The sequence below is a fragment of the Aeromonas sp. 25-AL00135 genome (assembly GCF_054052385.1).
This window is the reverse complement of the sequence record NZ_JBSTYQ010000023.1, coordinates 1-56,078: the sequence shown is the minus strand read 5'-3', so window position 1 is coordinate 56,078 and position 56,078 is coordinate 1. Positions and strand designations below refer to the sequence as shown.

The following is a 56,078-nucleotide window of genomic DNA, read 5'->3' as shown; positions in this document are numbered from 1 at the left end:
TATCGGCTCAGCCCTTCTTGATCTCCCGCAGATAGCGGTAGATGGAGTGGACCGAGATCCCGAGCTGGCGCGCGGCGATCTGGGCACTGTCTTTAAGCTCGAAGATCCCCATGTCGTGCAACTGGTTGACGATGACCCGGGTCTTCTGGGACGGAGGCACCGCCTCGTTGCCGCGCACCTCGGCACTGACGGTATCTATGGTGCTGTTGAGCGCTTCGTCGATGTTGCGGGCGAACACCTCCGGGGTGGCATGGCTCTCGTGGGAATGCATACACTCCGGCATCATGGTGCGCAGCACGGATTGCAGCGGAGCATCCATGTCACTGTTGATGCAGAGCAACCCGATGGCCCTGTGCTCCCCGTTGCGGATCACGGTCGTGATGGAGCGCAGGGTCTTGCCGGTGGCGCACTTGGTCATGTAGGGGCTGGAGATATCCTGCCCGCTCTTGAGCTTCATCATCGCCAGGTTGGTGATGGGAGCGCCGACACTGCGGCCGGTGATATGGCCGTTGGCAATCTTGACGATCGAGGGATTGCGCGCATCCAGACTGTGGAGCAGCACTTCGGTGTGCTGGCCATACATGGCGGCGATGCCGTCCACTATGTTCTCCATCGACTTGAGGATCTCAAAATCGCTCGGACTCAACTCTTGCAGCTTCACAATGGGACCTTCTTGCAAGGGTTGCTGCCGGACAATGGGCGCCGGGCAGCAACCGACAGGGACATCAGGCGGACATGATATCAATAATGGTGCTGTCTGTGGCAGACATGCCCTCCTTCACCATCTGACCGACGTTGCGGATGGTCTGATCCACGTCGCCGGCGACGATCCCCTGCCCCGACACCGAGTGGCTGTTGAGAGCCATCAGGAAGCCGCGCACCGCCGCGCCGGAGGAGGTACTCACCTTCATGGCGCAGGAAGCCTTCGCCCCGTCACATACCATACCGGCACTGTCGCTCAGCACGTTCTGGATGGCGAAGCAGGATTGCTCGAAGCTGCCGCCCGCCAGATAGACCATGGCCATGGAGGCGGCCGCGCTGGTCACGGTATTGCCACAGAAGGCCGACAGCGGCGGATAGTGGGACTTGATATAGATAGCGCCCAGATGGCTCATGATGAGGGCGCGAGCCAGCTGCTCTTCGCTGGCCGCAAAGCGCTCGGCAATCACCATCACCGGAATGGTGGCGGCAATGCCCTGGTTGCCGCTGCCAAAGTTGCTCATGGCTGGCAGGGTCGCGCCCCCCATGCGGGCATCGGAGGCAGCCGCCGTCATCATCACGATGCGGTTCATCACATCCTCGCCGATAAGACCGGCATTGATGTTCTGCTGCATGGTGCGGCCAATCTCCAGGCCATAGGGGTTGTTCATCCCCTCGGCGGAGAGCTTGCCGTTAAGTTCCGAGGCTTTGAGGATGAACCTGATCTGCTCGAACTCCACCTGAGTGGCGAACTCGTAGATGGCGGCGATGCTGATATCTACCCCGTCGCAGATGGAACCGGTGGCACCGCCCTGGCTCTGATCGGCGGTGAAGGTCACCTCGCCATCGCGGCGCTGCTCGACGATGCGGGTATGACCGCCGCAGAGGGTCACTTCGGCGCTGTGTTCTTCACCCTTGTCATCAGTGCCATAAACGGTCACGCGGCAGAAGATAAACTCGGGGGCGGCGGTGCGGCTCACCTGCACCTTGCCGGCATCGATCAGCTGCTGGGCACGATCCACCTGTGCTGGCTGGATCGCGGCCAGCACCTCCAGCCCGGCATCGGCGTTGCCGCCGATGGCACCGGCCGCGGCCGCAATGGCCAGACCGATCTTGCCGGTGCCCGGCACATAAACACCCATCGAGTTTTTATAGAGATTGTCCGACACCGCAACCTCGAGGCGACCGGGCTCACACCCCAGTTGCCGAGCGGCGACAGCCGCGGCATAGGCGGCGGCGATTGGCTCGGTACAACCCAGCGCTGGTTTGACAACCTGTTGAATAATCTGCAGATACTGCTGCCACGCTTGTTTCATCACTTGAACCTTTTTATCAGCATTAACGAGCGATATGGGCGATCGCTTCCACTTCAACCTTGACGCCCATCGGCAGATCCTTCACTGCGAAGCAGCTGCGCGCCGGACAATCTTTCTGGAAATAGGCTTTATAGACCTCGTTGAACGCGGCAAAATCGCTGATCTCGGCGAGGTAGCAGGTGGTTTTGAGCACGGTATCCAGCGAGCCGCCAGCGGCTTCCAGCACGGATTTCAGGTTTTCCAGTGACTGGCGGGTCTGGTCGGCAATGCCCCCTTCCACCACACCACCCTGCTGCTTGCAGACCGGCAACTGACCGGAGGTAAAGATGAGGTCGCCATAGGCAGTGCCGTGGCTGTAGGGACCGATAGCGTCAGGTGCCGCTGCTGCTGTGATGATGCGTTTCATATAGCCACTCCTGTTTGTGCAATTTTTTTTGCAATCATGAATCTCGTTCCGTTCAACATTATTTGCTTTTTATTTTATCCATTCAACAAAAAGATACAAAAATGGCGTTTAAAGGCACCTTTCGGCCTCAATATAAACCGTGATCACCATCCTGATTTGAACAAAAGTACTCTTATGGGCATTGTTTATGACAGTTTCATTCAACTATATTTGCGCCGCTTTCCCACATCCCTACAAAAAAGAAGGTTTTAATGGACGCGCATAGCACTACACTCGCCAGCCCCGTGATGGGCACGCTGGAATGGAAAGAAGCGGTTCGCTTCGACAGCACCGACTGGGGCTGGATCATCATGAGCATCGGCATGGCCATCGGCGCGGGGATCGTCTTCCTGCCGGTACAGGTGGGTCTGATGGGCTTGTGGGTCTTTCTGCTCTCGGCGGTGATCGGCTACCCCGCCATGTACATGTTCCAGCGCCTCTTTATCAACACCCTGGCCACTTCGCCGGAGTGCAAGGATTACCCCAGCGTCATTACCGGCTACCTTGGCAAGAACTGGGGTGTACTGCTCGGCGCCCTCTACTTCGTGATGCTGGTGATCTGGGTCTTCGTCTACTCCACCGCCATCACCAATGACAGCGCCTCCTTCCTGCAGAGCTTCGGCGTCACCGACGGCCTGCTCTCGGAAAATCCCCTCTACGGTCTGGTGCTGATCTGTGGCTTGGTGGCACTGGCCTCGCGCGGCGAAAACCTGCTGTTCAAGATCTCCACCTTTATGGTGCTGACCAAAATCAGCGTTGTTGCGGTGTTGGGCCTGATGATGGTGGACAAGTGGGATGCGGCCAACATCACCGCCATGCCCGCCGCCGGTGACTGGATGAAGGATGCCATCATCATGCTGCCCTTTACCCTCACCTCTATCCTCTTTATCCAGAGCCTGAGCCCCATGGTGATCTCCTACCGCTCGCGGGAAAAGTCGCTGGAAGTGGCCCGCTTCAAGGCGATGCGCGCCATGAATATCGCCTTCGGCATCCTGTTCGTGGTGGTGTTCTTCTACGCGGTCTCCTTCACCCTGGCCATGGGCCACGATCAGGCGGTCAAAGCCTCTGAAGAGAACATCTCCGCGCTGGCGATGGTAGCCCAGGGGATGCCCGGCCAGACCCTCAAGCTCCTGAGCCTCACCCTCAACATCTTCGCGGTAATGACCGCCTACTTCGGCGTTTACCTCGGTTTCCGTGAAGCCTGTCAGGGGCTGGCGATGAACCTGCTGCGCCGGGTGCTGCCGGAAAACCGCATCAACAAAGGATTGGTAGGCAAAGGGATCATGGTGTTTACCGTCATGCTCTCCTGGGGTGCCATCGTGCTCAACGCACCGGTACTGAGCTTCACCTCTATCTGCAGCCCCATCTTCGGCATGGTGGGTTGCCTCATCCCGGCTTATCTGGTCTATCAGGTACCGGCGCTGCACAAGTACAAGGGCACCTCCCTCTACATCATCATCGTCACCGGCCTGCTGCTCTGTGTCTCGCCCTTCCTGGCGTTCAACTGATCGGTTTCCCCTTATAGACCGCGGGTCACCTTCGGGTGGCCCGTTTTCTATTGGCTCGGCTGACGGCGCCCCCGCCCGGAAGTAAAAAGCCAAGGGGATCACAACTTGCAACCGGCCATCACCCAAGGGAGGCCGCTCGGAGTACTATTCAGGCAACACGACTCACGCCCGCACTCCGGTATCGAGGCTTAACATGAAATGGATTTTCAACCCCGCCATCCGGCTGGGCAACCAGCTCTCCTTCAAATACAAATTCCTGCTCTGGTCCTGCCTGATGCTGCTGCCACTGGCCTACAGCATGACCAATCTGCTGGGGCGGCTGCATGATGACAACGTCCAGGCCAACCGCGAGCTGGCGGGAGTGGTCAATCTCGCCCCCGTTCCCGCCATCGAGCAGGCCTTGCTTAACCATCGCAATCTGGTGACCCGCCACGCCTATGAGGTGGATCCGGTCGGTGACGATCAGGTCAAGGCGGCCGCACAAGCGGTGGAGCTGAGCCTGCAAGCCTTTGCCGACACCCGCCAGAACAACCCCTCCTTTGAGGTGATCAAACAGGGCTGGGCCGCCCTGCAGGGCGAAGCGGGCAAGCTGGAAGTGGAGCAGAGCAACCTGCGCCACGACAAGCTGCTGACCGAGGTGCGCCACCTCTACAAGCACATTACCGCCAGTAGCAGCCTGATCCAGGATCCGGCGCTCGGTACCTACTACATGGTGATCCTCGCCAGTGAGCGGTTGCCGCAACTGCGCGACCTGCTGGCTCAGGTGCGGGATCGCGCCGCCACCATCGCCGATTTCGGCCTGTTTCAGGCCGAGGGCTACAGCGGCCTGCGTTTTCGTCTAGACCTGATCAGCGCCACTCTGCAGGAGCTGGAGGCCGACCTGACCCTGCTATACCAGATGGAACCGGCCTACCGCGCCGAGCTGGGTCAGCAGACCGATGCTCTGATACAGCTGGTGCGTCAGGGGGTCGAGACCATGGAAAACAAGATGATGAAGGATCAGCTGGTGCAGCTCTCCACCAAGGAGGTGCAGGCACTGGGGGATAAGGTGGACGAGGCCATCACCGCATTGGCAGGCCAGGTACGCCAGCGGCTGGAGGCCGACCTGCATCATCGGCTGGCCGCCAACCAGCGACACTTCTGGTGGGTCACCGCGCCGCTGACCGTCAGCTTGCTGCTCTACCTCTACCTGATGATCGGTGCCTATCTCTCCCTGCGCGACACCGTAGGGCGGGTGCGTGATATTGCCGCCCGGGTCAACGCCCAGGATCTCAGCCAGCATATCGAGATCGTCGGTCAGGACGAGCTGGCCGCCATCAGCCGGGATTACAACGTGACCCTGGAGACCCTGCGTACCCTGATGCTGCGAGTGCGTGAAAATGGCGTCACCGTGGTGGAGAGCGCCACCGAGATCGAAGCGCGCACCTGCCGCTCACAGGAGGTCATTGCCGATCAGCAAGGGGAGACCCATCAGGTCGCCACCGCCATCAAGGAGCTGGCTGCGACTTCACAAGACATGGCGGGCAACGCCCTGCAAGCCGCCCGCATGACCCAGGAGGCGCAGAACGTGGTCGGTCAGGGCGAGGATGTGGTGGAGCGCACCATCAAGGCCATCGACCATATCAACCGCGAGGTGCTGCGTACCGCCGATACCATAGGCCAGCTGGAGCAGCAGTGCAGCCAGATTGGCGGCGTCATCAGCGTGATCCGCGGCATCGCCGAACAGACCAACCTGCTGGCCCTCAACGCTGCCATCGAAGCGGCCCGGGCCGGTGAACAGGGTCGCGGCTTTGCGGTGGTGGCCGACGAGGTGCGGTCTCTTGCCAACCGCACCCAGGGGGCTACCGTCGAGATCCAGCAGATGATTGAACAGCTGCAATCCGGCGCACGCGCCTCGGTCACCGCCATGTCGGCGGCCAGCCATGAAGCGCAGGAGGGGGTCGGGCTGGCGCAGGAGGCAAAACAGGCCTTCGGCGCCATCACCGAGAAGGTGGATCGGATGGTCGATACCAACGCCATCATCGCCAGCGCCATCGAGCAGCAGGGCGCCGTGGTCAACGAGATCGAACGCAACGTGGTGCGCATCTCCGATGGCAGTGACGAGGCGCTGCAAGTGGCCAACGCCGCCCGCGATGCCGCCCGCCAGATCCACCAGCTCACCGAACAGCTGCGCGCCATGGTACAGAGCTTCGTGCTGTAACAGAGCGCTGACAAGCCGGGCTCAACGTGAGCCCGGCATTATCCCGGTCTCGCCCCTGCCAACAACATCTCGGTTGCTCGGATCATCCAGAAAATCTCTGCGACCCACTTGCCGGGCAAATGCCAACAAAGTAGTCTCGAACGAAAACAAAATGCGGCATTCCCGACACGCACTGTCTGCGACGTCGAGGCAAGCAAGCCGCCTGCGAGCCACAGATTAAAACCAGCGTCACGTCATTTATCACCCGCTTCAAGCGAGGATTTACCCATGGCCAGATACCAGTTTTTTACCATTCCGGCGTCCAATCGGCAGCAATACACCTTTATCGACATGGCATCTCCGACCTTTCTGAGTGAAAAGGCGGCACTGCTGACCCAAGGATTCGAGGTGGAGGAGGACTTTATTGACGCAACCAGCCCGCGAGAGGCCGTCGAGAAGTACCAATCCAATTTTCTCTATGTGGCGGATGAGATAGGCAAGTCCGATAGCAGCTACGCCGCGGCCGTCGCCATGCTGGAGATTGGCAAGGGGTTATTGGGCAATAAAACCCGCCGAGATTAGGTGCAGCGGTAAAGAGTGGTGGCCATCGTGGCAACGCGCCCGATGGCCATATGGCAAGACATCAATTCGGTAAGTCAGAAGCGCCCCAGCTGCTGGAGCATCTCGATCAGCTCCTCTTCGCTGCTCGGCTCATAGGCCAGCTGAAGGCTCGGCGCAGCGCCTCCCATCAGCATGTAGACGTTGGTGCTGCAGTGGTCGTAGTGATACCACTTACCGTCGATACAGACGTCGGTATAGCATCTCGGGTCCCTTTTTAGTTCCATATGCACATCCTTTTGTTACATCCCATCAACATCACTCCTGACCGTAAAATAACCACCGAGGTTCACGCTTGATGCAGATCAAGGGAAGCGGCTGAAAGGGACAGATATCAGCCAGATCTGTGGCCTGCGGATGCCCCGAGCCACCATAGGTTATCCGAATGAAGACGGGCCGAGTGCCCTGTCATATCGCCGGATGGCCCCCGGTAACAAAAACGGCGCCCGCAGGCGCCGTTTTTTCATTCCCGTCATGTTATTTCCACCGACGGGGTAAACAAGCAAGAGGCTTATTCGTCTTCCAGATAGGCGTAGCCTTGCAGGCCCAGCTCCAGCTCGTCTAGCAGGGCTTTGCGAGTGGCATCGTCCAGCGCCGGGTGAGCGGCGATCCGCTGGTAGTTTTCGCGGATCACGGACGGGTCGATGTTGACGTAACGCAGCAGCTGGTCGACGGTGTCGCCGCGCACCACGTTGCGAATGTCCATCTTGCCCTCTTCGTCCAGCCACACTTCCGCGCAGTGGGTGTCACCGAACAGGTTGTGCAGATCGCCGAGGATCTCCTGATAGGCACCGACCAGGAAGAAGCCGACGTGGCACTCTTCGTTCTCGCCGTAGACCGGCATCGGCAGGGTGCTCTCGACCCCCAGACCGTCGACATAGTGCTCGACCTGACCGTCGGAGTCACAGGTGATATCCATCAGGATACCGCGACGGCTAAGCGGACGATCGAGACCAGCCAGCGGCATCACCGGGAATACCTGACCGATACCCCAGGCATCCGGCAGGGACTGGAACAGGGAGAAGTTGGCAAAGCACTTGTCCGCCAGCTTTTCACTCAGCTCGTCAGCCAGCGCACGGTGGTTGCGGTTGACCGGGTTGAGCATCTCTTTGAGTGCCAGACAGGTGTTCTGGTGCAGCATCTCGGCCCAGGCACGCTGTTCAAGGTTCAAGAGGCCCATGGTGTACTGGGTATTCACGTCACCCAGATCTGCCACCGAGTCATGGAAGATCTCCAGCAGGGAGGGATCTTCGCTGCGCAGATCCAGCCAGCCTTTCCACATGTTCTGCAGAATGGTCGGTGCATCTTCGTCCGGCGCGCTGATGTCGTTCATCTCCACCCCTTCGGCACCAATGATATTGGTGACCAGCACGGCGTGGTGGGCAGTCAGGGCACGGCCGGACTCGCTGATGATGGTCGGGTGCGGCAGATCGAACTCGCGGCAGACATCACCGATGCCCCATACCACGTTATTGGCGTACTCGGAGAGGCTGTAGTTGGCGGAGCAGTGGCTCTGGGAACGGGTTCCCTCGTAGTCCACGCCCAGGCCACCACCGACGTCCACTACCTCGATGTTGGCACCGAGGCGACGCAGTTCAGCATAGAAACGGCCGCACTCACGGATGCCGCCCTGAATGTCGCGGATATTGGCGATCTGGGAGCCCAGATGGAAGTGCAACAGTTGCAGGCAATCCAGCTTGCCCAGCCCGCGCAGACGTTCGATCAGCGCCAGGATCTGGGAGGCGGAGAGACCAAATTTGGACATGGAGCCACCGCTCGATTCCCACATGCCGGAGCCGGTGGAAGCGAGCTTGGCACGCACCCCGATGTTGGGCTTGATGTTGAGACGAGCTGACTCGTCCAGCACCATTTCCAGCTCGGAAGGCTTCTCCACCACGATGTAGACCTTGTGGCCCATCAGGTTGCCCAGGAGGGCGTGGCGGATATATTCGCGGTCTTTGTAACCGTTGCAGACGATCACCGAGCCTTGCTCATGGTGATGGGACAGCACGGCCAGCAGTTCCGGTTTGGAACCAGCTTCCAGGCCAAGCCGGGGCTTGTCGCTGTAGGACTGGCTGATGGTCTCGATGACACGACGCTGCTGGTTTACCTTGATCGGGTAAACGCAGAGGTAGTCCCCTTCATAGCCAGACTTCTCGATGGCCTGACCAAAGGCGTTGAACAGCGCATCGACCCGACTCTTGAGAATGTCGGGGAAGCGCAGCAACACGGGGGTGGTCAGCCCGGACTGACGCAACTGTTCGATGGCGTCAGAGAGCACGATATGCGCGTCAGGGCGTGATTTGTCGGGGGCGACGGTCACATGACCGGCGTCATTGATATTGAAAAAACCCGCACCCCAGTAGGGAACGTTGTAGACCTTCAAGGAGTCCTTGCTGGACCAGTTAGTCATGGGCTATGCCTCGCAAATGAGCGACCCAAAGTCGCCTTCGTTACCCTCAATCACATCCAGACCATCTAGTGCAGAGTACGGCGAGCGCTGCCATCAAGAGACGCAGCCACCCAAACCAACCTTTTGCACATCGCGGCAAGCCAGAGGCTGCCTGGTGGATCTTGGGGAAGTAACGAGTCTTGATGTGGGGCTGGTGGCTTTACATCAAGCTCAACGGTATGCGGTGCCACTATGCCGTGGCGCCGCGGTACTTTGATGACAGACGACATCAGCCACGCCGTCAGTTCATCATTCGGCAGCGATCCCGACAGAAGGAGAGGGTTCCAAGGAAGAGAAGCGAAGGCGCCAGCACGCATGCGTGTTGATAGACGACAACAACCACAGCCCACCTCACCGTCAGTGACCGCCCATGACAAGGGAAGATGATGAGCCGGTGGCCCACTCGGTCAAATGAAGGATGAGAGTCTGTTGTTCTCCCTGATACCGGAGCCTAACCGGTATTAAAGAAACCATTCCCCAGCAGTGTCTGTCGTTTCTGCGTGCCTCGCCCTATAGGCGTATGATCGGTCGGGTTTCTGGCGGCTCTGCCTGCTTCAGGGTTGCCCTTGGATCGGCGCGGAGTGTACACACTTACCGCGGGCAGTGACAATAAAAAATAGTGTTCAAAATCCCCTTTTAATAAGTCGATCAAATCTTGCTGGCGGGCAGGCGGGCTCTGGGATGGCGCAGGTTATGCGACAGCCCGGTTTCCCCTTGAAAAGTGTGTGAAAACGCCATGATTGGGCTGACGCCTTGCTGTGCGGTCACTGAGGGGAATTTGGCCACCACCGCCAGCGCCTAAATATCGCAATAAATGCCACATTTATGCGTTCTCCCTCCCGTACGTTGCTCCGCGCGCCGCACATTCGCCGCTCTTCCCTTGCGTCAAAAAATGGGAAAAACCTGCGCTGACGCAATGAGTGCCCCGCACGGATTGGCCACAATGACCGCTCACAATCGGTTAGAGGCTGACTAATGGATACCCTGCTTGAGCGTTTTCTGCGTTACGTAACTTTTCATACCCGCTCCGATGAGACCAATCCAGCCTGCCCCAGCAGCGAAGGCCAACTGATCTTTGCCCGTGCCCTGCAAGAAGAGATGAAGGCGCTGGGGCTGAGCCAGGTCACCCTGGATGAAAACGGCTACCTCACCGGCTGCCTGCCGGGCAACCAGCCGGACGCCCCCGCTATCGGCCTGATTGCCCACATGGACACCGCCGACTACGAGGCGGAGCACGTAGTACCGCAAATCATCGAGAACTATCAGGGCGGCGACATCTGCCTTGGCAAGGGTGACGAGGTGCTCGCCATCCGTGACTACCGCTTCCTGAAAAACTATCTGGGTCAGGATCTCATCACCACCGACGGCACTACCTTGCTTGGCGCCGACGACAAGGCGGGTATCGCCGAGATCCTTACTGCCATCGACCACCTGCAGGCCCACCCCGAGATCCCGCGCGGCGATATCTGGGTCGGCTTTACCCCGGATGAAGAGATCGGCCGCGGCGCCAACCTGTTCCCGCTGGAGAGATTCCCGGCCAAGTGGGCCTATACCGTGGATGGCGGCGAACTGGGCGAGCTGGAGTATGAAAATTTCAACGCCGCCAGCGCCACAGTTCGTTTTATCGGCAATAACGTCCACCCCGGCACCGCCAAGGGGAGCATGATCAACAGCCAGACCCTGGCCGCCCGCTTCCACGCCGCCATGCCTGCCGAGCAGACCCCGGAGTGCACCGACGGGTATGAGGGCTTCTTCCATCTGGCCCAGATGAGCGGCACCGTGGAGGAGAGCACCCTGCACTACATCATCCGTGACTTCGACGACGAGCACTTTGCCGCACGCAAAGCCGAGATGCAGAACCGGGTGGCAGCCCTGCTGGCCGAGTATCCGAAGGCCCGCATCGAGCTGACCCTGACCGACAGCTATCGCAACATGCGCAGCCAGATCGAGCCGCACATGCATATCGTCGAGCTGGCCAAGGCCGCCATGGAGGCCGCCGACGTGGTGCCGAAAATCAAGCCCATTCGCGGCGGTACCGATGGCGCCCGTCTCTCCTTTATGGGCCTGCCCTGCCCCAACCTCTTCACCGGTGGCCACAACTTCCACGGCAAGCACGAGTTCATCCCGCTGCAATCCATGGAGAAATCGGTCGCCACCCTGGTGGAGCTGGTGCGCCTCACCGCAGCCTGGCGCGGTTAATCGGTAGCTGTCATTACCAGGGCAAAAGGGGGGAGCCGGTTTACCGGCTCCCCCCTTGCTATCTGGCCATCACCCATCAAGAAAGGTAAACCGGGGAGAGTCGCTCAGGAGCTACTGGCTGCCGCTGCCATCAAACTGTCATCCCGCTGACATGTCGCGGGAACAGTGCCACATCATGCTGGGAGCAACGGATCGCCGGAGCCCTCCAGATGTTCACTATCGATACCCTGCTGACCCAGCACTTCCCCCGCCTGCTTGGCTACCCCCTGCTCACCCCGTTGTTCAAGCGGCTGCTGGGCTGGCTGCTCAACGAACAGGCCTTTGCCGACTTTGCCGCCCGCTACCCGCACCTGCGCGGCCTCGACTTTGTCGAGCAGGCGCTGACCCAGCTCGATTTCGACTATCGGGTCAGCGAGGCGCAACTGGAGCATATTCCCGCCAGCGGCCGGGTCATTCTTGTCGCCAACCACCCCATCGGCTCGCTGGACGGACTGGCGCTGCTGCAACTGCTCGGCCGCATCCGCCCCGATGTGAAGATCGTCGCCAACCAGCTGCTGGCCCAGCTCGCGCCGCTGCGCCCTTTGCTATTGCCGGTGGACAATATGGAGGGCAAGACCGATCGACAGGCCATCCTCGCCATGAACGAACACCTCGCCCATGAAGGGGCACTGGTGATCTTCCCCGCAGGTGAAGTCTCGCGGCTTGGCCTCAAGGGGGTGAAAGATGGCCCCTGGCAGGCAGGCTTTATCAAGCTGGCCCAGCGCACCCGCACCCCGCTGGTGCCCATCCATCTGGGGGGGCGCAACAGCCTCTGGTTCTATCTCGCCTCCTGGCTCAACAAGCCCGCCTCCGCCCTGTTGCTGGTACGCCAGCTGTTTCGCCAGCAGGGGCAGACCCTGCCGGTGACCATAGGAGCGCGCATTCCGCTCGGCAGTTTTCAGGAGCTGCCAGCCAAGACGGCGGCGCGGCTGGTGCGCAACCACCTCTACCGGATTGGCCGTGGCAAGGCGGGGCGCCTGCAGACCGAGGCCCCCATCGCCCTGCCGGAGGATCGCCGCCAGCTCAAACAAGCCATCGAAAGCTGCGAACAGCTCGGCACCACCCCGGATGGTCAGGGGATCTACCTCTACCGCCGCCACGAACTGAGCCACTCGGTGATCCTGCGCGAGCTGGGGCGACTGCGGGAGATCGCCTTTCGCGCTGTGGGGGAAGGGTCTGGCAAGCGGCGGGATCTCGATGGCTTTGACAACGACTATCACCACCTGATCCTCTGGGATCCGGCCCGGCTCGATATTATCGGTGCCTACCGGTTCGCCCCTGTGGCCGAGCTGCTGGCCAGCAAGGGGAAGGATGGCCTCTACAGCCACACCCTGTTCGGCTTTGAGGATAAGCTGCTGCCCCGGCTGGAGCAGGCCATCGAGCTTGGCCGCAGCTTTATCCAGCCCGCCTACTGGGGCAAGCGGGGGCTCGATTATCTCTGGTTCGGCATCGGTGCCTATCTGGCCCGCTATCCCCGCTACCGCTACCTGTTTGGTCCGGTGTCGCTCTCCGGCAGCCTGCCGCCGGCGGCCAAGGATCTGCTGGTGAGCTTCTACCGCCAGCACTTTGCCCCCGAGCTGGCGCTAGCCCCCTCCCGCCGTCCCTACCCCGAGACGCAACCTCTGTTCGAGGGGGTGGATTACGGCGCCGATCTCAAAGCACTCAAGGCCCGCCTCGACAATCTGGGCTGCGCCATCCCTACCCTCTACAAGCAGTATTCCGAGCTGTGCGAGCCGGGCGGGGTGCAGTTTATGGATTTTGGTATCGACCCCGACTTCAACCACTGCATCGACGGGCTGGTGTGGGTCGATGTGAGCCGCATCAAGTCCCACAAGCGGGCCCGTTATATCGTCAGCCATCTGGCCGAGCCGCGCTCATAGCCCTGCAGGCGCCAGGCAAACAGCCAAAGGCAAAAAAGGAGAGAGAGGCCATCGCCTCCCTCTCCTTTCGCTCTCATGCTCAGCACCTTTTCGAGGCACTCGGCCCATCTGGCGTTACTCGGCCGCCTTGCGATCCGAGTGGCCGAGATGCCGCTCAGGGGCGATGACATCGCGCACCCGCTGCTTGATCTCCTTGGCCTCGGGGAAGCCGTCATCCACCACCCGATCCCACACCTGCACCCCACCCACCAGAATGCGGAACTCCCCCTTGCTGGCCGGCACCAGCGCCACCTCCCCCAGATCGCTGTCGAAGGTGGAGAGTAGCTCCTGCGCCAGCCAGGCGGCGCGCAGCATCCAGCGACAGAGGGTGCAGTAGCGGATTTCGATGCGGGGTTTGCTGATCAGGGTTTCAGACTCGGTCATGAGTGACTCCATAAAAAAGCGACAATGGCGGGAAGTGGCGTACCGCTGCCCAATGGCCGCTCCCGGTTTGGTCAAATCAGTACTGATCAACCCCATGAAAATCGGCCAGCCAATGGCGGGCAATGGTACGCATCGCCGATTCTGGCAGCTCGAACAGGCCGGGAGCAAGAGGACCTGCCGCCAGCATACGGATCCCTTCCATGATCTCCGCCAGCACCAGATAGACATATTCGCCAATCACGGCGCCATGGACGAAGTTGACCGCCTCGCCCCGGTTGAGCAGGTAGATCTGGGTACCATCCGGCCGGTTGAGGGCCAGCACATGGGGGCACACCTCTTCGCTCGGCCACGGCAACTGGGCCAGCGAGAAGGCAAACTCGTCGTCGGCCGAAGTGACCGAGGCGACCATAGTGCCGGGGCGCAGCGCCTGCAGATCCGCCAAATCCAGCGAGCCGTTGCCGGTAGAGCAGATCACCAGCTCGGCGCGGCTCAAGGCTTCAGCCTTGGTGATCAAGCGAAAACCGTGAGAAAGCGCTTCGACCTGTCGCAGCACATCTGTTTCCACCAGCCCGAGATGGAGGTTGCGACAGCGCAGGTCGCGGGCGATGCTGCGCCCCACCTTGCCATAGCCAAACAGCGCCGCCTCGCAGACGTTGAAAGTACGGTTGAGGTTGCGGGCCAGCGACTCCGCAGAGTAGACCACGCTCAAACCAATCTGGATATCCTCGGCCTGCTTGAGGGGACTGCGTGCCACCGACACCACCGGAGTCGCCAGCACCTCCTGCTCATAGCGCTGATGGCCGTTCTCGGTCATCTCCACCACCCCGAGCAGACGGGGGCCGAAGTATTCACTCAAGATCACCTGGGTTTTGGCAAAGTAACCGCCAATATCGAGGATCAGCAACCGCTCGTGGGGGGCCACCAGCGGTGCAATCTGCTGGATGATGCTGTCGGGTTCATTGGTCCAGCGTCGGTTGAGGGGCAGCACCGGATAGTGCTGGGATACCCACTCCAGGGTCGGGCCGTGTACCGATTTCGGTTTGGGTAAAATGGCGCCAATCCGCCCAATCCGGGAAAGCGCTTCGATAAAACGGGGGCGATCGGGAAGCAGGTGAGTGACCAGCAGAATGCAGAGACCATCGATACGTCCCTGTCCGGTGAAATGGCGAAAAAACAGATGCTCAGATCCTTGACTGCGCAACTGTGGCCTCCTTATGTGCCGCAAAGCAGGCAAACAGAACCCGGCGCGGCCGGGTTCTGTGTGTGTCCAAATAAAATGAAAAACCTTTTTATCTGAAACACATAGGTGGCTCAATCATTATCTGCCAAGAGTATGAGCGGGTATGCAAAAATGACTGTAATTGCCTGTTTTTCATGCAAAAATCAGTACAAAGAAGCAGCAGGCCACACCCACCACAGGCTGAGCCCGGTTCCCGCGGCAGCAAGCAAGATCAGCCCACCCCAACGCACTGGCCAGGGTTTGTCACGTAACGCCCACTCCAGCAGCGGCAGCAACCAGACCGGCAGCAACACCAGCAGCGCCACCTCCACATATTGCCAGGCCAGCATCTGGACGAAGGCGAGGGCCAGCGCCAGACCGGCTGGGGCTACCTTGATGCCAACAAAGGTGGCAAGCAGGGCGCGAAAACCGGCGAAAGCGGCCAGCGCACCGGCCAGCTGGGCAATCAGCAGGCTGCCATCGATGCCGATCACCAGCGCCAGCCAGATAAAGCCGAGGGCAAACCCGAGCCCCTCGCGGCTGTCACCGCGCAAGGTGCTCCAGCCAAACCAGAGGATGGCGGGCTGTAGCGCCAGCCAGATCCCGGGTTCGCTCGCCAGTACCGAGGCCAATCCCTGCCACCACACCAGCGCACTGAACACAGCAAAGAGCAGCAGCGAACCGCGCTGATCGTTCACCTGAGCCGCAATGGCGGGGACCAGCAGGGTCAGCGGCAGCCACTGCCACGCCTTGGCCGGAATACCATAGAGACCGCCGAGCAATGAGCCCACCAGCCAGAGCGCCAGCGAGCCCCACAGATACCCCAGTCGCGGCCAGCGCCACGATAGCAAAGCGGCTCCCAGAGGAGCCGCCAGGGTTTGCAGCAGAAGTTCCGCGCCCATTACTTGCGCACGCCTTCGACAAACAGGTTGATGTTCATCTCGTCCGGGATGCCGGGCAGCATGTAGCTCACGCCAAAGTCACTGCGCTTGATGGTGGTGGAGGCGTTGAAGCCGCTGCGGTAGCCGCCCCAGGGATCCTTGCCTTCGCCAATTTTGACCAGATCGAAGGCCACTTCCTTGGAGACACCGTGCAAGGTCAGGGTCCCTTTCAGTACGCCTTTATCCTTGGTGCCCTCGTAAGCGGAGCTGACGAAGGTCATCTTGGGATACTGCTTCACGTCGAGGAAGTCCGGGCTGCGCAGGTGCTTGTCGCGGGCTTCGTGATTGGAGTCGACGCTGGCGGCATCCACTTCAAAGCTCGCCTTGGCGGCCGCCGGGTTGGCGTCATCCATGCTGAAGGTGCCGCTGAAGGTGTTGAAGCGACCCACCAGCTCGGAGAAGCCCAAGTGACCCACCTTGAACTGCACCGTGGTGTGCGCCGCATCCACATCATAATCCGCCGCCATCAGAGGGGTAGCCATAAACAGGCAGGAGGCCAGCAGAGCCTTGGTCATTTTCATCCGTTCGTTCCTTCATCTTGGGGTTCACATCAGTGGTTAAAATGCTAACCTCGTTCTGAAGATGAATAATCAGTGATTTATTAAATTCATTATTTACTGAGGATGGAAAATGGACCAGATCGCCGCCATGCGTACCTTTATCAAGGTGGTGGAGTGCCAGAGCTTTACCAAGGCCGCCAACCAGCTCGGCATCTCGGTCGCCATGGCCTCCAAGCTAATGCAGCAGTTGGAGGAGTCCCTCGCCACCCGGCTGCTGTCGCGCACTACCCGCCAGGTCAATCCCACCGAAGCGGGCCAGTTCTACTACCAGCGCTCCCTCGCCCTGCTGGCGGAGCTGGAAGAGACCCACAGCCAGCTGACCCACCACAACCAGCAGCCGAACGGTACCCTCAAGCTCTCGGTGCCGATGGATTTTGGCTATCTGCACCTCTCCCCCGCCCTGCCGCTGTTTCGCCAGCGCTTTCCCGATCTCAAGCTCGATATCGAGTACAGCGACCGGCGGGTCGCGCTAGTGGAAGAGGGGTTCGATCTGGCGCTGCGGATCGGCCACCTCAGCGACTCCTCGCTGGTGGCGCGCCAGCTGGCCACCATTCGGGTCGAGCTTTGCGCCAGCCCCGCCTATCTGGCGCGCAAGGGCAGACCGGAAAAACCCGAGGATCTCAAGCAGCACGACTGTCTGATCTACACCCTGACCCAGCCGGAGTGGCACTTCAAACGGGGAAACGAGCAGCAGAGCATCCGGCCACAGGGGCCGCTGCGGGCCAACAACGGGGTGGCGCTGACCCGCGCCGCTTGTGATGATCAGGGCATCATATTGCAGCCTACCTTTATCGTGGGGGAGGCGCTGCGGTCAGGACAGCTGGTCAGCCTGCTGCCAGAGTGGGACAAGGGAGATGTGGGACTTTATGCGGTCTATCCGCACCGCCGCTTCGTCTCGGCCAAGGTGCGCTGCTTTATCGAGTTCGTGCAGGAGCGCTATCTCGCCCCGCAACAGTGGGATAAGCCGTGATGATTGCCAGAGCAGAGGATACGGCCTGACTGTCCGGCCTGCTGATCTGGCTTAAAGCCTAACGCTGGTCGGGTGCGGTGGTGGATGCGGCAACAGGGGTGAGCTTGGCTAGCAGACGCTCCTGCTCGGGGTGCAACTGCCAGCGTGGCAGTCGGGTGCGGACAACCGACAACTGCTGCTCACTGAGGGCATAGGGGAGCGCCACTTCAATCTCGGGGCAGTCAAACATGGCGGCCAGCTGCAGGATCAGAATGAGGTTTGCCTCGTCGGTCTTGTGCTTGTTGACCCGTTTGCGGATCTCGTGGCGCAGCTGGGTTTCGGGGTCCTGGGTCATTGCCTGCCAGCCGAAACCGAACAACGGCACCAGCGCGCTGACAATCCCCAGCGCCGTCATCGGCTGCTTGGGGGGATGATAGAGTGCGTTGAGATCCAGCCGAACAGGATTCTGACGAACCTCACCCTCACCAAATAAAATCGTTTTCGTCATTGGATTACCCGTTATATTCCACTAGACTGCGCCGCATATTTTACCCCGATATGCCAACGAGGTGCTGATGCTAAGCGATATCGAGATCTCCCGCCAGTCCCCCCGTCTCTCCATTCACGCGCTGGCCGAACGCCTAGCCATCCCCCAGCACCTGCTCAGCCCTCATGGCCACTACAAAGGCAAGCTCAGCCTCGACCTGCTCAAGTCTCAGCCCACACAGCGCGGCAAGCTGGTACTGGTGAGCGCCATCACCCCTACCCCGCTCGGTGAAGGGAAAACGGTGACCACCCTTGGCCTCTCCATGGGGTTCAACCATATCGGCCAGCCCAGCATCGCCACTATCCGCCAGCCGAGTCTCGGTCCGGTATTCGGGGTCAAGGGGGGGGCCGCAGGTGGCGGCCACGCCCAGGTGGTGCCGATGGAGGAGATGAACCTCCACCTCACCGGCGATTTTCACGCCCTGACGGCGGCTCACAATCTGGCGGCGGCAGCCCTCGATGCCCGCCTGTTCCATGAGCGCAAACTCGGCGACCAGTTCACCGCCAAAACCGGCCTGCCGCGGCTCGATATCGATGCCGATAACATCCTCTGGCCGCGCACCCTCGACATGAATGACCGCGCCCTGCGCCACCTCACGATTGGACAGGGGGGCGCTGCCGATGGTGTAGAGCGCAGCGATCGCTTCGTCATTACCGCCGCCTCCGAGCTGATGGCCATTCTGGCGCTGGCGAGCGATCTGAAAGACCTGCGCCAGCGCATCGGCCGCATCCAGCTGGCCCGCAATATTCACGGCAAGCCCATTACCGCCGAACAGTTGGAAGTAGCGGGCGCCATGACGGTGCTGCTCAAAGATGCGCTGCAACCGACCCTGATGCAGACCACCGAGCAGACACCGGTGCTGGTGCACGCCGGCCCCTTTGCCAATATCGCCCACGGCAACTCCTCGGTGATCGCCGATCGCATCGCCCTTGGTCTGACCGACTATGTGGTGACCGAGGCAGGTTTTGGCTCCGACATGGGGCTGGAGAAGTTCTTCAACATCAAGAGCCGCCAATCCGGCATTACCCCCGCCTGCGTGGTGCTGGTGGCCACGGTGCGCGGCCTCAAGGCCAACAGCGGCCTGCTCGATATCCGCCCGGGCCAGCCGCTGCCAGCCAGCCTGCAAGGGGAAGATCTGCCAACCCTCAAGCAGGGCTGCGCCAACCTCGCCTGGCATATCCGGAACGCCCGTCGCTACGGGGTGCCGGTGGTGGTCGCCATCAACCGCTTCCCCACCGACAGCGAGGCCGAGCTGGCGCTGTTGGCCCATGAAGCGCAGCAAGCCGGTGCCTGTGGCGCGGCCATCTCCAACGCCTTCACCCAGGGTGGTGCCGGTGCCAGCGAGCTGGCCCGCGCCGTGGTCACCGCCTGCGAGCAACCCGGTAAGGTGAAACTGCTCTACCCCGATGAGATGAGCCTCGACGCCAAGCTGGCGACCCTGGTGGAGTGCGGCTACGGCGGTCGCGGAGTGCAGCTCTCCGACAGAGCGCGCCAGCAGCTGGCACAGCTCTCCGCCGAAGGGTGGGATCACTTGCCCATCTGCGTGGCTAAGACGCCGCTCTCCATCAGCCACGACCCAGCCCTCAAAGGGGTACCGACCGATTTCGAGGTGCCCATCGACGAGGTGAAGCTCTGCGCCGGTGCCGGGTTCGTCTATGCGCTGGCGGGCCCCATCATGACCATGCCGGGGCTGGGCAGTTTGCCTGCCTATCGCCATATCGATATCGATGAGAACGGCGAGATAGTCGGCCTGAGCTGAGCCCTTCCACAACGCCAGAAACAACAAGGCCCCGCCAATTGCGGGGCCTTCTGTTATACATGCATCAACCCTTAGAGGGTGAAGCGCTGGGTCATATGGTGCAGGGTGTTGGCCAGCTTGCTCAGCTCGACGCAAGCCTGGGCGATCTGATGAGCGCCCTGGGCATTCTCGTCAGCGGCATTGTGAATGTTGACAATGCTGCGGTTGAGCTCTTCGGTCACCGCATTCTGCTCTTCGGTGGCGGTGGCGATCAGAGTGTTCATGTCGGTGATGCGCACCACTGCACCGTTGATGGTCTCGATACTGGTACCGGCATCCCGTGCCAGACCGACACTCTCCTGCATCTGGTGACGACTCAGCTGCATGGCGTTGCCCGCCTCGGCGGCGCGGCTCTGCAAGAGCTCGATCATCTTGCTGATCTCGGCGGTGGAGTCCTGGGTACGCTGGGCCAATGAACGCACTTCATCCGCAACGACCGCAAAACCACGACCCTGCTCACCGGCACGGGCCGCTTCGATGGCCGCGTTAAGGGCCAGCAGGTTGGTCTGACCGGCGATATCGCGGATCACATCCAGCACCACGCTGATGTTGGCGCTGTCGGCCTCCAGCTGCTGCACCACTGTGCCCGCCTGTTCAATCTTGACCGACACCTCTTCAATGCTGGCAATGGAGCTGCGTACCACTTCGCTGCCGGCAGCGGAGGTGCGGGAGGCATCCTTGGCGGCGCTCATGGCATCCGTGGTGTTGCGGGCCACTTCGTTGACGGTGGACTGCATCTCGTTCATGGCGGTCGCCACCTGGGAGACTTCGTTCTGCTGGATGGCCATGCCGCTGGCAGACTGGCTGGAGATGGCGCTCACCTCCTCCACTGCGCTGCTGAGTTGGCTCACGGAGCCGGCGATCTCGCTCACCAGATCGGAGAGGGAACCCTGCATCCGGTTGATGGCGGAACCCAGCTGACCCAGTTCATCGCGGTTGAAGCGACAGTCACGGATCCACTGCTGCAGTTCGCCCTGACCCAGATCGCCATTAGCAATACGCTGGGCCTGACGGGCCAGCATGATCAGCGGGTCGCGAATTTGGCGGGTCAGTACCACGGAGAGCACCACCACAAGAAGCAGACCGAGCACCAGTGCGATGGTGACGCTCAGGTTGGCGGATTGGTAAGAGGCGACAATATCCCCTCGTGAATCGGATGCGTAACCGTGATTAATCTGGTTAAGCTCATCAGCCAGCTTGGTAAGAGAGCCGTAAAGTGGCACCCCTTCGCTCAGGAATACCTGTCTGGCCGCTTCCATCTGGTTACTGTCCTGCAATGCTCTGACACGCTGAAACAGCACTGCATAGCGGCTCCAATTCCCCCTGAGGCTATCAAACGTACGCCGCTCAACGACGTCCTCCGGCCAGATAATTTTGTCATAGCCATCAAGCTGCTGCACAACCTTGCTAAATTGACCATCTATGATGACGCGATATTCGGCCCGTTTTGCCGGTTCGTCTGCTACCAAAAAGAAAGCGAGTTCATTGCGGCGCAATTCACGGATAGCATCACCAAGCTGGTTGGCACGGTTGACCGCAGGCAGGATGCTGTCGGTAAAACGGATGGCATCAGCGTTCATATTGCCAAACTGAACAAGAGAAAAACCGCCGATAAAGGCGACCATCAAACCGAGCACAGCGAAGCCGGCCGAAAGCTTTTTACCTATGGTCATGGTACTGGTATTCATGGGATATCCTGGTGGTCGTTAAACTAGTCACTCTCGTCCGGTTCACGCCCTCCTGGCATGAACTATCTGGCCACCTGTTCAGTGGCGCACCATCCAACCTTGATGAATATCTCTGAATTCCATGAGCGGCAGCGAGAGCCGTGAGGGGGGCGCTAGAGTAACCGGATTGTGATGGTTCGGAAAGAGTCTGTCCGATTACTTTTTGTAAGGTGAAAACGAGGGATTTATCGCACTTGATTAAATATACCGCTTAGATGAATAAATCGAAAAAATGCATAACGTTTGCATAAGGCAAGCCGCGCGGGTCAAGCCGTTGCAGGCCGCCACTCTCATCCGGGACCAATGAAAAACGCCAGCAATGGCTGCTGGCGTCTCGTTTATTCAGCGTGCGGTTACAAAACAACCACCATCTTATCCACGCAGGCCACCGAGAAACTCGGCCCGGGTATCGGGCTGGGTCTTGAACACCCCGCCGAGGGAGGTGGTGGTGGTGTAGGAGGTGGAGTCCATCACTCCGCGCGCCTTGACGCAGTAGTGGGTCGCCTTGATGCTGATGGCCACATCCTTGGTACCGAGCAGGGTCTGCAGCGCCAGCAGGATCTGCTGGGTCAGCCGCTCCTGCACCTGGGGACGGCGGGCGAAGAACTGCACGATGCGGTTGATCTTCGACAGGCCAATTACCTTGCCACGAGGGATATAGGCCACATGGGCCATGCCATCGATGGTGACGAAGTGGTGTTCGCAGGTGCTGGTGAGGCTGATGTCCCGCACCATGATCATCTCGTCCACCTGCATCTTGTTCTCGATCACCGTCACCTTGGGGAAGGTGGAATAATCGAGGCCGGAGAAGATCTCGTTGACGTACATCTTGGCGATGCGATGCGGCGTCTCGGCCAGACTGTCATCGGCCAGATCCAGCCCCAGCGTCTCCATGATGGAGCGCATATGGCCTTCGATCTTCTCCCGCTTCTGCTGGCTGTTCAGCTCGTTGGTGACCAGGGGAGTTTCCAGTCCCTGGGCTTCGAGGGCAGCCCTGACCAGCAAGGCTTCCGGACTTAAGGTTGTCATTGTCTTTTCTCCCACGCTCAGGGACTGTAAGGGCAGCTCAAGGAGCAACCCATTATGTAATAGCGGCGCACAAGGCCGACGATATCGCTGTAATGGTAGCCACACAGGATGTGACGGCCATCTGTTATGGCGGCATAGTAAACGGCCATTGCCGCCAAGATTCAAGTCAACTTGTGCGTCACCTCATACTTTATGGCCATCTACCCCCGTTTCAGCGCCGATTACCCCGAGAATCCTTGAGATAACCTGCCCATCCCCGGGGATTTTTGTGATAATCCCGCCTTCAATCATAGAAAGAGGTCATGACGATGGGATTTGATACCAGCGGACTACTGCCGTTAAGCGATGCCCTGCAAGGGATGCTGGAACAACTCGCCTGCTGCTGCGACAGCGAGCAACTGCCCCTGCCAGAGGCCCTTGGCCGGGTTCTTGCCAGCGACATCGCCTCCCCACTCGCCGTGCCCCCCTTCGACAACTCTGCCATGGACGGTTATGCCGTACGCCTTGCAGATCTCGCCAGCGGCACCCCGCTCATCATGGTGGGCAAGGCGTTTGCCGGTCAGCCCTATCAGGACGAGTGGCCCGCTGGCCACTGCGTGCGGATCATGACCGGCGCCCCGGTTCCCGCAGGCACCGATGCAGTGGTGATGCAGGAAGAAACGCTGGCCGATGGCGATCGGATCACTTTTCTGGCGCAACCCGAACCGGGCCAGAATATCCGCCGCGCCGGCAGCGATATCGGCAAGGGCGCCTGTGTGCTGCCAGCCGGTACTCGCCTCACCCCGCGCGAAATGCCGCTGCTGGCCTCCCTTGGCGTGGCTACCGTCGCGGTGCGCCGCCCGCTAAAAGTGGCCATCTTTAGCACTGGCGACGAACTCAAACCGGTCGGTACCCCGCTGGCCCACGGCGATATCTATGACTCCAACCGCTATGGCGTGCGGGCCATGCTGGCGCGGCTGGGCTGCGACTGTCTCGACCTTGGCATCATCCCGGACGATCCCGCCCAGCTGTGCGCCGCCTTTATCCGCGCCGATGCAGAGGCCGATGTACTCATCACCACCGGCGGCGTTTCAGTAGGAGAAGCGGACTTCACCAAACAGCTGCTGGACGAGCTCGGCGAGATTGGCTTCTGGAAGCTGGCCATCAAACCGGGCAAGCCGTTTGCCTTCGGCCGCCTGCCCCATACCTGGTTCTTCGGCCTGCCGGGCAACCCGGTCTCTGCCATGGTCACCTTCGATCAGCTAGTGCAACCGGCTTTGGCCAAGCTCGCAGGTCAACGCTTCGAGCGCCCGCTCCAGCTGCAAGCCATTGCGGCCGAACCACTCAAAAAGAGCCCGGGCCGACTCGACTTCCAGCGCGGCATCATGAGCCAAGGGCCAAACGGCCTCGAGGTGCGCAGCACCGGCTCGCAGGACTCCGCCGTGTTCAGCTCACTGTCGCGGGCCAACTGCTACATCGTTCTTGAACGGGAACGGGGCCGCGTGGCCGCGGGCGAGACGGTGACCGTGGAGCCATTCGGGGGATTGCTGCTGTGAGCGAGATCCTGAGCGACGCCGAACTGCTGCGCTACAACCGCCAGATCATCCTCAAATCCTTCGATTTCGACGGGCAGGAGGTGCTCAAGCAGGCCAGGGTACTGGTGATCGGCGCCGGTGGCCTTGGCTGCGCTGCCAGCCAGTATCTGGCGGTGGCCGGGGTTGGCCAGCTCACCCTGGTCGATTTCGACAAGGTGGAGCTCTCCAACCTGCAACGTCAGGTGCTGCACTGTGACGAGCGCATCGGTCACCACAAGGTGGACTCTGCCGCCCAGTCCCTACGCGCGCTCAATCCCTGGCTTGAGGTTGAAACTCATGCAACCTTGGCCGATGAGGTGCTGCTCGATGCCCTGCTGCCCCGACATCAGCTGGTACTCGACTGCACCGACAACCTGACCATTCGCAACCTGCTGAATCAAAAAGCACGCCAGCACAGGGTGCCGCTGGTCAGTGGCGCCGCCATCCGGCTGGAGGGACAGCTGTGCAGCTTCACCTGGCAGGAAGGTGAACCCTGCTACGCATGCCTCAGCGCCCTGTTTGGCGAGCAGGCTCTCACTTGCGTCGAGGCGGGCGTGCTCGCCCCCGTGGTGGGATTGGTGGGCAGCCTGCAAGCACTGGAAGCTATCAAGCTCTTGGCAGGCATGGGCAAAAGCTACAGCGGCCGCCTGCTGATGATCGACGGCCTGAGCGGCACCTTCCGCGAGATGAAGCTACCCAAGCGCCCCGACTGCCCTGTCTGCTCCCATCCATAAAGCAAACGGGATCAAAAAAGCCGAACCCTGTGGTTCGGCTTTTTTATTCCGATTTAGCAACGGTATCGGGGATCAGAAGATCCCCTTGGCTTTGACCTTTTTCATATTCGCGACCTGACTCGAGAGATCCTCGATCAAAGGTTCTGCCTCTGTGCCGACAACACTCTGTCGAGCGGGGGCACTGGCCAGTCGCTGGATCAATCTGTGCTGCTCGCGGATCAGCCGGGATTGCTCTTCCAGTTGGCGAGAGAGCAGCTGGATGCTGGTGGCAAGGGGAGCCAGATCCTGCTCGGCCCCTGCTGATGGCAGCTTGCCAGCGATGGCTTCGGCCAGCTGGTCATGATCCAGTGCAGCAGGCAGTCCTTGTCTGAGTTCATCCCACATCTCGGCGGGTTGCTGCTCGCCAAGCCGGCTGACAATCTCGTCCACCAAGGATGTGGTATCACTCTGTCCCAGCTGTGGGGCCAGTCTGGCCACTATCTCGTCGATCATCACATCTGCGGCAGGCTGCGCCTCGCCAGCGACCTCACCCAGATTGAAACCACAGCTGGCAAAGGCATGACGCAGGGTCGTCATGCTCACCTGCTCCGGCCCCAGCGCATTGGCAATCGCTTTGCAGAGGTTGGGCGCCAGCACGTACATGAACATGCCGGAGAGGTAGATATCCTTGTGGAAACGGCTCTTGGAGAAGTCAAACTCCTCGGTACCCTCCTGGATCTTTCGCGCCCGTTGATACCAGTTCTGCAATACCCCGACCGCATAGCGATCAGACTCCAGCGCACCCGGATCCATGTAGATGGAGAAGGTCATGCGCTTGAGTTGACTACTCATCGTCAACCTCGGCCATCACAGGCGCTTCGCGATAGACTTCATCCTCTTCCGTGGTGTAGAGGCAGATTTCGCGAGCCAGCGCGGACTGGGCATCGTCCAGCAGCTCAACACGGTCACCCAGGGTGGGATAGGCCGCCTTGATCGCGTCATAAATCAGGGACGCACCACCACCGACCAGATAGACACGATTCGGGTTCTTGGCAAACTTCTTCGCTTCATGTGCAACCTGAGTGCCCAGCTCGTCGATCTTGTTCTGCATCTTCTCGAGGATCTTGGGGATCTGGCTCTCATCGTTGACCACATCGCGTACAAAGCTCATGTCGTGACGACGCTTGATAAACTCGTTGGCCACCAGATAGCTCGAATCGCTGTCTGCTGCGGCCAGCGCCTTGCGGGTAGCGTCGGTCACCATGGAGACACCGATCTCGTTGTTACCGTAGACATCGGAGACATCATCAAACTCACCGACGATGATCCCCATATCCAGAGTGGTGCCGCCACAGTCGATCACCAGAGTCTTGGTGAACTCGTTGCAGCCTGAACCAATCAGACGGGAGAGCGCAGCAGGCAGACTCTCCGGCATCACTTCGACACTGACGATATTGAACAGCTCGCCCTTGTTAAGGGTGATTGGACGCATCAGGTTGCGGCGTTTCTTCTCGATCTTCTCTTCGTTACGCTGGCAATCATCCGGGTTGTAAAACTCGGTGATGGGCAGGGTCACGGTGATGGCGACATCGCACGGCGTCACACCGGTCTGCAACAGGGCATGATGCACGGAGAGCAGGTTGAGATCGTCATACTGGTACTCCACGTGGGTGGTGGCCAGAGACTTGTCGGAAGTCGCGTCGTAGGTGTATTTGGTGTTGCCTATCTCGTAGTTGTAGATCTTCTTGTCTTTACGCAATGCGGCGCTCTTCCAGTCCTTGCGAAAGGAGTTGGGAGAGATGATGGTCTTGAGCACCTTGTTCTCAATCCAGCTCACCTTGACGTTGGTCGAGCCATCATCGATGGCCATTTTCATTACTTCAGACATGAGGAAACACCTGTTAATAGATCAGAAATGGGTCCGATTGCCTTGCCTTATGCCTTTGGCAAGGCGATCGAACCAATACATACACGGGGTAAAAGGGCGACAAGTTTAATGGGTTTCTAAAATCCGGTGAAGCAAATGATTAAATCCGAAAGGATCTTCCGCGGGCCAGGCGTGGTGGCCGTTGGGGGTGTGGATGGTGGCGTTGGGCAAGGCGGCAAACTGCTCTACCCGTTTGGCCAGCGGCAAGTAGTCATGACTGGTGGAGATGATGGCTACCGGCTGCCAGATGGCGCCGAGCCGGGCACGTACCGACCAGCCGGGTAACGCCTCCAGCAGCGCCTTGTAGGTTTTCTTTTTATTGCGCACGAAACGCAGCCGGAAGGTGTGGCGCACCTGCGCCAGATCCGGGCCCGGGAAGAGCTCGCGTCCCAGCCACCAGGCGAGGGGGCGCATGCCAAACCAGCGCAGCCACTTGAGACGCTGGGCGTAACGCTCCTGCTCTTTGGGTGTTTCCAGCAGAAACTCGCTAAAACCGTTGACCAGCACCAGCCCCTGCACCTTGTGGGGCAGTTGCAGCGCCAGCTCCAGCGCGACCATGGCCCCGAGCGACAGTCCCACCACCCAGGCGGGTTCTGGCTGTGCATCGAGCCAGTTCACCACATCGGCTGCCAGGGTCGCCACATCGAACGGCCCCTCCTGCATGCTCTGGCCGTGGCCGCGCAAGTCCAGCGCCACCACCCGGTAGTGTTCGGAAAACCGTTCGATCTGCGCCTGCCAGTCGAGGCTGGAGGAGCCCAGCCCATGCAGCAGCAAAAGCAAGGGGCCCTCCCCCGCACTGCGCAGGGCAAGACCATTGAATTTCATCACCTGATTGCGGCGCATCAGTGTATTGCCTCTCGACTCATCACCTGAACCATCTCTTGTTGTTATGTCACCCGTGGTTATCCTGCCACGGCACGGCGCCCAATCAGCCTTCGCTGACCAGACTCACCGCCTTGATATAAGCGTAGATCTGCTGCTCCGGCGCCAGCGCCAGCCGCCTGGCGGAGCGACTGGTGATCCGGGCCAGCAGTATCTGCTCACCCAGCGCCAACTGCAACAGAGTCTGGCCGGGGCGCACCTCGCGCACCGCCAGCAGACGGGTGACGAGACAGTTGGAAAGGCTGGAGTGCTCGATGGGGGCGGTGGCGATCACCACATCGCGCCCGGCCACCTTGATCTGCAAGGGGCCGCTCTCGTCCGGCACATGGGTCATGGTGACCCGCAGCTGCTGCTCACCGAGCTGCAGGGTCGCCATCTGCTCCTCTTCATCGTAGTGAGAGAGGGTCGCATCCAGCATCACCCCGGCATCGTCACGGCTGGCGAGTGACAGGTCGGTACGGGCGAAGATTTCGCTCGGCCTGCCTTGCGCCTCCACCCTGCCACCTTCCAGCAGCACCAGCTGATCGCAAAGCAGGCTCACCTCCTCCATGGCGTGGCTGACGAAGATCATCGGGATACCGCTCTCCTGCTGCAAACCCTTGAGCACATGGGCCTGATGGATGCGGCTGCGCCGATCGAGCGCAGAAAAAGGCTCATCAAGCAGCAGCAGATCAGGCTCGGCCAGCAGCGCCCGCCCCAGCGCTACCCGCTGGCGTTGACCGCCAGAGAGGGCATGGGCAGGCAGCCCCAGCAGATCGGCAAAACCGAGCCGCGCCGCCAGCGCTTCGGGCTGCCAGCGCCCTCGCCCCTTGCGGGCCGCCAGTTGCAGATTGCCGAGCACCGTCAGATGGGGGAAGAGGCGCGAGTCCTGAAACACCAGTCCGATCCGGCGCGCTTCGGGCAGCAGTTGAGCATACTCCCGATCGCGCCACCGCAAGCGATCCCCGCTTTGGCGATCGAGTCCGGCGATGATACGCAGCAGGGTGCTCTTGCCGCAGCCGGAGGGGCCGAACAGGCCGAGGATCCCCCCCAGCTCGAGGGTCAGAGCGCAATCGAGGGTAAAGGAGCCAAACTCACGCCGGACATGGAGGTTCAGGGCATGGCGGTGCGGCTCGTTCACTGGCGACATAGTGGCGGGCTGGTTCATCCAAACACTCTCCGCTGTCGGCGCTGCAACACCCCGTAGACCAGCACCAGCATCACCAGCGAGAAGGCCATCAGGCCGCCCGCCAGATAGTGGGCTTGTCGGTAATCCATCGCCTCCACATGATCAAACAGGGCAATCGAAAGCACCTGGGTCTCACCGGGTATATTGCCGCCAATCATCAGCACCACGCCAAACTCCCCCAGGGTGTGGGCAAAGCCTAGCGCCGCCGCCATCACAAAGCTGGGCAGGGTCATCGGCAAAATGATGTGGAAGAAGCGCTCCAGCGAGCCAAGCCCCAGGGTAGCGGCAGCTTCCAGCTCCTTGTTGCCCATGTTGACGAAGGCGGAGGTGAGCGGCTGCACCACGAACGGCAGCGAATAGAGGATGGAGGCAAACAGCAGGCCGAGAAAACTGAAGGCGAGCGGGGCACCAAAGGTGTCGCGCCACCAGGCGCCAAAACCATATTCGGGGGAGAAGGCGAGCAGCAGATAAAAACCCAGTACCGTGGGAGGCAGCACCAACGGCAGTGCCACCAAGGCCTCAACCAGCGGCCGCAGCCGGTTCTGACTGCGCGACAGCCACCAGGCCAGCGGCGGTGCCAGCAACAGCAAAATCGCTGTGGTGCAGGCCGCAAGCTTCAGGGTGAGCCAGACCGCCAGCAGATCCCCTTCACTCATTGCCGACCTCCCGGTTGATAAATGCCCCCAACGGCATGGTATCCATCCTTATTGCAAAGAGTGGCCGACCCGAAGGCCGACCACTCAGGGTATCGCATCAGGCCCATCCCCTTATTGGGGCAAGGCATAACCAGCTGCCTTGATCTGCGCCTGACCCGGCCCCTTGAGCCAGGCGACCAGCGCCTCGACCGCGGCGCCTTTCTTCAATACCAGCCCCTGCTGCTCGATGGGGGGATAGAAGCTCGCAGGCACTGCCCAGGCTTCACCAGTCTTGCCCGATTCCACCAGATTGGCCCAGGCGACAAAGCCCAGCTCGGCATTGCCGGTGTCGACAAATTGCCAGGTCTGGCCGATGTTGGCACCGGTCAGCAGCCGGTACTGCTTGGGATCGATCTTGAGATGGGTGAGGGTCGCCATGGCGGCAGCACCATAGGGAGCTGTGCGGGCATTGGCGATGGCGAGGTTGCCTTTCCAGCTGCGCAGGGTCGCCTCGTCAGGGGCCGGCCCCCCTTTCTTCCACAGCCCCAGCTGGCCGATGGCGTAGGTGAAGCGATCGCTCCCCTTGCCCTCTTTTTCCAGCTTCTCGGGGGTCGCCGCATCGGCGGAGAGGAAGAGATCGAACGGTGCGCCGTGACTGATCTGGGTGTAGAGCACGCCGGTGGCGGCAGACGAGATTGCCAGAGTGTGGCCGGTCTTGGCGGTGAACTCCTTGCCGATACGCTCTATGGTGCCCTTGAAGTTGGCCGCCACGGCCACTTTTACTTCATCGGCCTGCACGGCACCGGTATGCAAGGTGGCGGCGCAGACGCCGGCGATGACAACAGATAACAGCGGTTTCATTCCCTTTCTCCTGATGGGGCCCGCACATCCGCGCCCCTTGGCGGGGCCGTGGTTCCCGTTGAACCTGTGCCCCTCGTGATGAACAGGTCAGGCTTGCCAGCGGGCAGCGGCGGCGTTGTCGCTCTCCTTGGCCTCGACCCAGCGTTGCACACCCTCGGCGGTCAGCTCTTTTTTCCAGAACGGCGCCCGGGTTTTCAAGAAATCCATGATGAAGTGACAGGCGTCAAAGGCGGCGTCGCGGTGGGCACTGCTCACCGCCACCAGCACGATCTGATCGCCAAGCCACAACTCGCCGATACGATGAATGAGGGTACACTCCTGCAGCGGCCAGCGGCGGCGGGCCTCCTGCACGATATCGGCCAGCGCCTTCTCGGTCATACCGGGGTAGTGCTCGAGGGCCAGCCCCTTCACCTCTTCCCCCTGATTGAAGTCGCGAACCTTGCCAACGAAGGTGACGATAGCGCCACTGTCGGGGCGGGTGGCGAGGCGGGCATATTCGTCCGCCAGCGAGAAATCCTCCCGCTGCACCACAATGCGATCGGTCATGGTTGCCTCGCTCATCCTTAACCTCCGGTCACCGGTGGGAAGAAGGCCACCTCATCGCCATCGTTGATAGGCGTGTCGAGGGGCACCAGGGTCTGGTTGACCGCCACCAGCAGTTTGCCAGCCTCGAGAGCCAACGCCCACTTGTCGCCGCGTTCACAGAGCGCCGCGCGCAGTTGTTCGGCAGTGGCGTAGTCGCACGGCAGGCTCAGCTCATCGCAGGCCACCAGCTCTCTTACTTGCGCAAAAAACAGTACCTTGATCATGCTTGTTCCCCGCTATTTGACCCCAGCTGGAAATGGCCGGACTTGCCGCCCTTTTTCTCTACCAGCCGCACCTGCTCGATCACCATGTCTTTTTGCACTGCCTTGCACATGTCATAGATGGTCAGCGCCGCTACCGACGCGGCCGTCAGCGCCTCCATCTCCACCCCGGTCTTGCCGGAGAGCTTGCAGAGGGTGCGGATATGCACCCGATTCTGCTCGGCCAGCGGCACAATCTCCACCTCGACTTTGGTCAAGGCCAGCGGATGGCAGAGTGGGATCAGATCAGAGGTCTTCTTGGCGGCCATGATGCCGGCGATGCGGGCGGTGGCGAACACGTCACCCTTGTGATGCTGGCCGCTCAGGATCAGCGCCAGCGTCTCGGGGGCCATGGCAACAAACGCCTCGGCACGGGCTTCACGCTCGGTTACCTGCTTGTCGGTCACATCCACCATATGGGCTTCGCCGCTCTGGTTCAGATGCGTCAGGTTGGGCTGGGTCTGCTTGGTATCGGTCTGGTTCATCACTTGCTCTCAGAGGTGGGAGACAAAGTTGCACGGCTTGGTGCGCGCATCGAGCTGATCGCGGATCAGTTGCTCCCAGCCCAGCTGGCAAGCGCCGGTGGAGCCGGGCAGGCAGCAGATCAGGGTGCGATTGGCGAGTCCCGCCAGCGCACGGCTCTGCATGGCGGAGCCTTTAATCTCGGCAAAAGAGAGCTGACGGAACATCTCGCCAAAACCCTGTACGGTGCGCTCGAACAGCACACCGACCGCTTCCGGTACCCGGTTCTGTTCATTGAAGCCGGTACCGCCGTTAATCAGTACCACCTGCACCCCCTCATCGGCGATCCACTCGCTCACCCGCGCGCGGATGCGAAACAGGTTGTCCGGGCAGAGCGCCCGATCGGCCAGCTGATGGCCCGCGTCGGTAAGGGCCGAGACCAGATAGTCACCCGAGCTGTCATCGGCGGCGGTGCGGCTGTCGGAGACCGTCAGCACGGCGATCTTGAGGGGAATAAATGCGTTGTGTTTCTGTCCCATCGGGCAGCTCCTTGTGGCTATGAGCCGTCAACGAGGCAGGAAGAGAAGGGGTATGAGAGGCCAGCTGTCAGAGCACAAAAACTGACGCAGACAGGGATGACCAACTTGCTCAAGCGTGTGACGGCGGGCTGATTCTATCAAAGGTTTCACGAGATATGGGATTTAAAAGACACACAAATCTGATGCTTGTCCCATATATGAACAAAACGCAGGCCGGGCAAACCCGGCCTGTCGTCGCAGGATCAGAATCCTTTCACCCCGGTCATGTCGGGCAGCTGGTGAGCAATCCCCTTGTGACAGTCGATGCAGGTACTTTCACCACTGGCCAGATTGGTAGAGTGCATCTTGGCGGCACGCTGCCCCTGCAGGGAGAAGTCCATATACTCGAAGTTGTGGCAGTTGCGGCACTCGCGCGAATCGGTCTCTTTCATCCGCTGCCACTCCCGCTCCGCCATCTCGCGCCGGTGCGACTCGAACTTCTCACGGGTATCCACCTTGCCGGTGATCATGCCCCACAGCTCCTTGGAGGCCTGCACCTTGCGGATGATCTTGTAGGTCCACTCGTGCGGTACGTGGCAATCCGGGCAGCTGGCCCGCACGCCGGAGCGGTTGGCGTAGTGGATGGTGTCGCGGTACTCCTCGAACACGTTGTCCTTCATCTCGTGACAGCTGGTGCAGAAGGCCTCGGTGTTGGATGCTTCCATGGCGGTGTTGAAGCCACCCCAGAAAATCACGCCACCGAAGAAGCCCATCAGCAAGATGACCCAGAGAGCCGCCTTCGACGGTGACTTGAAGGTGGTCCACAGACGCTGGATAAAGCCGGGTAATTTCATCTATGGATTCCTCAGTTCAGCGCTTCAACCGGTTTAAAGGTATTTTCCACCAGCGGCTTGGCATCCGCTTGCGGTACATGGCACTGCAGGCAGAAGTAGCGACGCGGCGACACTTCACCCAGGGTCAGGCCGTCGCGGGTCTCGAAGTGAGTCGGACTGATCTTGGGGGCCTTCATGGCGCTGGCATTCTTGAAGCTGTGGCAAGCCAGGCACTTGTTGACCTTGGTGTCCACCTCATAGTTGCGAATGTCGTGGGGGATCAGCGGCGGCTGATGCATGTACTGGCGATCGTAGGGCGCGCCATCCTTGCGGAAGTTTTTCAGGGGCGCGGCAGTGGCATCGGTCACCAGATCGGTGGCGCCACGCTCGGACTTGAGGCCACCGGTACTGTTGGTGATCTCGGGGGCCGCTGCCATCAAGGATCCCGCCATCAGGCAGGCCAGCATTGCTCCAATCAGCTTTTTCATTATTTGTTCTCCGACGTTTTTTCTGCCTTGACGGCAAAACCTACAGTGATTTCAAAAACTTGTTCCGCGCAGACATCGATGCAGCGGCCACAGTTGGTGCACTCCTGAGCCGCAATCAAGGGCCCGTGACCGCGCTTGGCACCGTGAACAGGCCCGCGCAGGATGGGACGCTCCGGGCAAACCGCATAACAATCCATGCAGTTGTTGCACCGCTCGCGCCCCTTGGCAGAAATCTTGATAAACCCGACCCGGTTGACCAGGGCATAGAAGGCCCCCACCGGACAGAGATGACCGCACCAACCCCGCTCAACTACGAAGAGATCGAACAGGAACAGCGCTGCAAGCAGGGCCCAGCCCGCCCCCATGCCAAACAGCAGACCGCGCATGGCGAGCGACACCGGATTGACCAGCTCCCACGCCATCACGCCGACCACAGCAGGCACCACCAGAACCATGGCCAGCAGCCAGTAGCGGGTCGCTCGACTGAACTGGCCATTGCCCTTGAGGCCAAGGCGCCCCCTGAGCCAGGCCGCCGCATCCGTGATGAGGTTGACCGGACAGACCCAGGAGCAGAACACCCGCCCCCCGGCCAGCCAGTAACCGGCCAGCACAATGGCAGCCCCCAGCCAGAGAGTGGTGATGGGCCAGTGACCCGCCGCCAGCGACTGCAACAGCGTGAGGGGATCGGTCAGCGGCACCGTCTCCAGCAACAGCGAGCTGGAGAGGTTGCCCTTGAGGATCCAGACACCCGCCAGCGGCCCCAGCAGAAACAGCCCGAGCACGCTCAACTGACTCAGCCGACGCAGCAGCAGGAAGCGGTGAGCACGCCACCACCCCAGCTTGATGCGAGCCTCTTCCCCCGGATAACGACTCATAACCCCTCCGGTTTGCGGGTGGGCAGGGTGAGCCTGTCGCCGATGAGCGACTTGTTCCCCGCCTTGGCCTTCTCTTCCCAACCGAGCCGGTAGTGATGCCCCAGTTCACCTTTGGCGAGCTGGCGTGGCACCACCTTGATGGCCGCCTCCTCCAGCACACAGGCATGCTCGCACTTGCCACAGCCGGTACAGATATCGCTGTGCACCGTGGGCAGGAACATGGCGTGCTTGCCGGTACGCTGGTTATGCTGCAACTCAAGAGTGATCGCCTTGTCTATCAGCGGACAGACCCGATAGCAGACATCGCAGCGCAGCCCCAGATAGTTGAGGCAGGTCTCGTGATCGATGAGCACTGCCACCCCCATCCGGGCCTGATCGATGTCGGTCATCTGCTGATCCAGCGCCCCGCTCGGACAGGCCACCACGCAAGGAATGTCATCACACATCTCGCAGGGCACGGCACGCGCCTTGAAATAGGGGGTGCCAGTGGTCACAGGGTCAAACAGCCGGGCGAGCTTGAGGGTGTCGTAGGGGCACGCCTCGACGCAGAGCCCGCAACGCACGCAGGCGCTGAGGAACTCTGTTTCATCGAGAGCGGCGGGCGGACGCAGCGCCTGGGCAGGCACGGCTTGTGCCTGCTGGCGGGCCACGCCACCGAGCCCCACGCCAAGCAGGCCCACACCGCAGGCCCCCTTGGCCATGTCGGCCAGAAACTGGCGACGACTACGACTCATCTCGCACTCCCCCGCCTTAAGCCTTCATCACCTTGACGGCGCACTTCTTGTAATCGGTCTCTTTCGAGAGCGGATCGGTGGCGTCCAGGGTCAGCTTGTTGACCAACTGGCTCGCATCGAAGAAGGGCATGAAGACCAGTCCTTTCGGCGGACGGTTGCGACCACGGGTCTCGACACGGGTCTTCACCTCGCCACGGCGGGAGGAGACGATCACCTCTTCACCACGGCGCACGCCGCGAGCCTTGGCATCGTCCGGGTGCATGAAGAGCACCGCATCCGGGAAGGCGCGATAGAGCTCGGGTACCCGACGGGTCATGGTGCCGGTGTGCCAGTGTTCCAGCACGCGACCGGTAGAGAGCCACAGGTCGTACTCTTTATCGGGCGACTCGGCGGCGGGCTCGAACGGCAGGGCGAAGATGACCGCCTTGCCATCGGGCTTGCCATAGAAGCGCACCCCCTCGCCCGCTTTCACATAGGGGTCGAACCCTTCGCGATAGCGCCACAGGGTCTCTTTGCCATCTACCACAGGCCAACGCAGACCACGGGCTTCGTGGTACTGATCGAACGGCGCCAGATCGTGACCGTGGCCACGACCGAAGGTGGCGTACTCTTCGAACAACCCTTTCTGGACGTAGAACCCGAAGTGCTCGGCCTCGTCGTTCAGCAGACCTTTGCTCTGCTCTTTCGGGAACTGGTTGACCTGACCGTTGGCATAGAGCACGTCGAACAGGGTTTTGCCCTTCACTTCCGGCATCTTGGCAATCAGCTCAGCCGGCCACACTTCCTCAACCTTGAAGCGCTTGGAGAACTCCATCAGCTGCCACAAGTCGGACTTGGCCCCTTCCGGCGCTTTCACCTGCTGGTGCCAGAACTGGGTGCGGCGCTCGGCGTTGCCATAGGCCCCCTCTTTCTCCACCCACATGGCGGTGGGCAGGATGAGATCAGCGGCCTGGGCAGTGACGGTCGGGTACGGGTCGGAGACCACGATGAAGTTGCGCGGATCGCGATAGCCAGGCAGGCGATCGGTATTCATGTTGGGGCCGGCCTGCATGTTGTTGTTGCACATCACCCAGTAGGCGTTGAGCTTGCCATCTTTGAGCATGCGATCCTGCAGCACGGCGTGGAAACCCACCTTGTCGGGAATGGTCCCCTCCGGCAGTTTCCAGATCTTCTCGGCAATGGCGCGGTGTTTGGGCTCGGTCACCACCATGTCGGCAGGCAGACGGTGGGCAAAGGTACCCACTTCACGCGCGGTGCCACAGGCAGAGGGCTGGCCGGTCAGTGAGAAAGGACCATTACCCGGCTCGGAGATCTTGCCGGTCAGCAGGTGGATGTTGTAGCAGAGGTTGTTGGCCCAGACGCCACGGGTATGCTGGTTGAAGCCCATGGTCCAGTAAGAGACCACCTTCTTGCTCGGGTCGGCATAGAGCTTGGCCAGCTTTTCCAGCTTCTCTTTGGAGACGCCGGAGAGCTTGGAGACCGACTCCACATCGTAATCCGCCACGAACTTGGCAAACTCCTCGAAGGTCATCGGCGTGGCATCGCCGCTGTCCGGGTTCTTCGCTTTCTGCTGCAGCGGGTTGGTCGGACGCAGACCATAACCGATATCGGTGACCCCCTTCTTGAACACGGTGTGCTTGTTGACGAAGTCCCAGTTCACCTTGTCGTTCTGAATGATGTAGTTGGCGACATAGTTGAGGATCGCCAGATCGGTCTGCGGGGTGAACACCATGCCGTTGTCCGCTAGTTCGAAGCTGCGGTGCTCAAAGGTCGAGAGCACGTGCACCTGCACGTCCGGGTTGGAGAGACGGCGATCAGACATCCGCGACCAGAGGATGGGGTGCATCTCGGCCATGTTGGAGCCCCACAGCACGAACGCATCGGCCTGCTCGATATCGTCGTAGCAGCCCATCGGTTCATCCATACCGAAGGTACGCATGAAGCCGACAACCGCAGATGCCATGCAGTGGCGGGCATTGGGGTCAATGTTGTTGGAGCGGAAACCGGCCTTCATCAGCTTGGCGGCGGCATAGCCTTCCCAGACTGTCCACTGGCCGGAGCCGAACATGCCGACAGCGGTCGGCCCCTTCTCTTTCAGAGTTGCCTTGAACTTCTCGGCCATGATGTCGAACGCCTGATCCCAGCTGATGGGGGCGAAGTCGCCATCCTTGTCGAACTGGCCGTTCTTCATCCGCAACATCGGCTGGGTCAGGCGATCCTGGCCGTACATGATCTTGGAGAGGAAGTAGCCCTTGATGCAGTTGAGGCCACGGTTGACCGGTGCATCGGGGTCGCCCTGAGTCGCCACGACCCGACCATCCTGAGAGCCCACCAGCACGGAACAGCCGGTACCGCAGAAGCGGCAGGGAGCCTTATCCCAATGGATGGCAGTCTTGTCGGTACTGGTGATGAGATTGGCTGCCAGCGTGGGGGCACTGACACCGGCCACGGCAGCAGCAGCTGCTACCGCGTTGGCCTTCATAAAGTCGCGTCGACTCAGCTTCATGGCATATCCTCACATTGCTTATCGCGTAATAGTTGTCGAATCTGTCGAACGGGAGCCAGCCATCAGCGGTAGAGGGCTCGCCCGGCATCCCATCACTCTTTTCAGTGATCGCCCAGTTCATCGAACTGGTGGTAAATCAGGGCGGCAGAGAGCACACCCGGCATTGCCTGTATCGCATCAATGGCCGCCATGATCGGCCGCTGGCTCGGACCTTCCAGGGTCACGACCAGCTTGCCCTCGTCACTGACGGCGTGGATCTCGGCCCCTTCAAGGGCGCCAATCTGCTCGGCGAGCGGATGGCGCAATGGGGGCTGGGTCAGCACCACCAGACTCGATACATGGAACTCCTGATCCATTGTGGCTTCTGTGTCACACGGCTTCTGACTCATTCTGACTCCTGCTTGAGGGTGGGCTGGCTCGCACCACCGGATGGGGCGGCTCGCCCGTCGACCTTGATGCTGCCAACTGGACAATCCTGCACACAGGCGCCGCAGCCATTACAGCGATCCGGCTCGACCGTCGGGGTGGGCACACGCCCCAGCACCGGAATAAAACGAATGGCATTGGGCTCACAGCTGTCCTGACAGCGCTGACAGAACACCTGAACATTGGCCAGACAGTTGGCCTCGATATGGGCCTTGTAGTGCCAGGGGGACTCGCTGGTCGGGCGAAACAGCGGCGCCTTGCAGACCGTGACGCACTCGGTGCAGAAGGTGCATTCGCCACGCTGGAAATCGACCACCGGAAAACCACCCTCGCCATTCACCAGGATCTGCTCCGGACAGGCGGCCAGACAGTCCCCGCAGCGGGTACAGCCGGCGACAAATGCCGACCAGTTGACTGACCAGGGCAACTGCAGCGGCGGTTCGGCGGTTCTCAGCCGCCCCCGGAACAGGCCGCGGCGGGCAAGATCGATCTCATCCGGCATGTTGACTCCTGTTCTGGTGAAAAAGGGGACAGTGCGAGTCCATGATTGGCATTCTTGATACCAATTATAAGAGTGGGTGTATATTGCGGCCCTGACAAGGTAAGGGATATACCACCAGGGAGATAAACAGGGGGGATTCTTGCGCCAGATCAAAGCCTTGCAGCGCAATAAAAAAGGAGGTATCGGTTAAAATACCTCCATGTGAGGATTGCTATTTAATCGTTGGCGATTTTTGCGGTTATCCGCCGATCGAGGCGAGATGAGGGGTGATACCGGCATTGCCCTCATGGAGACGATGGGTGGCACTCTTGCCCGCCAGTGCCGCGCGAATGCGCTGTTGCAGCTCATCAGATTGCCCATCTGCGCCGAGCAGATCCCGCAAGTCGATGCCGTTGTCGCCAAACAGGCACAGATGCAGCTTCCCCAGTGAGGAGACCCGCAGCCGGTTGCAACCGGCACAGAAATCCTTGCTGTAGGGCATGATAAGCCCCACCCCACCTTGCGAATCAGGGTGCATAAAGACCTGCGCAGGACCGTCATCCGTGTCCCGCAACTGCTGCACCCAGCCGCTATCCAGCAAGCGCTGTTTGATCTGTTCGCCGCTGACATGGTGGTCACGAAACAGGGTATCCATCTCGCCGGTCTGCATCAGCTCGATAAAGCGCAGCTCGATGGGCTTGTGCCTGATCCAGCCCAGAAAGGCATCAAGCTGGTAGTCGTTGAGCCCCTTGAGCAGCACCGCATTGATCTTCACCGATTTGAAACCGGCGGCCAGTGCTGCTTCGATCCCCTCCATCACTTCGGCCAGCTTGTTCTCACCGGTGATCTGGTGAAACTGGCGCGGGTCGAGACTGTCGACACTGACATTCAGCGCGTTGAGTCCGGCATCAAACCACTCCTGAGCCCGCTCCTTGAGGCGATAGCCGTTGGTGGTCATGGCGACCTTCTCGATACCCGGGGTGGTGGCAATCACCTTGACGATCTCGGTGAAATCGCGGCGCAGGGAGGGCTCGCCCCCCGTGATGCGCACCTTGCGGGTGCCCATGGCGGCAAAACCGCTGACCACGCGGCGGATCTCGTCAATCGAGAGAAAGGGTTGACGCCCCGCTTTGTGACCTTCCGGGGGGCGATAGCCGTCAGGCAAGCAATAGGAGCAACGGAAATTGCACACATCGGTCACTGACAGACGCAAATAGTAAAAACGACGGGAAAAACCATCTTCAAGTGGCAACATAAACACCTTTCCAAATACGGGAGGCCAGGGCATTTCTTTCCTGACCCTTACAGCTCGAACGTCGGCTGACGGCTGGTTTCCCCCTATCGCTAGGACTTAGGCAAAACCGCTCGGAGTTCATCTAGTTTTTCGATGCTAACACAAGTTGGAGTACACTCCCACGCATCTTGCGGGGTCCTTATCACTATTCAGAGGTGCGCATCAGTATGGGAAAACGGTTCAGGGTCCATTCGGTCAGCAGTGCCATTGGCCGCGCCATGGTGTTGATCCTCTTCATGGCCAGCCTAATCGCGCTGGTCGCCATGGTCACCCTCTTCTACTCGGTACCCGATGCCAAGGCGATCAACCTCTCCGGTTCGCTGCGGATGCAGGCCTACCGGATGGCCTACGAAATCGAGCGGGGCGACAGCGTGCTGGGACGCCTCTCCCAGTTTGAAGAGACCCTGCACGCCGAAGAGCTGCAGGAGACCCAGCGCTGGATCACGCCTGCCTCCCTGCGCCGCACCTATGGCGAAGTGCTCGGCCAGTGGCAGGTGATGCGCCAGCACATCGAGGATCGCACCCCCAGACGGTACACCGATAATACCGAGCAGTTTGTGGCGGCCATCGACAATTTCGTCAATCAGATGCAGTACCACGTGGAATTCAAGGTGAGGATGCTGGCGCTTGCGGAGGGGCTCGGCCTGCTGGCCATCATCACCATCGCCTGGTTCACGGTGCGCTTCACCCGTCAGCAGGTGGTCGCCCCCCTCAACCAGCTGGTCTACTGTGCCCGCCAGATCCAGCGGCAGGATTTCGATCTTAAGCTGCCCGCCCACGGCGAAAACGAGCTGGGGGAGCTGTCGCGCGCCTTCGTCACCATGGCAGACGAGCTGGGCAAACTCTATCGGGAGCTGGAAAACAAGGTGGAAGAGAAAACCGCCAAGCTGCAACAGGCCAACGACACGCTCTCGTTTCTCTACTCGACCGCCCAGAAGCTGCACGCCGCCCCGCTCAGCACCCGTACCCTCATCAAACTGCTGGACCGCGCCGCCGCCCACCAGCATATCGACCATATCCGGCTGACCCGCTTCGAGCACAATGCCATGCCGGTCTATATCTCGGGGCGCACCGGCTGGCCCGGCGATCTCGATGCGGTCGCCAGCTTCTATCTGCAGATGGATGAGCAGGAGTTCGGCCGCCTCGACATCATCAGCCAACACCCCATCGATGAGCGGTTGATTAAAAACTTCACCATGCTGCTGGCTCAAGTGCTGCACAAAGACCAGACCCTGCTGCAGCAGCAGCGACTGCTGCTGATGGAGGAGCGGGCGGTGATCGCCCGCGAGCTGCACGACTCGCTGGCGCAGGCCCTCTCCTATCTCAAGATCCAGTCCACCCTGCTCAAGCGCTCTTACGCCAAGGGGCAACATGACAAGGCGCAGGAGGCGATGCAGCAGATCGACGAGGGGCTTAGCAATGCCTATACCCAGTTGCGCGAACTGCTCGGTACCTTCCGTCTCACCATTGGCGATGCCAATCTGGGGGAAGCGATCCGCGTCATGCTTGATCAACTGCAACCTCAGACCCAAGCCGAAATCCGGTTCCATTACGGACTGGCCGACAACGACCTGGAGGCGGGCCAGCATATCCACATTTTGCAGTTGATCCGTGAGGCAGTGCTCAATGCCATCAAACATGCCAACGCGCAAGTGATTGATGTTAGCTGTGAGACCCTCGCCAGTGGTAACATTGAGGTTCAGATTTCAGATGACGGTGTCGGGATCGGACTCGCCAGCTCGGCGATCAACCATTACGGGTTGAGCATCATGAACGAGCGCGCCAGCAAACTGCACGGTCTGCTGACCATCAACGAGCAGCAACCACAAGGCACCTGCGTGCATCTGACCTTTCCCACCAGTCTAGCGAGAGACGCCTGATGGACGAGATGAAATACACAGTTCTGGTCGTAGATGACCATCCCCTCATGCGCAAAGGGATTGTGCAGTTGCTGGCTCTGGAAGAGAACATGGAGGTGACCGGTGAAGCCTCCAACGGCACAGATGCCGTGGCATTGGCCAAAGAGTCCGAGCCGGATCTGATCCTGCTCGACCTCAACATGAAGGGGCTCTCCGGCCTCGATACCCTCAAGGCGCTGCGGGCCGAAGAGATCACCTCCCGGGTGGTGATCCTCACCGTCTCCGATGCCCGTCAGGATGTGGTTGCTTTGCTCAAGGCCGGTGCCGACGGCTACCTACTCAAGGATACCGAGCCTGATCTGCTGCTGGCCCAGCTGGCCGACGTGATGACCGGCAAGCAGATCCTGAGCGAACCGCTGCGCCCCTATCTCGAAAACATCTACGAGCTGGATCACCTGCAGCAGAAGCTGGAAAGCTTAACGCGTCGCGAAATGCAAATCCTGCGCGAAATTGCAAAAGGCCTCTCCAACAAACAGGTCGCCTCGGTACTCCATATCTCCGAGGGAACGGTCAAGGTTCACGTGAAGAGCCTGCTGAAGAAACTCGAGGCACAAAGCCGCGTGGAAGCGGCTGTCATGTATCTGGAGCAGCGCAACTAAGCGCCCTCAACCTCCCGAAAAGCCACCCTCCGGTGGCTTTTTTCATTCTCTGGCACAGTCGCTGCATTGTCATATTCAGCAACTACTCAATGGAGGATGGAACATGAAACTACAACCTTTGGCACTGTTCCCCTTGCCTTCCCACATACTGCCGGGCGGCAAGCTTCCTCTGCGTCTGTTCGAGCCACGCCACCTGCAGATGCTCAAGGAGTCATTCATCAACGATCAGGGCTTTGGCATCGTGATGGAAGAGTCGACCACCTCGGGACAATCCGGCCGCATTCTGCCGGTGGGCACCCGGGTCAAGGTGACCGACTTCTACACCCTCAATGATGGCCTGCTGGGTGTGACGGTGCTGGGACTGGAGCGCTTCTGCATCCACGAGATGGAAACAGACGAGATGGGCCTGCGCCGGGCCAAGGTGGAGATGCTGCCCAACTGGCCGAGCACCCACTCAGATTTCAACGACAAGCTGCTGGTCAATCGCCTGCGGGAAGTGTTCGAGCAGTATCCGGAGCTTGATGAGCTCTATCCGGACAAGCGCTTTGAAGATGCCGCCTGGCTCTGCCAACGCTGGCTCGAGATATTGCCGATGCCGATTTACGAAAAGCAGATGCTGATTGCCAAACAAAACAGCGAAGCGGCCCGTAAATTTCTGCATCGCCTGATTTCACAATGACAAAAACAGCGTTGCAAAATGCAATTATTCCAACAATGAAAATGTGCAATTCGCATTTTGCGAGTAAGTAGGAACGCAAAACGCCATAACAAGAGAGAGCCGCTGCGCTAAACGGCCAAAATTGAACACAAAAGAGTCTAAAAAAGTTGGCACAGATTTTTCATATAGATTTGTACAACCCGATTTATCCCGTGCTCTCTTCAGTATTTGCTGAAGAACTGGTCAACCCACAAAGTTGACCATTTTTTTTATCCGCGCGTCGGCAACCGCTGACCAAAGTGACGCTGCAAACACTCTCTCAGCCGTGACAAGGTGATAGGCTTGGCGAGAAAGTCATCCATCCCCTGCGCCAGACAGCACGCCTTGTCCTCCGCCATCGCATTGGCCGTCAGGGCGACGATAGGCATGGTGCATCCCAACTCCCGCAACCGGCGAGTCGCTTCCAGTCCGTCCATCAGGGGCATCCGCATATCCATCAGGATCAGATCCGGGATCTGCTCATCCACCTGCGCCAGCGCTTCCAGACCATTGGCAGCCAGCCGAACCTTGCCCACCAGTTTTTGCAGCATCAGCGACACCACCAACTGGTTCACCGGGCTGTCCTCCACCACCAGCACATCCAGTGGCAGCAGTGCCGAAGCCCCCTCCTCCCGCTGCGGCTGGCTATGGCAGGGTAGCGCCATGCCGGGCAGTTCGAACCAGAAACAGCTTCCCTTGCCCGGCTCGCTCTTCAGGTGGATCTCTCCCCCCATAAGCGTCACCAGACGCTTGCTGATGGCAAGACCGAGGCCGGTACCGGAAAAACGCCGGGTGGCCGAGTTGTCGACCTGGGAGAAGGGTTCAAACAACAGCGCCTGATCCGCATCAGCGATCCCGATCCCGGTGTCGGAGACCGAGATCAGCAGCTTCTCATCCTGCCAACCCAGGTGCAGTGTCACCTGCCCCTGCTCGGTAAACTTGAGGGCGTTGTCCAGCAGATTGCCCATCACCTGTGACAAACGCATCGGATCCCCCTGTAACTCCCGGGGTACCGACTCATCGACCCGATAAACCAGCGCAATCCCCTTGGCGGTCGCGCGAGCTTGCAGCGGCTCGACCAGAGATTGGCAAAGCTGGACGGGTTGCAGGGTCTCGCAGTGAAACACCAGGGTTTGCGACTCGATTTTCGAAAAATCGAGCACGTCGTCGATGATGGTTTGCAGCAATCTGGCCGAGTGGGTGGCATGGCGCAGCAGGCTCTGTTGCTCCGGCGCCAGCTCGGCATGCTGCACCAGATCGAGCATCCCCAACACCGCATTCATGGGCGAGCGGATCTCGTGGGTCATCATGGCGAGAAACTGGGACTTGGCACGGTTGGCCGCTTCAGCCTCATCCCGTGCCCGCGCCAGCTCCTCTTCCCTACGGATCTGGTTGCTGATATCCCGGGCAGTGCCGCGATAACCGATAAACAGGCCATCATGGTCAAAACAGGGCTCGGCGCTCACCTCCATCCAGCAGGGGCCGTGTTGCAGCGCAACCTGCATCCGCACCCCTCGCACCGGCTGGCGCAGCTCCAAAAGCTGCAGATATTTCTGGGCATCGCAGCTCTGCTTGTTGCAGACGTAGTCATAGAGGGTCGGCCGGGTCGCTTGCGGGGTCATCTCATCCAGATAACCCGGCTCAGAGGCATAACTGAGGCGATGCTCGGCATCTGTCTCCCAGAACCAGTCAGAAGCCATGGCGGCGAAGCTGCGAAAACGGCGTTCGCTGGCCTGCAGCGCCTCGGTTTTTACCGCGACCTGCTCCTGCAAGCGGGCCCGATAGGTGATGTTGACCAGCGCCTGGGCGATAAGAGGACGGCAACGCTCCATGGCGGCCTTGCTGGTGAGATCGAAGGTACCCGCCCGAGCGTGGCGGCAGATGAGGGTGGCGGTAAAACCGGGGGCCTGCAGCCCGGTCAGCATCACGCTGGCCCAGCCCGGCTCGCTCGCCAGCGGCGCAAGCTCAGGCAGTTGGGCGGGATCGTAAATCACCAGGGTTTCACCCGAGATGGCGCGGGCAAATGCCGGGGTCATGCGCCAGCTGCGGGCTGATAGCATCGGCTCGGTACTGAGGTGGGTACTCCCCAGCTCCCCTTCCCAGGCCACCACATCCGCGTGCTCAAAGCCGATAAAGGGTTTGAGCACCTGGATAAGGCTCTCCAGCACCTGCTCCAGCGTCTTGGCATCGGCGAGGGTGGCAACGCCCCCCAGCAGAGTCTGAGACTCGTGACGATACTTGGCCTCGCGCTCGCGGCAACGCATAAGGTCGACCAGCGTGGTCTGCAATTTGTCGCCGAGGGCTTCCAGTTCACTGTTGCCAATCATCTTGTTGCCTGCTCTGTTATGTTCTGCCGACTCAACGGGTCAGGAAAATCACGCTCGATACCATCAGGTTGCCGTGGGCCAGCTCGCCATTGGGCAGCCGCCCCTGCTCGCCGAAGGTAAAGGGGGTGATAAAGGGGATCTTGCCGAGGCGAGCCTGGCTCTGCTCGACAAATTGGCACAACATATCACCTAGAGCCAAACGGCAACCAGCACAAAAGATGATGAGAGCGCCGATAGGCTGCAATTCCACATCGACCCCATACCCTGGCTCGACGCGCATGGCATTGAGGCTGCGCTGCAACAACCCTTCCTGACTGCTGTACATCAACAGCAGACGCTCCCCTTGCACCACATCGGTAAAAAGCCGCAGCCCGCCCTGTTCGGTCACAGCTTCAGGATGGGAGAGTTTGTAGTAAGGAATGCCATCCAGCGCTCCCACCTGACGAGCCAGCGGGGTGAGCGTGGTCTCCCGCAAAATCGCCCCCACCGGCCAGGGCTGCTCGCGCCCGCACCAGCGGGCATAGACCTCGGCAGCAGGCTGGTGATCGATAGTGAGTACCTCCCGCCCGTTGCAGGCGGTGATCTCGCCACTGAATTCGGCAGGCACATAACCGGAGTGAAACTGAAAGGCTAGCTGGCAATCGGGATAGAGCACCGCCAGACCGATGCCATCCTGAGCCACCGCCTCATCCCAGCAGAGCTGCCAGTCACCGCTGACACTGCTATCAGCCGCGGATCCACCGACCACCGGCACCGAGGCACCGAGTTCGGCCTCGATACCGGCCAGCAGCCCCTCTTCCTTGCCGGGACTGGCGTGAAACAGGATCAACTGGGGCAGCTCGCCCGGTCGACCACAGTCGCTCATGGCTCGGCGCAGCAACTGCCGCACATCCACCCCGTCACCGCTGGCACCGGCTACCCCGAATGCCCCTTTCTCATCGTACAGGGCAGCAACGGCCAGCCCATATCCATCTCGGGCATGGTGTCCCATCTCGGTCATGACGCCACCGCAAGAGCTGCACCCAAGCAGGCGGGTCGTCGGGAACTGGCCTTTGAGCGCGTCGCGCAGTATCGCCCCGTCATGGGCTTGGGTAAAATAGAGTAACAGCAGGGAGGGTGCCTGATCGGCATGGTGGCGCAGCTGCGCGCAGATATCTTGGGCCGCCAGCGATGAATTCTGGGCGAGGGAGTGAACGGTCAGAAATTTCAACACCATCTCCTTGTTTTATCGAATGGCAGCCTCAAGCAAAAATCATACCTTTATCAAACAATTATCTCGCTTCGCTTGCTAACATAGCGGTCAACTGAGACCAATGACAGGACGCCCATATGTGGCAAAAAAACATCAATGACTTCGATCGGGTCGTTGCCATCGGTGGTGGCCACGGCATGGGACGAGTGCTTTCGTCCCTCTCGTTTCTCGGTCAACGGCTCACCGGTATCGTCACCACCACAGATGATGGCGGCTCGACCGGACGCCTGCGCAAGAGTCAGGAGTGCATCGCCTGGGGCGATCTGCGCAACTGCCTGAACCAGCTGGTGACCGATCCCAGTATCGGCAGCCTGTTGTTCGAATACCGCTTTGCCGGCAAAGGCGAGCTGGCGGGCCACAACCTTGGCAACCTGATGCTGCTGGCGCTCGATAATCTCTGTGTCCGTCCTCTTGATGCTATCAAGCTGATCAGTGACATGCTCAAAATCGAGTCACAATTGCTACCCATGTCTGAATTTCCCACCGATCTCTGCGCCCATATGGAGTGTGGCACCCAGATCCTGGGAGAGGTATCCATCGATCAACTGGCAACACCGCCCCTCTCTCTCGGCCTGATGCCGGAGGTGCAAGCGACGCGCGAAGCGGTGCTGGCATTGCAGCAGGCGGACATGATCATTCTTGGGCCGGGCAGTTTTCTCACCTCCATCATGCCGCCACTGCTGCTGGCCGAGATCGCACAGGCCATCAACGAGAGCAGCGCCATGCTGGTTTTCGTCTGCAATCTGGTGGCGGAGAACGGTCCTGCCAGCCAGCTGGATCTGATGAGTCAGTGTCGCTGGCTGGAATCCCGGGTCGGTCAGGGTCGGCTGGATGCCATCCTGGCCCCACAAGGCGCGGGTGATGCGGGGGACTGGCAAGGGCGAGTGATCGAAGCCGAGCTGGGCGAGCTTGAGCTGCCCCATCGGCACGATCGGTTGAAGCTGAAACTGGCGCTGGACCGGATCATCCAGCAACTGCTCAACCAGCGTTAGGCAACGGTCACGGCGCCCCGGCATCCCTGCATGGCGCCGTTAATGATAATCGGCAAGAAACGCGAGCACCTGGGGCAAGGAGGCCTCCAGCAGTTGCAATTGGCGCTCTGCCTCGGCCACATCGGCCTGCTTGCTGGCCATCTCCAGCGCCATCACCTGCTGATAGCTCGGCATGGCGCCGTAGCTGCCACAGGATGATTTCATGCTGTGCGCCACCCGAGCCAGCGCCTCCCACTCTCCCTGTTCATAGAGGGGTCTGAGCTGACTCAGCTGCTCGCCCACCTCTTCAATAAAGACTGCGATGACCACGGGCAGCATATCCGGACCGATATCCTCTGCCAGCTGCTGCAACACCTTGCGATCCACCCACTCCATGCGAGGCTCCTCCTGAACGGTATTCAAACAGACCATACTATAGATAGTTTTCGATGTCGTGGCTCACGACCAGGCAATGATGAAGCACCCGATTGGATGGCTCAGGGAATAAAGTGGCAAAAAATGTGATCAGTATCGAAATAGCGATACTGAAACGCCCCTCAAGACAACAACTTGATTGCCGCAAATTAACATTTGATCAACACTCAATGCCGTCAGAGTGATGATGCTCAGCAACACCTCTCATCCCTTTTGCCTTTTATGGCTGCTGCGAAGAACCAGGGTAGGTATCTACCCTGGTATTTTTTATCTTACTCATGCGCGACCTGGTTGGTCGCCACCCGCTCCCCCATGCGAAACAGATTGAATTCGCCGGGCACCATTTTGACCCAATTCTCATTGCCGGTCAGCGGACGAGTGGTGATCAGGGTCACCACATCGTTGGGGGTGGTCTCGCTTTGAAAGTCGATCACCACCTCCTCATCCAGCAGGCTCGCCTCGCCAAAGGGCGCACAGCGAGTCAGCCAGTGCAGGTTGTTGCTGCAGTAGCTCATCACATACTCCCCGTCCGAGAGCAGCATGTTGAACACCCCGAACGCTCTGAGCTCGTCACACAGTGTAGCGAGATAGCGAAACATGGCGGGAAAGTTGGCCGGACGCTTGGGATATTTTTGCTCCAGCCGATCGAGCAGCCAGCAGAAGGCGTGCTCGCTGTCGGTATCCCCCACCGGCCGGTGGCGGCCCGTTGGCAGCTTTTTGTAACCGGTCAGCTGACCGTTGTGGGCGAAGGTCCAGTAACGGCCCCACAGCTCACGGGTAAAGGGGTGGGTATTTTCCAGTGACACGCAGCCACGGTTGGCTTGCCGAATGTGGCTGACCACGGCGCAGCTCTTGATGGGCAGAGCTTGTACCAGTCTGGCGATGGGAGATTGGGCACTGGGCTCGGGATCCTTGAAGGTGCGAAAGCCCTTCCCTTCGTAAAAGGTGATCCCCCAGCCATCCTTGTGGGGCCCGGTCTTGCCGCCGCGCAGCATCAACCCGGTAAAGCTGAAGCAGATATCGGTCGGCACATTGGCACTCATGCCGAGCAGTTCGCACATATCCGGCAGACTCCTTTCATGATTTGGCTTGTGTCATGTTCGACCAGCACGCTGGTTTGACAGACAGCAGGGGAAGGCGCAATCCCTTCCCCTGTGGCTGGCAACAACCGGCCGATGGCGAACCATGCTACCGGCGTTGCCCTTGTCTGGTGACGATGGCCTGATTACTTGGCCATCTCTTTTTCGACCAGCTGGATCAGGATGTGGATCACCTTGATGTGCACTTCCTGAATACGGTCGGCATAGCCAAAGTGCGGCACCCGGATCTCGACATCCGCCAGACCCGCCATCTTGCCGCCATCCTTGCCGGTCAGGGCGATCACTTTCATCCCTTTGGCGCGGGCCGCCTCGATGGCTTTCAGGATATTGCCGGAGTTGCCGCTGGTGGAGATGCCAAGCAGCACGTCGCCACGACGGCCAACCGCTTCTACGTAACGGGAGAAGACATATTCATAGCCAAAGTCGTTGGAGACGCAGGAGAGGTGGCTCGGATCTGAGATGGCAATACCGGCATAACCCGGGCGGTTCTCGCGGTAACGACCGGTCAGCTCTTCGGCAAAGTGCATGGCATCACAGTGGGAGCCACCGTTGCCACAAGAGAGCACCTTGCCCTCTTCCTTGAAAGAGTCAGCCAGCAGTTTGGCGGCCGCCTCGATGTTTTTCAGGTTCTGCTCATCAGCCAGGAAGGCCTGCAGCACGCTGGCAGCTTCGGTCAGTTCATTGCGGATCAATTCTTGGTACATGATGTCTCTTCCACTGTTTTTAGTGTGCGTGTAGATCGCGGCTATTCTCGCACAAGCGAATCGCACAGTCGCCCCCCTGCGAGCCACAGCGCTGGCGGCGCGTGAGCGTTATGGGGATCACAGAGAGAAGGTAATGAAGATGTAAACAGCTTGATAACTTTGTGCGTATGAATTACAACAGGGGCCATATCCAACAGGTCAGACCTCTGGATCAGTTATGCCACGTTGGCAACCTAACCACGCAAGGAGCAAGCAATGACGACGACCCTCACTCTGCTCGGGGTGATCCTGGTTATCGGAGCCCTGGCCTATCGCCGGGCATCCCTGTTCATCTCCACCCTGGTCACCGGCGCCGCCCTGGTGCTTGGCGCCATCTATGGTCATGTGCCCTTGCTGGTATGGGCGCTGTTCGCGGTGATCGCCATCCCGCTCAATCTGGTGGAATTTCGCCGCAATCAAATAACCAAGCCGCTGTTCAAGATCTACAAATCGATCATGCCGGAGATGTCCCGCACCGAGAAAGAGGCGATTGAAGCGGGCACCACCTGGTGGGAAGCCGATCTGTTCGCGGGCAACCCGGACTGGAAAAAACTGCACGCCATTCCGGTCAGCACCCTCTCTGCCGAAGAGCAGGCTTTTATGGATGGCCCGGTCGAGGAAGTATGCCGCATGGTGAGCGACTGGGAAGTGACCCACGAGCGCGCGGACCTCTCCCCCGAGGTGTGGCAATACCTGAAGGACAATAAGTTCTTCGCCATGATCATCAAGAAGAAATATGGCGGTCTGGAATTCTCGGCCTACGCCCAGTCCTGTGTCCTGCAAAAGCTGTGCGGTGCCAGCGCCGTGCTCGCCTCCACCGTCGGCGTGCCCAACTCACTGGGCCCGGGCGAACTGCTGCAGCACTATGGCACTGACGAGCAGAAAGATTACTACCTGCCCCGCCTGGCGGTCGGTAAAGAGATCCCCTGCTTCGCCCTGACCAGCCCGGAAGCGGGTTCTGACGCCGGCTCCATCCCCGACTTCGGTATCGTCTGCAAGGGCGAGTGGGAAGGCAAAGAGGTGCTCGGTATGCGCCTCACCTGGAACAAGCGCTACATCACGCTCGCCCCTATTGCTACCGTGCTGGGTCTGGCCTTCAAACTGCGTGACCCCGAGCACCTGCTGGGTGAAGAGGAAGAGCTCGGCATCACCTGCGCCCTGATCCCCACCCACATCAAGGGGGTCGGCATTGGCCGTCGCCACTTCCCGCTCAACGTGCCGTTCCAGAACGGCCCGACCCAGGGCAAGGATGTGTTCGTCCCGCTCGATTTCATCATCGGTGGCCCGGCCATGGCCGGTCAGGGCTGGCGCATGCTGGTCGAGTGTCTGTCGGTCGGTCGCGGCATAACCTTGCCCTCCAACAGCACAGGTGGCGTCAAGATGCTGGCCCTGGCGAGCGGCGCATATAGCCGCATCCGTCGCCAGTTCAAGCTGCCCATCGGCAAGATGGAAGGGATTGAAGAGCCGCTGGCCCGCATCGGTGGCAATGCCTACATCATGGGCGCCGCAGCCAACCTGACCGTGACCGGTATCGACCTGGGCGAGAAGCCCTCGGTCATCTCCGCCATCGTCAAATACCACCTCACCGACCGTGCCCAGAAGTGCATCATCGATGCCATGGACATCCACGGCGGCAAGGCCATCTGCATGGGCCCCAACAACTATCTGGCCCGTGGCTATCAGGGTGCCCCCATCGCCGTTACGGTGGAAGGGGCCAACATCCTGACCCGCAGCATGATCATCTACGGTCAGGGCGCTATCCGCTGCCACCCGTATGTACTGCCGGAGATGCTGGCTGCCAGCCATCCCGACAAGGAGCAGGCGCTGAAAGATTTCGACAAGGCAGTATTCAGCCACGTCGGCTTTGCCATCAGCAACCTGGTGCGCAGCTTCTGGCTCGGTATCACCGGCGCACGCTTTGCCGCGGCCCCTTACAAGGACCAGACCAAGGGCTACTACCAACAGCTCTCCCGCCTCTCGGCCAACCTGGCGTTCCTGTCAGACATGGCAATGGGCACCCTGGGTGGCGAGCTCAAGCGCAAGGAGCGGGTCTCCGCCCGTCTTGGCGACGTGCTGAGCCAGCTCTATCTGGCCTCCAGCGCCCTCAAGCGCTATCAGGACGAGGGACGCCAGCAGGCCGACCTGCCGCTGCTGCACTGGGCACTGCAAGATGCCATGTTCAAGGCACAAGAGGCGATCGACGAGCTGCTGCGCAACTTCCCGAACCGCTGGATTGGGCTTGCCCTGCGCGCCGTGGTGCTGCCGCTGGGTCGTGACCTGAACCGTCCATGCGACAAGCTGGATCAACAGGTTGCCCGTCTGCTGCAAACCCCGAGCGAGACCCGTAGTCGCCTGGCCAAGGGGCAGTATCTGACCCGCGAAGAGGGCAACCCCTTCGGTCTGCTGGAGCAGGCGCTCGATGACGTACTGGCCGCCGAGCCGCTGTTCGAGAAAGTCTGCAAGAGCGATGGTATCAAGCGTCCCTTCATGGCGCTGGACAAGGTGGCCGACATTGGCCTGGCCGCTGGCGTACTGACCCAGAGCGAAGCGGAGCTGCTGCGCCGCGCCGAGGTAAGTCGCCTGCGCACCATCAACGTCGATGATTTTGACCCCATCGATCTGGTGGCCAACAAGAAGCTGTTTGAAGCCTCCGCTTACCATCACGCGGCCTGATAACCACGCCTCGACAACGCCTCCCTTGTGGAGGCGTTTTTTATGGGCGCTCACCACTATTCACGGCCCGAACAGTCACCACTCGCACGCACAGCTCCCCCGACCAGCTGCTGGCCCCGTGTGGTCAGCCGGGAAAAAAGGCACAATAGCCGACAAATCGAATCACCAAGGAAGCCAAGATGACCCTTGAGCACCTGATCCTGTGGCGCCGCGACCTGCACCGCCTGCCGGAAGCCGCCTGGAAAGAGTTTCGCACCACCAGCCTGATTGCCCACCACCTGAACGAGCTAGGTTATCGCATCGTGCTCGGCGACAAGCTGCTGGCCAGCAATCTGATGATGGGCCGTGATGTGGATGTGACGGCCGAGAAGGCCCGTGCCCGCCGTCAGGGAGCCCATCCCGACTGGCTGGAGCGGATCGGCGATGTCACAGGCCTGATGGGAGAGCTGGATACCGGCCGTCCCGGCCCGACCCTGGCCTTTCGCTTCGATATCGACGCGGTCGAGGTGGAGGAGTCTGCCGCCGAGCAGCACCTGCCGCAGCAGGAGGGTTTTGCCTCCCACAACAAGGGGTGGATGCACGCCTGCGCTCACGATGGCCACACCGCCATCGGCATGGGGCTGGCCAGTCAGCTGATGGCGATGAAGGAGCAGCTGTGCGGGCGCATCAAGCTCTTCTTCCAGCCCGCCGAAGAGGGGTGCCGCGGTGGCAAGGCGCTGGCTGCCGGTGGCGCACTCGATGACGTAGATGCCCTGCTCTCGCTCCATATCGGTATTCACGCTGGCAGCGGCGAGCTGGTGATCAATCCCACCGAGTTTCTCTGCTCCACCAAGTTCGACGTCCACTTTATGGGCACCGCCGCCCATGCAGGGCTCGAGCCCAATGCCGGCAGCAATGCGCTGGCAGCCGCCTGCATGGCCACCACCGCCATGCTAGGCATCCCCCGCCACCGCGACGGCATGACCCGCATCAACGTCGGCCAGCTTCACGCTGGCAGCGGCCGCAACGTCATTCCCGATCATGCCGAGCTGCGCGGTGAAACCCGCGGCGCCGACAGCACGCTCAACGACTACATGTTCAGTCAGGTACAGCGCATCGTCGAAGGTACCGCCCTCGCCCACGGCGTCACCTACCGCATCATCAAGCAGGGTGAGGCCATTGCCCTCGACAACAGCCCGGCGCTGCAAGCCGAGCTGGCGGCGCTGGCCCGCAAGCAGGGGCTCGCCACTATCCAGACTCGCCGCTTTGGCGCCAGCGAAGATGCCGGTTTTCTGATGGAGCGGGTGCAAAAACAGGGGGGCGAAGCGGCTTACCTCATTCTGGGGGCCGATCTGGCGGCACCACACCATCACAACGAATTCGATTTCGATGAGCGGGTGATGCAAAGCGGGGTAGAGCTACTGGCCGCTTGGGCCCGTGCCCGACTCGGTGTGGCAGAAGCAGCCCTCTCTTGATATCCCCTCGGCAAGCTCACCGGCTAACGGGATCAAAAAAAGGCGCCTCGGCGCCTTTTTTCTGCAAGAAAAACCTGAGAGCTACTCGCGGAGCTTGCGATGCACATCGGGGCGACCACCGGTCACGCTATCGGCTCTCCCCTCCTCTTTGGCCTTCTCGGCCCGCTTTTTGCGCATCTCGCGGGGATCGGCGATGAGCGGGCGGTAGATCTCGATACGATCGCCGTCGTGCAGCGGCTCGCTCCCTTTCACCGGGCGGCTGTAGATGCCGAACTTGTTGACCGCCAGATCGATCTCGGGGTGTTTTTGCACGATGCCGGACTGCTCGATGGCCGCCAGCACGCAGGTCTCGGGCGCAACCCGCAGCGCAATCACCGTCTGCTGCTGCGGCAAGGCATAGACAACCTCGATGTTGAGCTGGTCAGACACCGTAGACCTCCTTCGCCCGGTTGGAGAAGGCGGAGACCATGGAGCTCACCAGATCACGGAACACCTGACCAAAGGCCACCTCGATCAGCTTGGAGGTGAATTCGAAATCGAGATCAAACTCCACCTTGCAGGCGTCGACATCGAGCGGGGTAAAGGTCCACCAGCCCGCCAGCTTGCGGAAGGGGCCATCCACCAGCTCCATCCTGATCTGGCGGTTCACATCCAGCTGATTTCGGGTAGTGAAGGTCTTGGCAATCCCCGCCTTGGCCACATCGACCGACGCCATCATGTAGTCATCGCCAGCCTCGTGGACACGGCTGCCAACACAGCCGGGCAAAAACTGCGGATAGGCATCCACATCGTTAACCAACTTGAACATCTGTTCTGCACTGAACATCACCAGGGCACTGCGCGTAATTCGGGGCATGGCTTTTCCTCATCCAATCGGCGCGATTTTATCACCATGTTTGGGGTTGTGGAGGTAAAACCTCAGCCAAACCGCTCATAAAGCCACCACTTGACCTGCTGCGCGTTTTACAGCCGCCCCTGCCTACGTATAATACGAGCCTCCTAGTCATTGCCGGAAATCGCCCGTCATGAGCAAAAAAAACAGTAAAAACAAAGCCGGGTCCAGCACCATTGCACTCAACAGAACCGCGCGCCACGAATACTTCATCGAAGAGAAGATCGAAGCGGGTCTGTCCCTGCAAGGGTGGGAAGTCAAATCCCTGCGGGCGGGCAAGGCCAACATCAGCGAAGCCTATGTCATCTTCCGCGATGGCGAGGCCTATCTGTTCGGCTCCAGCTTCCTGCCACTGCAAGCGGCCTCCAGCCATGTGGTATGTGACCCGACCCGCACCCGCAAACTGCTGCTGAGCCGTCGTGAACTCGACAAGCTCGAAAGCCTGATCGCCCGTCAGGGCTACACCATAGTTCCCCTCGCCCTCTACTGGAAACAGTGCTGGGTCAAGGTCGAGATCGGCCTGGTGAAGGGCAAGAAAGAGCACGACAAGCGCGAAGATACCAAGGCCCGCGAATGGGAGCGGGAAAAAGCGCGCATCATGAAGAACAAGCATCGCGGCTAACCTGCTACTGCCAGGATCAGGACGTCAGTTCACCTTTCCCCGGCGCAGCTGGCTCTTCAGGCTCAGCTGCGTACAATAAATCGGCAAACAGACTGGCTGCCAGAGGGAATGGGTATCAACGCCTTGCTATGACAGCATTTTTGCGTACAATCGCAATTAACAACTTGGGGCTGATTCTGGATTCGACAAGATTCACGAAACCCAAGGTGCATGCCGAGGTGCGGTAGGCCTCGTTAATAAACCGCAAAAAAATAGTCGCAAACGACGAAAACTACGCACTAGCAGCTTAATAACCTGCATAGAGCCCTTCTACCCTAGCTTGCCTGTGTCCTAGGGAATCGGAAGGTCATCCTTCACAGGATCGTGTGGAAGTCCTGCTCGGGGCGGAAGCATTAAAACCAATCGAGCTAGTCAATTCGTGGCGTGTCTCTCCGCAGCGGGTTGGCGAATGTAAAGAGTGACTAAGCATGTAGTGCCAAGGATGTAGTAATTTTGGACGGGGGTTCAAATCCCCCCAGCTCCACCAAACGTTTGGAAAGGGCCATCTCGCAAGAGGTGGCCCTTTTTGTTTGTCCTGTCCCGTCCTGAATATGGTTTACACCTTTCCCCCCAATAAATGGAGAACCCGATGGGACAAGGTGTGAAACGGACACAGCGCGATTACT

53 protein-coding genes, 1 other RNA gene and 1 riboswitch are annotated in these 56,078 nt (G+C 60.2%); of the genes, 17 read left to right on the top strand and 37 right to left on the bottom strand.

The annotated features are described in order from the left end of the window. Positions 1-7 precede the first annotated feature (7 nt). The 3 genes from ACW5XC_RS18590 to ACW5XC_RS18580 form a co-directional block, all read right to left on the bottom strand. On the bottom strand, positions 8-661 hold the full coding sequence (locus ACW5XC_RS18590) for a helix-turn-helix transcriptional regulator (RefSeq protein ID WP_019445951.1): 654 nt from the start codon (positions 659-661) through the stop codon (positions 8-10). Positions 662-725: 64 nt separating this feature from the next. Continuing rightward, positions 726-2,015 carry an L-cysteine desulfidase family protein gene (locus ACW5XC_RS18585; RefSeq protein WP_019445950.1) on the bottom strand — a complete coding sequence of 430 codons (1,290 nt, stop codon included), beginning with the start codon at positions 2,013-2,015 and terminating at the stop codon, positions 726-728. 22 nt (positions 2,016-2,037) lie between these two features. Further along, positions 2,038-2,421 carry a Rid family detoxifying hydrolase gene (locus tag ACW5XC_RS18580; protein ID WP_019445949.1) on the bottom strand — a complete coding sequence of 128 codons (384 nt, stop codon included), beginning with the start codon at positions 2,419-2,421 and terminating at the stop codon, positions 2,038-2,040. 251 nt (positions 2,422-2,672) lie between these two features. Between ACW5XC_RS18580 and ACW5XC_RS18575 the strand changes: the two genes are divergently transcribed. The 3 genes from ACW5XC_RS18575 (at position 2,673) to ACW5XC_RS18565 (ending at position 6,729) form a co-directional block, all read left to right on the top strand. Then, positions 2,673-3,968: an SLC5/6 family protein gene (locus ACW5XC_RS18575; protein WP_021229327.1), complete on the top strand. Its 1,296-nt coding sequence runs from the start codon at positions 2,673-2,675 to the stop codon at positions 3,966-3,968. Between the two features lie 193 nt (positions 3,969-4,161). Next, positions 4,162-6,168, top strand: a complete 2,007-nt coding sequence (locus ACW5XC_RS18570; RefSeq protein WP_042054617.1) for a methyl-accepting chemotaxis protein — start codon at positions 4,162-4,164, stop codon at positions 6,166-6,168. 267 nt (positions 6,169-6,435) lie between these two features. Further along, positions 6,436-6,729 carry a hypothetical protein gene (locus ACW5XC_RS18565; protein WP_042054618.1) on the top strand — a complete coding sequence of 98 codons (294 nt, stop codon included), beginning with the start codon at positions 6,436-6,438 and terminating at the stop codon, positions 6,727-6,729. 74 nt (positions 6,730-6,803) lie between these two features. Here the strand turns inward: ACW5XC_RS18565 and ACW5XC_RS18560 are convergent, their stop codons facing one another. Together ACW5XC_RS18560 and speA are read right to left on the bottom strand one after the other, a co-directional pair. Further along, a complete protein-coding gene (locus ACW5XC_RS18560) occupies positions 6,804-6,992 on the bottom strand; it encodes a hypothetical protein (RefSeq protein ID WP_005334402.1) in 189 nt (62 codons plus the stop codon). 284 nt (positions 6,993-7,276) lie between these two features. Next, entirely contained in the window at positions 7,277-9,178 is a 1,902-nt protein-coding gene (speA, locus tag ACW5XC_RS18555; RefSeq protein ID WP_005344160.1) for a biosynthetic arginine decarboxylase, read from the bottom strand. Between the two features lie 1,014 nt (positions 9,179-10,192). Here speA and pepT point away from each other — a divergent pair. Together pepT and ACW5XC_RS18545 are read left to right on the top strand one after the other, a co-directional pair. Continuing rightward, positions 10,193-11,416, top strand: a complete 1,224-nt coding sequence (gene pepT, locus ACW5XC_RS18550; protein WP_042054619.1) for a peptidase T — start codon at positions 10,193-10,195, stop codon at positions 11,414-11,416. A gap of 209 nt (positions 11,417-11,625) precedes the next feature. Then, complete coding sequence (locus ACW5XC_RS18545; RefSeq protein WP_042054620.1) at positions 11,626-13,335, top strand: lysophospholipid acyltransferase family protein; 1,710 nt, start codon at positions 11,626-11,628, stop codon at positions 13,333-13,335. A gap of 114 nt (positions 13,336-13,449) precedes the next feature. Here the strand turns inward: ACW5XC_RS18545 and ACW5XC_RS18540 are convergent, their stop codons facing one another. The 4 genes from ACW5XC_RS18540 to ACW5XC_RS18525 all read right to left on the bottom strand — a co-directional run bounded on the left by ACW5XC_RS18540 (position 13,450) and on the right by ACW5XC_RS18525 (position 16,439). Next, positions 13,450-13,758: a SelT/SelW/SelH family protein gene (locus ACW5XC_RS18540; protein WP_042054621.1), complete on the bottom strand. Its 309-nt coding sequence runs from the start codon at positions 13,756-13,758 to the stop codon at positions 13,450-13,452. Between the two features lie 76 nt (positions 13,759-13,834). Beyond that, complete coding sequence (locus tag ACW5XC_RS18535) at positions 13,835-14,959, bottom strand: adenosylhomocysteinase (RefSeq protein ID WP_042054622.1); 1,125 nt, start codon at positions 14,957-14,959, stop codon at positions 13,835-13,837. A gap of 182 nt (positions 14,960-15,141) precedes the next feature. Then, positions 15,142-15,879: a hypothetical protein gene (locus tag ACW5XC_RS18530; protein ID WP_042054623.1), complete on the bottom strand. Its 738-nt coding sequence runs from the start codon at positions 15,877-15,879 to the stop codon at positions 15,142-15,144. Then, on the bottom strand, positions 15,879-16,439 hold the full coding sequence (locus ACW5XC_RS18525; RefSeq protein ID WP_005334411.1) for a YceI family protein: 561 nt from the start codon (positions 16,437-16,439) through the stop codon (positions 15,879-15,881). The genes ACW5XC_RS18530 and ACW5XC_RS18525 overlap by 1 nt, the downstream gene beginning before the upstream one ends. 109 nt (positions 16,440-16,548) lie before the next feature. Here ACW5XC_RS18525 and ACW5XC_RS18520 point away from each other — a divergent pair, with 109 nt between their 5' ends. Then, positions 16,549-17,448 carry a LysR family transcriptional regulator gene (locus ACW5XC_RS18520; RefSeq protein WP_042054624.1) on the top strand — a complete coding sequence of 300 codons (900 nt, stop codon included), beginning with the start codon at positions 16,549-16,551 and terminating at the stop codon, positions 17,446-17,448. Positions 17,449-17,506: 58 nt separating this feature from the next. On the opposite strand, the gene ACW5XC_RS18515 is transcribed toward ACW5XC_RS18520, so the two are convergent. Further along, complete coding sequence (locus ACW5XC_RS18515) at positions 17,507-17,935, bottom strand: hypothetical protein (protein ID WP_042054625.1); 429 nt, start codon at positions 17,933-17,935, stop codon at positions 17,507-17,509. A 67-nt stretch (positions 17,936-18,002) separates the two neighbouring features. Here ACW5XC_RS18515 and ACW5XC_RS18510 point away from each other — a divergent pair, with 67 nt between their 5' ends. Next, positions 18,003-19,733, top strand: a complete 1,731-nt coding sequence (locus ACW5XC_RS18510; protein ID WP_042054626.1) for a formate--tetrahydrofolate ligase — start codon at positions 18,003-18,005, stop codon at positions 19,731-19,733. Positions 19,734-19,804: 71 nt separating this feature from the next. Here ACW5XC_RS18510 and ACW5XC_RS18505 read toward each other — a convergent pair whose 3' ends face one another. Then, positions 19,805-21,460 (bottom strand): methyl-accepting chemotaxis protein, encoded by a 1,656-nt coding sequence (locus tag ACW5XC_RS18505; protein WP_042054627.1) that lies wholly within the window; start codon positions 21,458-21,460, stop codon positions 19,805-19,807. 411 nt (positions 21,461-21,871) lie between these two features. Then, complete coding sequence (folE, locus tag ACW5XC_RS18500) at positions 21,872-22,528, bottom strand: GTP cyclohydrolase I FolE (protein ID WP_042054628.1); 657 nt, start codon at positions 22,526-22,528, stop codon at positions 21,872-21,874. A 308-nt stretch (positions 22,529-22,836) separates the two neighbouring features. Here folE and moeA point away from each other — a divergent pair, with 308 nt between their 5' ends. After that, positions 22,837-24,063, top strand: coding sequence for a molybdopterin molybdotransferase MoeA (gene moeA / locus ACW5XC_RS18495; RefSeq protein WP_042054629.1), 1,227 nt, complete (start codon positions 22,837-22,839; stop codon positions 24,061-24,063). Beyond that, positions 24,060-24,815, top strand: a complete 756-nt coding sequence (gene moeB / locus ACW5XC_RS18490; protein ID WP_042054630.1) for a molybdopterin-synthase adenylyltransferase MoeB — start codon at positions 24,060-24,062, stop codon at positions 24,813-24,815. The genes moeA and moeB overlap by 4 nt, the downstream gene beginning before the upstream one ends. 72 nt (positions 24,816-24,887) lie before the next feature. Here the strand turns inward: moeB and ACW5XC_RS18485 are convergent, their stop codons facing one another. The 18 genes from ACW5XC_RS18485 to moaA form a co-directional block, all read right to left on the bottom strand. Continuing rightward, positions 24,888-25,646, bottom strand: coding sequence for a hypothetical protein (locus tag ACW5XC_RS18485; RefSeq protein WP_234880425.1), 759 nt, complete (start codon positions 25,644-25,646; stop codon positions 24,888-24,890). After that, the gene (gene parM, locus ACW5XC_RS18480; protein WP_103252105.1) at positions 25,639-26,682 is read right to left on the bottom strand and encodes a plasmid segregation protein ParM domain-containing protein; all 1,044 of its coding nucleotides are present in this window, start codon (positions 26,680-26,682) and stop codon (positions 25,639-25,641) included. Before parM ends, ACW5XC_RS18485 begins: the two co-directional genes overlap by 8 nt. A gap of 105 nt (positions 26,683-26,787) precedes the next feature. Further along, complete coding sequence (locus ACW5XC_RS18475; RefSeq protein WP_042054631.1) at positions 26,788-27,564, bottom strand: alpha/beta fold hydrolase; 777 nt, start codon at positions 27,562-27,564, stop codon at positions 26,788-26,790. Between the two features lie 85 nt (positions 27,565-27,649). Further along, the gene (gene modC / locus ACW5XC_RS18470) at positions 27,650-28,750 is read right to left on the bottom strand and encodes a molybdenum ABC transporter ATP-binding protein (RefSeq protein WP_042054632.1); all 1,101 of its coding nucleotides are present in this window, start codon (positions 28,748-28,750) and stop codon (positions 27,650-27,652) included. After that, positions 28,747-29,427 (bottom strand): molybdate ABC transporter permease subunit, encoded by a 681-nt coding sequence (gene modB / locus ACW5XC_RS18465; protein ID WP_042054633.1) that lies wholly within the window; start codon positions 29,425-29,427, stop codon positions 28,747-28,749. The genes modC and modB overlap by 4 nt, the downstream gene beginning before the upstream one ends. Positions 29,428-29,538: 111 nt before the next feature. Further along, positions 29,539-30,267: a molybdate ABC transporter substrate-binding protein gene (gene modA, locus ACW5XC_RS18460; protein WP_042054634.1), complete on the bottom strand. Its 729-nt coding sequence runs from the start codon at positions 30,265-30,267 to the stop codon at positions 29,539-29,541. 87 nt (positions 30,268-30,354) lie between these two features. Then, positions 30,355-30,828: a molybdopterin synthase catalytic subunit MoaE gene (moaE, locus tag ACW5XC_RS18455; protein ID WP_042054635.1), complete on the bottom strand. Its 474-nt coding sequence runs from the start codon at positions 30,826-30,828 to the stop codon at positions 30,355-30,357. Between the two features lie 2 nt (positions 30,829-30,830). Beyond that, entirely contained in the window at positions 30,831-31,076 is a 246-nt protein-coding gene (gene moaD, locus ACW5XC_RS18450) for a molybdopterin synthase sulfur carrier subunit (RefSeq protein WP_005353453.1), read from the bottom strand. After that, the gene (gene moaC / locus ACW5XC_RS18445; RefSeq protein ID WP_005334445.1) at positions 31,073-31,597 is read right to left on the bottom strand and encodes a cyclic pyranopterin monophosphate synthase MoaC; all 525 of its coding nucleotides are present in this window, start codon (positions 31,595-31,597) and stop codon (positions 31,073-31,075) included. Before moaC ends, moaD begins: the two co-directional genes overlap by 4 nt. A 9-nt stretch (positions 31,598-31,606) precedes the next feature. After that, positions 31,607-32,113, bottom strand: coding sequence for a molybdenum cofactor biosynthesis protein B (gene moaB, locus ACW5XC_RS18440; RefSeq protein WP_005344126.1), 507 nt, complete (start codon positions 32,111-32,113; stop codon positions 31,607-31,609). A gap of 242 nt (positions 32,114-32,355) precedes the next feature. After that, positions 32,356-32,946 carry a cytochrome c3 family protein gene (locus ACW5XC_RS18435; RefSeq protein ID WP_005353459.1) on the bottom strand — a complete coding sequence of 197 codons (591 nt, stop codon included), beginning with the start codon at positions 32,944-32,946 and terminating at the stop codon, positions 32,356-32,358. Between the two features lie 11 nt (positions 32,947-32,957). Continuing rightward, positions 32,958-33,413: a nitrate reductase cytochrome c-type subunit gene (locus ACW5XC_RS18430; protein WP_005334452.1), complete on the bottom strand. Its 456-nt coding sequence runs from the start codon at positions 33,411-33,413 to the stop codon at positions 32,958-32,960. After that, positions 33,413-34,288, bottom strand: a complete 876-nt coding sequence (gene napH / locus ACW5XC_RS18425) for a quinol dehydrogenase ferredoxin subunit NapH (protein ID WP_042054636.1) — start codon at positions 34,286-34,288, stop codon at positions 33,413-33,415. The genes ACW5XC_RS18430 and napH overlap by 1 nt, the downstream gene beginning before the upstream one ends. After that, positions 34,285-35,022, bottom strand: coding sequence for a ferredoxin-type protein NapG (gene napG, locus ACW5XC_RS18420; protein WP_005334456.1), 738 nt, complete (start codon positions 35,020-35,022; stop codon positions 34,285-34,287). The genes napH and napG overlap by 4 nt, the downstream gene beginning before the upstream one ends. 16 nt (positions 35,023-35,038) lie before the next feature. Further along, positions 35,039-37,528, bottom strand: a complete 2,490-nt coding sequence (gene napA, locus ACW5XC_RS18415; RefSeq protein ID WP_042054637.1) for a nitrate reductase catalytic subunit NapA — start codon at positions 37,526-37,528, stop codon at positions 35,039-35,041. A 101-nt stretch (positions 37,529-37,629) separates the two neighbouring features. Next, positions 37,630-37,884 (bottom strand): chaperone NapD, encoded by a 255-nt coding sequence (locus ACW5XC_RS18410; RefSeq protein WP_042054638.1) that lies wholly within the window; start codon positions 37,882-37,884, stop codon positions 37,630-37,632. A gap of 29 nt (positions 37,885-37,913) precedes the next feature. Beyond that, on the bottom strand, positions 37,914-38,456 hold the full coding sequence (gene napF / locus ACW5XC_RS18405) for a ferredoxin-type protein NapF (RefSeq protein ID WP_042054639.1): 543 nt from the start codon (positions 38,454-38,456) through the stop codon (positions 37,914-37,916). A gap of 238 nt (positions 38,457-38,694) precedes the next feature. Further along, positions 38,695-39,690: a GTP 3',8-cyclase MoaA gene (gene moaA, locus ACW5XC_RS18400; protein WP_042054651.1), complete on the bottom strand. Its 996-nt coding sequence runs from the start codon at positions 39,688-39,690 to the stop codon at positions 38,695-38,697. Continuing rightward, positions 39,678-39,818, bottom strand: a riboswitch (molybdenum cofactor riboswitch). Its footprint overlaps the gene before it by 13 nt. A gap of 78 nt (positions 39,819-39,896) precedes the next feature. Between moaA and narQ the strand changes: the two genes are divergently transcribed. The 3 genes from narQ to ACW5XC_RS18385 all read left to right on the top strand — a co-directional run bounded on the left by narQ (position 39,897) and on the right by ACW5XC_RS18385 (position 42,926). Continuing rightward, positions 39,897-41,609 (top strand): nitrate/nitrite two-component system sensor histidine kinase NarQ, encoded by a 1,713-nt coding sequence (narQ, locus tag ACW5XC_RS18395; RefSeq protein WP_005334468.1) that lies wholly within the window; start codon positions 39,897-39,899, stop codon positions 41,607-41,609. Then, on the top strand, positions 41,609-42,247 hold the full coding sequence (gene narL / locus ACW5XC_RS18390) for a two-component system response regulator NarL (RefSeq protein ID WP_005334471.1): 639 nt from the start codon (positions 41,609-41,611) through the stop codon (positions 42,245-42,247). The genes narQ and narL overlap by 1 nt, the downstream gene beginning before the upstream one ends. A 103-nt stretch (positions 42,248-42,350) precedes the next feature. Further along, the gene (locus ACW5XC_RS18385; RefSeq protein ID WP_005334473.1) at positions 42,351-42,926 is read left to right on the top strand and encodes an LON peptidase substrate-binding domain-containing protein; all 576 of its coding nucleotides are present in this window, start codon (positions 42,351-42,353) and stop codon (positions 42,924-42,926) included. Positions 42,927-43,174: 248 nt separating this feature from the next. Here ACW5XC_RS18385 and ACW5XC_RS18380 read toward each other — a convergent pair whose 3' ends face one another. Then, positions 43,175-45,271 (bottom strand): hybrid sensor histidine kinase/response regulator, encoded by a 2,097-nt coding sequence (locus ACW5XC_RS18380; protein WP_042054640.1) that lies wholly within the window; start codon positions 45,269-45,271, stop codon positions 43,175-43,177. A gap of 31 nt (positions 45,272-45,302) precedes the next feature. Then, positions 45,303-46,487: an FIST signal transduction protein gene (locus ACW5XC_RS18375; RefSeq protein ID WP_042054641.1), complete on the bottom strand. Its 1,185-nt coding sequence runs from the start codon at positions 46,485-46,487 to the stop codon at positions 45,303-45,305. Positions 46,488-46,600: 113 nt separating this feature from the next. Here ACW5XC_RS18375 and ACW5XC_RS18370 point away from each other — a divergent pair, with 113 nt between their 5' ends. Further along, complete coding sequence (locus tag ACW5XC_RS18370) at positions 46,601-47,515, top strand: gluconeogenesis factor YvcK family protein (RefSeq protein WP_005334480.1); 915 nt, start codon at positions 46,601-46,603, stop codon at positions 47,513-47,515. 39 nt (positions 47,516-47,554) lie between these two features. Here the strand turns inward: ACW5XC_RS18370 and ACW5XC_RS18365 are convergent, their stop codons facing one another. The 3 genes from ACW5XC_RS18365 to lpcA all read right to left on the bottom strand — a co-directional run bounded on the left by ACW5XC_RS18365 (position 47,555) and on the right by lpcA (position 49,733). Then, positions 47,555-47,890 carry an Hpt domain-containing protein gene (locus ACW5XC_RS18365; RefSeq protein ID WP_005334481.1) on the bottom strand — a complete coding sequence of 112 codons (336 nt, stop codon included), beginning with the start codon at positions 47,888-47,890 and terminating at the stop codon, positions 47,555-47,557. 311 nt (positions 47,891-48,201) lie between these two features. Further along, positions 48,202-48,990 (bottom strand): class II glutamine amidotransferase, encoded by a 789-nt coding sequence (locus ACW5XC_RS18360; RefSeq protein WP_042054643.1) that lies wholly within the window; start codon positions 48,988-48,990, stop codon positions 48,202-48,204. A 164-nt stretch (positions 48,991-49,154) separates the two neighbouring features. Continuing rightward, positions 49,155-49,733: a D-sedoheptulose 7-phosphate isomerase gene (gene lpcA, locus ACW5XC_RS18355; protein ID WP_042054644.1), complete on the bottom strand. Its 579-nt coding sequence runs from the start codon at positions 49,731-49,733 to the stop codon at positions 49,155-49,157. 255 nt (positions 49,734-49,988) lie between these two features. Between lpcA and fadE the strand changes: the two genes are divergently transcribed. Continuing rightward, the gene (gene fadE, locus ACW5XC_RS18350) at positions 49,989-52,445 is read left to right on the top strand and encodes an acyl-CoA dehydrogenase FadE (RefSeq protein ID WP_042054645.1); all 2,457 of its coding nucleotides are present in this window, start codon (positions 49,989-49,991) and stop codon (positions 52,443-52,445) included. Between the two features lie 179 nt (positions 52,446-52,624). Next, entirely contained in the window at positions 52,625-53,899 is a 1,275-nt protein-coding gene (locus ACW5XC_RS18345; RefSeq protein WP_042054647.1) for an amidohydrolase, read from the top strand. Positions 53,900-53,980: 81 nt separating this feature from the next. Here the strand turns inward: ACW5XC_RS18345 and ACW5XC_RS18340 are convergent, their stop codons facing one another. Together ACW5XC_RS18340 and ACW5XC_RS18335 are read right to left on the bottom strand one after the other, a co-directional pair. Continuing rightward, a complete protein-coding gene (locus tag ACW5XC_RS18340) occupies positions 53,981-54,328 on the bottom strand; it encodes an RnfH family protein (protein WP_042054648.1) in 348 nt (115 codons plus the stop codon). After that, positions 54,321-54,755, bottom strand: coding sequence for an SRPBCC family protein (locus ACW5XC_RS18335; protein WP_005334496.1), 435 nt, complete (start codon positions 54,753-54,755; stop codon positions 54,321-54,323). Before ACW5XC_RS18335 ends, ACW5XC_RS18340 begins: the two co-directional genes overlap by 8 nt. A 169-nt stretch (positions 54,756-54,924) precedes the next feature. Between ACW5XC_RS18335 and smpB the strand changes: the two genes are divergently transcribed. Beyond that, positions 54,925-55,413 (top strand): SsrA-binding protein SmpB, encoded by a 489-nt coding sequence (gene smpB, locus ACW5XC_RS18330; protein WP_042054649.1) that lies wholly within the window; start codon positions 54,925-54,927, stop codon positions 55,411-55,413. Between the two features lie 166 nt (positions 55,414-55,579). Beyond that, positions 55,580-55,939, top strand: a transfer-messenger RNA (tmRNA) gene (ssrA, locus tag ACW5XC_RS18325). The last annotated feature ends 139 nt before the right edge of the window (positions 55,940-56,078 follow it).

What these genes read in the sequence shown, in the direction of transcription:
- ACW5XC_RS18385 (WP_005334473.1), top strand. Translation starts at nt 42,351, where the DNA reads ATGAAACTACAACCTTTGGCACTGTTCCCCTTGCCTTCCCACATACTG.
- ACW5XC_RS18585 (WP_019445950.1), bottom strand. Translation starts at nt 2,015, where the DNA reads ATGAAACAAGCGTGGCAGCAGTATCTGCAGATTATTCAACAGGTTGTC.
- moaC (WP_005334445.1), bottom strand. Translation starts at nt 31,597, where the DNA reads ATGAACCAGACCGATACCAAGCAGACCCAGCCCAACCTGACGCATCTG.
- fadE (WP_042054645.1), top strand. Translation starts at nt 49,989, where the DNA reads ATGACGACGACCCTCACTCTGCTCGGGGTGATCCTGGTTATCGGAGCC.
- ACW5XC_RS18540 (WP_042054621.1), bottom strand. Translation starts at nt 13,758, where the DNA reads ATGACCGAGTCTGAAACCCTGATCAGCAAACCCCGCATCGAAATCCGC.
- ACW5XC_RS18475 (WP_042054631.1), bottom strand. Translation starts at nt 27,564, where the DNA reads ATGCGCCGCAATCAGGTGATGAAATTCAATGGTCTTGCCCTGCGCAGT.
- modC (WP_042054632.1), bottom strand. Translation starts at nt 28,750, where the DNA reads ATGAACCAGCCCGCCACTATGTCGCCAGTGAACGAGCCGCACCGCCAT.
- ACW5XC_RS18570 (WP_042054617.1), top strand. Translation starts at nt 4,162, where the DNA reads ATGAAATGGATTTTCAACCCCGCCATCCGGCTGGGCAACCAGCTCTCC.
- ACW5XC_RS18410 (WP_042054638.1), bottom strand. Translation starts at nt 37,884, where the DNA reads ATGGATCAGGAGTTCCATGTATCGAGTCTGGTGGTGCTGACCCAGCCC.
- narL (WP_005334471.1), top strand. Translation starts at nt 41,609, where the DNA reads ATGGACGAGATGAAATACACAGTTCTGGTCGTAGATGACCATCCCCTC.
- ACW5XC_RS18580 (WP_019445949.1), bottom strand. Translation starts at nt 2,421, where the DNA reads ATGAAACGCATCATCACAGCAGCAGCGGCACCTGACGCTATCGGTCCC.
- napA (WP_042054637.1), bottom strand. Translation starts at nt 37,528, where the DNA reads ATGAAGCTGAGTCGACGCGACTTTATGAAGGCCAACGCGGTAGCAGCT.
- pepT (WP_042054619.1), top strand. Translation starts at nt 10,193, where the DNA reads ATGGATACCCTGCTTGAGCGTTTTCTGCGTTACGTAACTTTTCATACC.
- modA (WP_042054634.1), bottom strand. Translation starts at nt 30,267, where the DNA reads ATGAAACCGCTGTTATCTGTTGTCATCGCCGGCGTCTGCGCCGCCACC.
- narQ (WP_005334468.1), top strand. Translation starts at nt 39,897, where the DNA reads ATGGGAAAACGGTTCAGGGTCCATTCGGTCAGCAGTGCCATTGGCCGC.
- ACW5XC_RS18565 (WP_042054618.1), top strand. Translation starts at nt 6,436, where the DNA reads ATGGCCAGATACCAGTTTTTTACCATTCCGGCGTCCAATCGGCAGCAA.
- ACW5XC_RS18505 (WP_042054627.1), bottom strand. Translation starts at nt 21,460, where the DNA reads ATGAATACCAGTACCATGACCATAGGTAAAAAGCTTTCGGCCGGCTTC.
- napF (WP_042054639.1), bottom strand. Translation starts at nt 38,456, where the DNA reads ATGCCGGATGAGATCGATCTTGCCCGCCGCGGCCTGTTCCGGGGGCGG.
- ACW5XC_RS18525 (WP_005334411.1), bottom strand. Translation starts at nt 16,439, where the DNA reads ATGAAAATGACCAAGGCTCTGCTGGCCTCCTGCCTGTTTATGGCTACC.
- ACW5XC_RS18365 (WP_005334481.1), bottom strand. Translation starts at nt 47,890, where the DNA reads ATGGAGTGGGTGGATCGCAAGGTGTTGCAGCAGCTGGCAGAGGATATC.
- ACW5XC_RS18560 (WP_005334402.1), bottom strand. Translation starts at nt 6,992, where the DNA reads ATGGAACTAAAAAGGGACCCGAGATGCTATACCGACGTCTGTATCGAC.
- moaB (WP_005344126.1), bottom strand. Translation starts at nt 32,113, where the DNA reads ATGGGACAGAAACACAACGCATTTATTCCCCTCAAGATCGCCGTGCTG.
- ACW5XC_RS18545 (WP_042054620.1), top strand. Translation starts at nt 11,626, where the DNA reads ATGTTCACTATCGATACCCTGCTGACCCAGCACTTCCCCCGCCTGCTT.
- napH (WP_042054636.1), bottom strand. Translation starts at nt 34,288, where the DNA reads ATGAGTCGTTATCCGGGGGAAGAGGCTCGCATCAAGCTGGGGTGGTGG.
- ACW5XC_RS18380 (WP_042054640.1), bottom strand. Translation starts at nt 45,271, where the DNA reads ATGATTGGCAACAGTGAACTGGAAGCCCTCGGCGACAAATTGCAGACC.
- ACW5XC_RS18575 (WP_021229327.1), top strand. Translation starts at nt 2,673, where the DNA reads ATGGACGCGCATAGCACTACACTCGCCAGCCCCGTGATGGGCACGCTG.
- ACW5XC_RS18360 (WP_042054643.1), bottom strand. Translation starts at nt 48,990, where the DNA reads ATGTGCGAACTGCTCGGCATGAGTGCCAATGTGCCGACCGATATCTGC.
- parM (WP_103252105.1), bottom strand. Translation starts at nt 26,682, where the DNA reads ATGTCTGAAGTAATGAAAATGGCCATCGATGATGGCTCGACCAACGTC.
- ACW5XC_RS18530 (WP_042054623.1), bottom strand. Translation starts at nt 15,879, where the DNA reads ATGGGCGCGGAACTTCTGCTGCAAACCCTGGCGGCTCCTCTGGGAGCC.
- ACW5XC_RS18515 (WP_042054625.1), bottom strand. Translation starts at nt 17,935, where the DNA reads ATGACGAAAACGATTTTATTTGGTGAGGGTGAGGTTCGTCAGAATCCT.
- modB (WP_042054633.1), bottom strand. Translation starts at nt 29,427, where the DNA reads ATGAGTGAAGGGGATCTGCTGGCGGTCTGGCTCACCCTGAAGCTTGCG.
- ACW5XC_RS18435 (WP_005353459.1), bottom strand. Translation starts at nt 32,946, where the DNA reads ATGAAATTACCCGGCTTTATCCAGCGTCTGTGGACCACCTTCAAGTCA.
- ACW5XC_RS18375 (WP_042054641.1), bottom strand. Translation starts at nt 46,487, where the DNA reads ATGGTGTTGAAATTTCTGACCGTTCACTCCCTCGCCCAGAATTCATCG.
- smpB (WP_042054649.1), top strand. Translation starts at nt 54,925, where the DNA reads ATGAGCAAAAAAAACAGTAAAAACAAAGCCGGGTCCAGCACCATTGCA.
- ACW5XC_RS18345 (WP_042054647.1), top strand. Translation starts at nt 52,625, where the DNA reads ATGACCCTTGAGCACCTGATCCTGTGGCGCCGCGACCTGCACCGCCTG.
- ACW5XC_RS18335 (WP_005334496.1), bottom strand. Translation starts at nt 54,755, where the DNA reads ATGCCCCGAATTACGCGCAGTGCCCTGGTGATGTTCAGTGCAGAACAG.
- speA (WP_005344160.1), bottom strand. Translation starts at nt 9,178, where the DNA reads ATGACTAACTGGTCCAGCAAGGACTCCTTGAAGGTCTACAACGTTCCC.
- ACW5XC_RS18485 (WP_234880425.1), bottom strand. Translation starts at nt 25,646, where the DNA reads ATGAGTAGTCAACTCAAGCGCATGACCTTCTCCATCTACATGGATCCG.
- ACW5XC_RS18520 (WP_042054624.1), top strand. Translation starts at nt 16,549, where the DNA reads ATGGACCAGATCGCCGCCATGCGTACCTTTATCAAGGTGGTGGAGTGC.
- lpcA (WP_042054644.1), bottom strand. Translation starts at nt 49,733, where the DNA reads ATGTACCAAGAATTGATCCGCAATGAACTGACCGAAGCTGCCAGCGTG.
- folE (WP_042054628.1), bottom strand. Translation starts at nt 22,528, where the DNA reads ATGACAACCTTAAGTCCGGAAGCCTTGCTGGTCAGGGCTGCCCTCGAA.
- ACW5XC_RS18430 (WP_005334452.1), bottom strand. Translation starts at nt 33,413, where the DNA reads ATGAAAAAGCTGATTGGAGCAATGCTGGCCTGCCTGATGGCGGGATCC.
- napG (WP_005334456.1), bottom strand. Translation starts at nt 35,022, where the DNA reads ATGAGTCGTAGTCGTCGCCAGTTTCTGGCCGACATGGCCAAGGGGGCC.
- moaA (WP_042054651.1), bottom strand. Translation starts at nt 39,690, where the DNA reads ATGTTGCCACTTGAAGATGGTTTTTCCCGTCGTTTTTACTATTTGCGT.
- ACW5XC_RS18370 (WP_005334480.1), top strand. Translation starts at nt 46,601, where the DNA reads ATGTGGCAAAAAAACATCAATGACTTCGATCGGGTCGTTGCCATCGGT.
- ACW5XC_RS18510 (WP_042054626.1), top strand. Translation starts at nt 18,003, where the DNA reads ATGCTAAGCGATATCGAGATCTCCCGCCAGTCCCCCCGTCTCTCCATT.
- moaE (WP_042054635.1), bottom strand. Translation starts at nt 30,828, where the DNA reads ATGAGCGAGGCAACCATGACCGATCGCATTGTGGTGCAGCGGGAGGAT.
- moaD (WP_005353453.1), bottom strand. Translation starts at nt 31,076, where the DNA reads ATGATCAAGGTACTGTTTTTTGCGCAAGTAAGAGAGCTGGTGGCCTGC.
- moeA (WP_042054629.1), top strand. Translation starts at nt 22,837, where the DNA reads ATGGGATTTGATACCAGCGGACTACTGCCGTTAAGCGATGCCCTGCAA.